46 protein-coding genes and 1 pseudogene (1 of these 47 only partly in view) are annotated in these 57,249 nt (G+C 73.3%); 22 read left to right on the top strand and 25 right to left on the bottom strand.

Translation table 11 applies throughout. From position 1 onward, the window contains the following. Window positions 1-63: 63 nt before the first annotated feature. From ABZ719_RS09320 to ABZ719_RS09340, 5 genes are all read right to left on the bottom strand, one after another. Entirely contained in the window at window positions 64-540 is a 477-nt protein-coding gene (locus ABZ719_RS09320) for an SPW repeat protein (protein WP_199811577.1), read from the bottom strand. A gap of 135 nt (window positions 541-675) precedes the next feature. Next, complete coding sequence (locus ABZ719_RS09325) at window positions 676-1,068, bottom strand: cytochrome c oxidase subunit 4 (RefSeq protein WP_366724599.1); 393 nt, start codon at window positions 1,066-1,068, stop codon at window positions 676-678. Then, the gene (ctaD, locus tag ABZ719_RS09330; protein ID WP_366724601.1) at window positions 1,065-2,783 is read right to left on the bottom strand and encodes a cytochrome c oxidase subunit I; all 1,719 of its coding nucleotides are present in this window, start codon (window positions 2,781-2,783) and stop codon (window positions 1,065-1,067) included. The genes ABZ719_RS09325 and ctaD overlap by 4 nt, the downstream gene beginning before the upstream one ends. A gap of 18 nt (window positions 2,784-2,801) precedes the next feature. After that, window positions 2,802-4,325: a hopanoid C-3 methylase HpnR gene (gene hpnR, locus ABZ719_RS09335; protein ID WP_366724602.1), complete on the bottom strand. Its 1,524-nt coding sequence runs from the start codon at window positions 4,323-4,325 to the stop codon at window positions 2,802-2,804. 245 nt (window positions 4,326-4,570) lie between these two features. Further along, window positions 4,571-5,380, bottom strand: coding sequence for a sigma-70 family RNA polymerase sigma factor (locus ABZ719_RS09340; RefSeq protein ID WP_366724603.1), 810 nt, complete (start codon window positions 5,378-5,380; stop codon window positions 4,571-4,573). A 279-nt stretch (window positions 5,381-5,659) separates the two neighbouring features. On the opposite strand from ABZ719_RS09340, the gene ABZ719_RS09345 reads away from it, so the two are divergent. Further along, window positions 5,660-6,787 (top strand): enolase C-terminal domain-like protein, encoded by a 1,128-nt coding sequence (locus ABZ719_RS09345; protein ID WP_366724604.1) that lies wholly within the window; start codon window positions 5,660-5,662, stop codon window positions 6,785-6,787. Between the two features lie 177 nt (window positions 6,788-6,964). Continuing rightward, window positions 6,965-7,759 (top strand): SAM-dependent methyltransferase, encoded by a 795-nt coding sequence (locus ABZ719_RS09350; protein WP_366724605.1) that lies wholly within the window; start codon window positions 6,965-6,967, stop codon window positions 7,757-7,759. Between the two features lie 70 nt (window positions 7,760-7,829). On the opposite strand, the gene ABZ719_RS09355 is transcribed toward ABZ719_RS09350, so the two are convergent. From ABZ719_RS09355 to ABZ719_RS09370, 4 genes are all read right to left on the bottom strand, one after another. Then, window positions 7,830-8,030 carry an antitoxin gene (locus tag ABZ719_RS09355; protein WP_037855187.1) on the bottom strand — a complete coding sequence of 67 codons (201 nt, stop codon included), beginning with the start codon at window positions 8,028-8,030 and terminating at the stop codon, window positions 7,830-7,832. 144 nt (window positions 8,031-8,174) lie between these two features. Next, window positions 8,175-11,228, bottom strand: a complete 3,054-nt coding sequence (locus ABZ719_RS09360; RefSeq protein WP_366724606.1) for a glycosyl hydrolase — start codon at window positions 11,226-11,228, stop codon at window positions 8,175-8,177. Between the two features lie 131 nt (window positions 11,229-11,359). Then, entirely contained in the window at window positions 11,360-11,839 is a 480-nt protein-coding gene (locus ABZ719_RS09365; protein ID WP_366724607.1) for an ATP-binding protein, read from the bottom strand. Window positions 11,840-12,000: 161 nt separating this feature from the next. Then, window positions 12,001-12,156, bottom strand: coding sequence for a DUF6131 family protein (locus ABZ719_RS09370; protein WP_199811576.1), 156 nt, complete (start codon window positions 12,154-12,156; stop codon window positions 12,001-12,003). A gap of 162 nt (window positions 12,157-12,318) precedes the next feature. On the opposite strand from ABZ719_RS09370, the gene ABZ719_RS09375 reads away from it, so the two are divergent. Continuing rightward, window positions 12,319-12,774, top strand: a complete 456-nt coding sequence (locus tag ABZ719_RS09375) for a hypothetical protein (protein WP_366724608.1) — start codon at window positions 12,319-12,321, stop codon at window positions 12,772-12,774. A 684-nt stretch (window positions 12,775-13,458) separates the two neighbouring features. Here ABZ719_RS09375 and ABZ719_RS09380 read toward each other — a convergent pair. Beyond that, window positions 13,459-14,253: a polysaccharide deacetylase family protein gene (locus ABZ719_RS09380; RefSeq protein ID WP_366724609.1), complete on the bottom strand. Its 795-nt coding sequence runs from the start codon at window positions 14,251-14,253 to the stop codon at window positions 13,459-13,461. 261 nt (window positions 14,254-14,514) lie between these two features. On the opposite strand from ABZ719_RS09380, the gene ABZ719_RS09385 reads away from it, so the two are divergent. Then, window positions 14,515-17,889 carry a pyruvate carboxylase gene (locus ABZ719_RS09385; protein WP_366724776.1) on the top strand — a complete coding sequence of 1,125 codons (3,375 nt, stop codon included), beginning with the start codon at window positions 14,515-14,517 and terminating at the stop codon, window positions 17,887-17,889. Between the two features lie 207 nt (window positions 17,890-18,096). Here ABZ719_RS09385 and ABZ719_RS09390 read toward each other — a convergent pair whose 3' ends face one another. Then, a complete protein-coding gene (locus tag ABZ719_RS09390) occupies window positions 18,097-19,386 on the bottom strand; it encodes an amidohydrolase (protein ID WP_366724610.1) in 1,290 nt (429 codons plus the stop codon). Between the two features lie 165 nt (window positions 19,387-19,551). Between ABZ719_RS09390 and ABZ719_RS09395 the strand changes: the two genes are divergently transcribed. Then, the gene (locus tag ABZ719_RS09395; protein ID WP_366724611.1) at window positions 19,552-20,379 is read left to right on the top strand and encodes an alpha/beta hydrolase; all 828 of its coding nucleotides are present in this window, start codon (window positions 19,552-19,554) and stop codon (window positions 20,377-20,379) included. 49 nt (window positions 20,380-20,428) lie between these two features. On the opposite strand, the gene ABZ719_RS09400 is transcribed toward ABZ719_RS09395, so the two are convergent. Continuing rightward, complete coding sequence (locus ABZ719_RS09400; protein ID WP_366724612.1) at window positions 20,429-20,743, bottom strand: hypothetical protein; 315 nt, start codon at window positions 20,741-20,743, stop codon at window positions 20,429-20,431. 203 nt (window positions 20,744-20,946) lie between these two features. After that, entirely contained in the window at window positions 20,947-22,365 is a 1,419-nt protein-coding gene (locus tag ABZ719_RS09405) for an amino acid permease (protein WP_366724613.1), read from the bottom strand. 470 nt (window positions 22,366-22,835) lie between these two features. Between ABZ719_RS09405 and ABZ719_RS09410 the strand changes: the two genes are divergently transcribed. Together ABZ719_RS09410 and ABZ719_RS09415 are read left to right on the top strand one after the other, a co-directional pair. After that, window positions 22,836-23,897 (top strand): ABC transporter permease, encoded by a 1,062-nt coding sequence (locus tag ABZ719_RS09410; protein ID WP_366724614.1) that lies wholly within the window; start codon window positions 22,836-22,838, stop codon window positions 23,895-23,897. A 208-nt stretch (window positions 23,898-24,105) separates the two neighbouring features. Next, entirely contained in the window at window positions 24,106-24,468 is a 363-nt protein-coding gene (locus ABZ719_RS09415) for a DUF1330 domain-containing protein (protein WP_366724615.1), read from the top strand. On the opposite strand, the gene ABZ719_RS09420 is transcribed toward ABZ719_RS09415, so the two are convergent. Then, window positions 24,465-25,442, bottom strand: coding sequence for a LysR family transcriptional regulator (locus tag ABZ719_RS09420; protein ID WP_366724616.1), 978 nt, complete (start codon window positions 25,440-25,442; stop codon window positions 24,465-24,467). The two genes, ABZ719_RS09415 and ABZ719_RS09420, sit on opposite strands and share 4 nt — an antisense overlap. Before the next feature lie 186 nt (window positions 25,443-25,628). Between ABZ719_RS09420 and snpA the strand changes: the two genes are divergently transcribed. Both snpA and ABZ719_RS09430 read left to right on the top strand, forming a co-directional pair. After that, window positions 25,629-26,330 (top strand): snapalysin, encoded by a 702-nt coding sequence (gene snpA, locus ABZ719_RS09425; protein ID WP_366724617.1) that lies wholly within the window; start codon window positions 25,629-25,631, stop codon window positions 26,328-26,330. 254 nt (window positions 26,331-26,584) lie between these two features. Beyond that, a complete protein-coding gene (locus ABZ719_RS09430; protein ID WP_366724618.1) occupies window positions 26,585-27,283 on the top strand; it encodes a class I SAM-dependent methyltransferase in 699 nt (232 codons plus the stop codon). A 16-nt stretch (window positions 27,284-27,299) separates the two neighbouring features. Here ABZ719_RS09430 and ABZ719_RS09435 read toward each other — a convergent pair whose 3' ends face one another. Beyond that, window positions 27,300-28,037, bottom strand: coding sequence for a class I SAM-dependent methyltransferase (locus tag ABZ719_RS09435; protein ID WP_366724619.1), 738 nt, complete (start codon window positions 28,035-28,037; stop codon window positions 27,300-27,302). A gap of 185 nt (window positions 28,038-28,222) precedes the next feature. Between ABZ719_RS09435 and ABZ719_RS09440 the strand changes: the two genes are divergently transcribed. Continuing rightward, complete coding sequence (locus ABZ719_RS09440) at window positions 28,223-28,807, top strand: TerD family protein (RefSeq protein WP_366724620.1); 585 nt, start codon at window positions 28,223-28,225, stop codon at window positions 28,805-28,807. 40 nt (window positions 28,808-28,847) lie between these two features. Here the strand turns inward: ABZ719_RS09440 and ABZ719_RS09445 are convergent, their stop codons facing one another. From ABZ719_RS09445 to ABZ719_RS09470, 6 genes are all read right to left on the bottom strand, one after another. After that, complete coding sequence (locus ABZ719_RS09445) at window positions 28,848-29,465, bottom strand: DinB family protein (protein WP_366724621.1); 618 nt, start codon at window positions 29,463-29,465, stop codon at window positions 28,848-28,850. A gap of 212 nt (window positions 29,466-29,677) precedes the next feature. Beyond that, window positions 29,678-32,005, bottom strand: coding sequence for a GH92 family glycosyl hydrolase (locus ABZ719_RS09450; RefSeq protein ID WP_366724622.1), 2,328 nt, complete (start codon window positions 32,003-32,005; stop codon window positions 29,678-29,680). 373 nt (window positions 32,006-32,378) lie between these two features. After that, complete coding sequence (locus ABZ719_RS09455) at window positions 32,379-33,359, bottom strand: hydroxyacid dehydrogenase (protein ID WP_366724777.1); 981 nt, start codon at window positions 33,357-33,359, stop codon at window positions 32,379-32,381. Window positions 33,360-33,475: 116 nt separating this feature from the next. After that, entirely contained in the window at window positions 33,476-34,357 is an 882-nt protein-coding gene (locus ABZ719_RS09460) for a carbohydrate ABC transporter permease (RefSeq protein ID WP_366724623.1), read from the bottom strand. After that, window positions 34,354-35,328: a sugar ABC transporter permease gene (locus ABZ719_RS09465; RefSeq protein ID WP_366724624.1), complete on the bottom strand. Its 975-nt coding sequence runs from the start codon at window positions 35,326-35,328 to the stop codon at window positions 34,354-34,356. Before ABZ719_RS09465 ends, ABZ719_RS09460 begins: the two co-directional genes overlap by 4 nt. Continuing rightward, entirely contained in the window at window positions 35,325-36,665 is a 1,341-nt protein-coding gene (locus tag ABZ719_RS09470; protein WP_366724625.1) for a sugar ABC transporter substrate-binding protein, read from the bottom strand. The genes ABZ719_RS09465 and ABZ719_RS09470 overlap by 4 nt, the downstream gene beginning before the upstream one ends. A gap of 298 nt (window positions 36,666-36,963) precedes the next feature. On the opposite strand from ABZ719_RS09470, the gene ABZ719_RS09475 reads away from it, so the two are divergent. Continuing rightward, entirely contained in the window at window positions 36,964-38,919 is a 1,956-nt protein-coding gene (locus ABZ719_RS09475) for a DUF2264 domain-containing protein (protein WP_366724626.1), read from the top strand. 40 nt (window positions 38,920-38,959) lie between these two features. Here the strand turns inward: ABZ719_RS09475 and ABZ719_RS09480 are convergent, their stop codons facing one another. Then, window positions 38,960-40,492, bottom strand: coding sequence for a right-handed parallel beta-helix repeat-containing protein (locus tag ABZ719_RS09480; protein ID WP_366724627.1), 1,533 nt, complete (start codon window positions 40,490-40,492; stop codon window positions 38,960-38,962). A 199-nt stretch (window positions 40,493-40,691) separates the two neighbouring features. Between ABZ719_RS09480 and ABZ719_RS09485 the strand changes: the two genes are divergently transcribed. From ABZ719_RS09485 to ABZ719_RS09495, 3 genes and pseudogenes are all read left to right on the top strand, one after another. Beyond that, complete coding sequence (locus tag ABZ719_RS09485) at window positions 40,692-41,759, top strand: substrate-binding domain-containing protein (RefSeq protein WP_366724628.1); 1,068 nt, start codon at window positions 40,692-40,694, stop codon at window positions 41,757-41,759. A 21-nt stretch (window positions 41,760-41,780) separates the two neighbouring features. After that, window positions 41,781-42,278, top strand: a pseudogene (locus ABZ719_RS09490) (hypothetical protein); the annotation flags it as partial. Window positions 42,279-42,424: 146 nt separating this feature from the next. After that, a complete protein-coding gene (locus tag ABZ719_RS09495; protein ID WP_366724629.1) occupies window positions 42,425-43,903 on the top strand; it encodes a cytosine permease in 1,479 nt (492 codons plus the stop codon). A gap of 112 nt (window positions 43,904-44,015) precedes the next feature. On the opposite strand, the gene ABZ719_RS09500 is transcribed toward ABZ719_RS09495, so the two are convergent. Next, window positions 44,016-45,644 (bottom strand): phosphodiester glycosidase family protein, encoded by a 1,629-nt coding sequence (locus tag ABZ719_RS09500; RefSeq protein WP_366724630.1) that lies wholly within the window; start codon window positions 45,642-45,644, stop codon window positions 44,016-44,018. Between the two features lie 508 nt (window positions 45,645-46,152). Between ABZ719_RS09500 and proP the strand changes: the two genes are divergently transcribed. The 5 genes from proP to ABZ719_RS09525 all read left to right on the top strand — a co-directional run bounded on the left by proP (window position 46,153) and on the right by ABZ719_RS09525 (window position 52,699). After that, window positions 46,153-47,679 (top strand): glycine betaine/L-proline transporter ProP, encoded by a 1,527-nt coding sequence (gene proP / locus ABZ719_RS09505; protein WP_366724631.1) that lies wholly within the window; start codon window positions 46,153-46,155, stop codon window positions 47,677-47,679. 118 nt (window positions 47,680-47,797) lie between these two features. Next, on the top strand, window positions 47,798-48,292 hold the full coding sequence (locus tag ABZ719_RS09510; protein ID WP_366724632.1) for a MarR family winged helix-turn-helix transcriptional regulator: 495 nt from the start codon (window positions 47,798-47,800) through the stop codon (window positions 48,290-48,292). Continuing rightward, complete coding sequence (locus ABZ719_RS09515) at window positions 48,289-50,370, top strand: MFS transporter (RefSeq protein WP_366724633.1); 2,082 nt, start codon at window positions 48,289-48,291, stop codon at window positions 50,368-50,370. Before ABZ719_RS09510 ends, ABZ719_RS09515 begins: the two co-directional genes overlap by 4 nt. Window positions 50,371-50,472: 102 nt before the next feature. Then, the gene (locus tag ABZ719_RS09520) at window positions 50,473-51,675 is read left to right on the top strand and encodes a cytochrome P450 (RefSeq protein ID WP_366724634.1); all 1,203 of its coding nucleotides are present in this window, start codon (window positions 50,473-50,475) and stop codon (window positions 51,673-51,675) included. 232 nt (window positions 51,676-51,907) lie between these two features. Next, on the top strand, window positions 51,908-52,699 hold the full coding sequence (locus ABZ719_RS09525; RefSeq protein ID WP_366724635.1) for a polysaccharide lyase family 7 protein: 792 nt from the start codon (window positions 51,908-51,910) through the stop codon (window positions 52,697-52,699). 48 nt (window positions 52,700-52,747) lie between these two features. Here ABZ719_RS09525 and ABZ719_RS09530 read toward each other — a convergent pair whose 3' ends face one another. Next, on the bottom strand, window positions 52,748-53,980 hold the full coding sequence (locus ABZ719_RS09530) for an aminotransferase class V-fold PLP-dependent enzyme (protein ID WP_366724636.1): 1,233 nt from the start codon (window positions 53,978-53,980) through the stop codon (window positions 52,748-52,750). A 268-nt stretch (window positions 53,981-54,248) separates the two neighbouring features. Here ABZ719_RS09530 and ABZ719_RS09535 point away from each other — a divergent pair, with 268 nt between their 5' ends. From ABZ719_RS09535 to ABZ719_RS09545, 3 genes are all read left to right on the top strand, one after another. Next, entirely contained in the window at window positions 54,249-55,451 is a 1,203-nt protein-coding gene (locus ABZ719_RS09535; protein ID WP_366724637.1) for a cytochrome P450, read from the top strand. Beyond that, window positions 55,448-55,732 (top strand): ferredoxin, encoded by a 285-nt coding sequence (locus ABZ719_RS09540; RefSeq protein WP_366724638.1) that lies wholly within the window; start codon window positions 55,448-55,450, stop codon window positions 55,730-55,732. Before ABZ719_RS09535 ends, ABZ719_RS09540 begins: the two co-directional genes overlap by 4 nt. 345 nt (window positions 55,733-56,077) lie before the next feature. Beyond that, complete coding sequence (locus ABZ719_RS09545; RefSeq protein ID WP_366724639.1) at window positions 56,078-56,683, top strand: helix-turn-helix domain-containing protein; 606 nt, start codon at window positions 56,078-56,080, stop codon at window positions 56,681-56,683. A gap of 120 nt (window positions 56,684-56,803) precedes the next feature. Here the strand turns inward: ABZ719_RS09545 and ABZ719_RS09550 are convergent, their stop codons facing one another. Next, window positions 56,804-57,249: the 3' end of a hypothetical protein gene (locus tag ABZ719_RS09550; protein WP_366724641.1), read on the bottom strand. 535 nt of this gene lie beyond the right edge of the window; the window shows 446 of its 981 coding nt (coding positions 536-981); its start codon lies off the right edge, out of view — the gene reads right to left on this strand; the stop codon is at window positions 56,804-56,806.

Consider the following 57,249-nt stretch of genomic DNA (forward strand, 5'->3'; position numbering starts at 1 on the left):
CGTGCCCGCACGGGCGTGCGGGCACGGCGCGCTTCCTTGTGTCAGCGGTGGGTTGGTGGTGTGTCAACGCTGGTGGGTACGGCCCCGGCGTGCCACGCCGATCGTCAGTCCCATGGCCGCCAGACCGAGTGCGGCGGTCACCGCACCGACCCAGCAGTTGTTCCAGATGATGCCCGCCCGCGCGCCGTGTGTGAGGGTGACCACCCACGGGGAGATGAACAGCCACACGCCGAGCGGCACGAGCGCCCACGCCAGCCGGAACATGCGTTCCGGGGCCAGCGCCAGGCCGAGCCCGATCACGCCGATGGTGATGCCGACGATCAGGTTGTTGACGGTGATGGCGGGCTGGATCGCGAAGTGCACGACCCACGGTGAGATCGCGGCGTAGAGGCCGGCCAGGACGACCAGGCCTTCTATGGCGATCGCCGGGGCGCTCGATGCGGTGCGCTCGAGCCGTTCCCGCATCTCCGCCATCTCGGGATGCGAGCCCATCATCTCCGGATGGGCGCCCACGTCACTGGAGCGATGTGGATACGACATTTCTGTCGTCTCCTCTCCAAAAGGGGGTTCCTTTGCCTTATGCAAGGGTTCCCCCGTAGGAGTGACTTATGCACCTTTTATCCCGAATTCTCGGCCGAGGGTGATGACGGGACCCTCACCGCGCGGCCGCGGCGGTCAGCCGTCCTGACGCCCCACGTAGGCGAGCACCATGCCGATCAGGCCGACCGCGAGAAGACCGATGCCGATCATGAAGAGCCAGAACCCGTAGATGATGCCGAGGGCGCAGATGGTGACCGCCGCCGCGGTGATGACGGGGTGCCCGCTGTGCGGCGGGAAGAAGTCGACCCGGCCGCTGCGCTCGTGGATCTCACCCGTCGGCCGGTCCTCGGGGCGTTCGCCCTTGCGCCGGTGGTTGACGAGGCAGAAGAAGGCGATCACGGACGCCATGAAGCAGGACACCGTCAGGGCGGCGACGCCCGCCGGCTCCCGCGCGAACCAGATGTAGGCCACGTCGGTGAGCAGGAAGAACACGGCCACCCCGGCGAAGAGGTAGGTCTCGGATTTCATTCGCTCTGCGTCCCCAGGGTGTCGGGTGTGGGCTCCACGGTTCCGTGCCCGGACGCCGGCAACTCCCGCATCATGTCCGGATGGTGCAGGTCGAAGGCGGGGGAGTCGGACCGGATGCGGGGCAGTGCGGTGAAGTTGTGCCGGGGCGGGGGACAGGACGTCGCCCACTCCAGCGAGCGGCCGAACCCCCACGGGTCGTCCACCTCCACCCGCGCCCCGTCCCGGCTCGTCCTCCACACGTTGTACAGGAACGGCAGCGTGGACAGGCCGATCAGGAAGGCGCCGATCGAGGACACGGTGTTCAGCGCCGTGAACCCGTCCGCCGCGAGGTAGTCGGCGTAGCGCCGGGGCATCCCCATCTCGCCGAGCCAGTGCTGGACGAGGAAGGTCGTCTGGAAGCCGACGAACAGCGTCCAGAAGTGGATCCTGCCGAGCCGCTCGTCCAGCAGCGTGCCCGTGATCTTGGGCCACCAGAAGTAGAGCCCGCCGAACGTCGCGAAGACGATCGTCCCGAAGAGCACGTAGTGCAGGTGGGCCACGATGAAGTAGCTGTCGGTGAGGTGGAAGTCGAGCGGCGGGGAGGCGATGAGGACGCCGCTGAGGCCGCCGAGCAGGAAGGTGACCATGAACCCCAACGACCACAGCATCGGCGTCTCGAAGGAGAGACTGCCCTTCCACATGGTGCCGATCCAGTTGAAGAACTTCACCCCCGTGGGAATGGCGATCAGGAACGACAGCAGGGAGAAGAACGGCAGCAGCACCCCGCCGGTGGCGAACATGTGGTGGGCCCACACCGTGGCCGACAGCATGGTGATCGCGATCGTCGCCCCCACCATGCCGACGTAGCCGAAGACCGGTTTGCGGCTGAAGACCGGGATGATCTCCGTGACCACGCCGAAGAACGGCAGCGCCACGATGTAGACCTCCGGGTGGCCGAAGAACCAGAACAGGTGCTGCCACAGCAGGGAGCCGCCGTTGGCGGGATCGTAGATGTGCGCGCCGAACTTGCGGTCGGCCTCCAGCGCCAGCAGCAGCGCCGTGAACACCGGGAAGGCCAGCAGCGCCAGGATCGAGGTGAACAGCACGTTCCAGGTGAAGATCGGCATCCGGAACATCGTCATGCCCGGCGCCCGCAGGCACAGGATCGTGGCGATGAAGTTGACGGCGCCGAGCGTGGTGCTCAGACCCGCGATCGCCAGGCCCAGGGCCCACAGGTCACCGCCGTGCCCCGGGCTGTGCTCGGCGCTGTTGAGCGGGGCGTAGGCGAACCAGCCGAACGGCGCCGCGCCCTCGTCGACCAGGAAACCGGACAGCACCGTGAGCCCGCCGAACAGGAAGAACCAGTAGGTCAGCGCGTTGAGCCGGGGGAAGGCGACATCGGGGGCGCCGATCTGCAGCGGCATGATCGCGTTGGAGAACCCGGCGAACGTGGGGGTGGCGAACAGCAGCATCATGATCGTGCCGTGCATGGTGAACAGCTGGTTGTACTGGTTCTCGTCCAGGAACTGCAGTCCCGGGCGCGCCAGCTCGGCCCGCATCAGCATCGCCATGATGCCCGCGGCCAGGAAGAAGCCGAACGAGGTGACCAGGTACAGGTGGCCGATCTTCTTGTGGTCGGTCGTGGTCAGGTAGTCCCGGATCCGTTCACCGGTGCTGGGCCGGGCCGGACGCGGGTTCCTGCGCGGCGCCCCCACGCCGGGATGTGTGTGTGACATGAACGCCCTCCACGCGCCTCACGGGGTCCGGTCGGCCGGGCCGTCCAGGGGACGGGCGGGCCCCGGCCCCGAACGCGGCACCGGCTTGGTGTGGATGTACAGCTCGCGCCGGTCGCCGACCGGGGCCCCGGGCGGGAGCGGCAACTGGTGGCGGACGGGGCGGCGGTGGTCGGCGAGCTGGCGCTGCGGGTTGTACACGCGGTTGAACTTCCACAGCATCCGGGCGAAGTTGGTCTGGCCGTGCGCCAGCCGGCCGGCCAGGATCCGGGCCGCGCCGAACGCCGTGCGCAGCCCCAGGTGCTTGCGGTTGATGACGGACTGGGTGCGCACCAGCTCCTCGTAGAAGCGGGGCAGCGGCAGGGTGGTGGGGACCACGGCGTGCTGGATGTCGAACAGGCGGTAGTCCCGGGTGGTGAGCCGCCGGGCCTCCGTGTGCCAGATCTCCGTGCCCGGGTAGGGGGTCATCACCGTCAGGTGCACGATCTCCGGGACGGACAGGGCGAACTCGCGCACCAGACGGAAACGCTCCTCGTCCCAGGCCGGGTCGACGATGAGGTTGATGGCCACGTTGATGCCGAGCCGCCGCGCTGTCTCCAGCGCCCGGAAGTTGTCGTCCGGGTTGACGCGCTTGCGGAACTGGTCCAGGCCCTCGGCGTCCAGGGCCTCCATGCCCAGGAACATGTAGCGCAGGCCCAGCCGCGTCCAGCGCTCGAACACCTCGGTGTTGCGCAGCAGCACGTCGGCGCGGGTCTCCAGGTAGTACTGCTTGCGGACCCGGCGGCGTTCCAGCTCGGCGGCGATGGCGTCACCGTGCTCCGGCCGGATGAAGGCGACGTCGTCGACGATGAAGACGTTCGGCTCGGCGATGGAGGCCAGTTCGTCCGCGGCGGCGCGCGGGCTCGCCTTGCGGTAGCTGCGGCCGTAGAAGGTCCACGCGGAGCAGAAGGAGCAGTCCCAGGGGCAGCCGCGGGTGAACTCGATGGAGGCGCAGGGGTCCAGCTCGCCGATGAAGTAGCGGCGGCGGTGGCGCATCAGGTCCCGGGCCGGGCGCGGTTCGTCGATGCCGTGCATCATGAGCGGCGCCGGGCCGTGTCCCGCGTTGGTGACGATGCCGGGGACCTCCTGGAGGCCGCCGTCGCGCACCGCCCGCAGCAGCGGCGCCATGGCCGGTTCCCCCTCGCCCCGCACGACGGCGTCGACGGCGCCGCCCGACTGGCGCAGGACGTCGTCGGCGACGAAGGAGACGCTGTGCCCGCCGAAGAAGACGAAACACTCCGGCAGCGCCTGCTTGACGGCGCCCGCCAGGCCGATGGCCTCCGGGATGTTCGCCAGGTAGTTCAGCCCGAAACCGACCGCCTGCGGCCGGAAGGAGAGCACGACGCGGCGCAGGTCCCGATGGCGCAGCACCTGGAGGTCGACCACCCGCACCTCGTGCCCGGCGTCACGGGCCGCGGCGGCCACCCGCTCCAGACCGAGCGGCTCCAGCCGGAGGAAGATCTCCGAGTACATCAGGGCACTGGGATGGACGAACAGGACACGCATGGATCACCTCGGGTTCCGCGGCGGGTGCGGGGGAGTGACCGCCCGCCGGTGGGCGTAAACAGGCGTCAGCCGTGTGGCGCAGCGCCCCGTGCGGGCGGGCGCCCGCGCCCCGGCGCCCCACCCGGCCGGCCCGCGCCGCCCGTGGGTGCTGGCATCACGCCTGACCTGTCCGGGAGTCCGCCCGAGGGCGCCGGTGTCGCGCCTCACCTCGTGGGGTGCGCGTCCGACCGTGCCGGCGCCGGGCCTCACCGCTCCGCCAGACGGTCCCGCAGCCGCGCGCAGCTCTGCGAGATCAGCCGGGACACGTGCATCTGGGACAGGCCCACCGCCTGGGCCACCTGCTGCTGCGTCAGCGACTCCAGGAAGTACAGGCACAGCACCCGGCGTTCCCGGGCCGGCAGGGCGCGCAGCACGGCCCGCAGCGCCACCCGGTCGGTGACCCGGTCCAGTGCGGGATCCTCGGCGCCGAGCGTCTCGGCCAGCGGTCCGGCGCGGCCGAACCCGCGCTCCTCGTCCAGCGACGCCGGACGCCGGGCGCCCTCCACCTGGAGCGCCAGCCGGACGTCCTCCCCGGCCATCCCGGTCGCCCGTGCCAGCTCCGCCGCGCTCCCGCCGTCGCCGTGCCCCGAACGGCGCAGCGTCTCCTGGGCCGCCCGCAACCGCCGGTGCTTGTCCTGCAGGGCCCGGGGGACCCGCAGGTCCCACGCGCAGTCGCGCAGATGGCGCCGCACCTCGCCGTCCACGGTCGGCACCGCGTACGACAGGAACGCGTGTCCCCGCCGGGGGTCGAACCGGTCCACCGCCTTCACCAGGCCCATGCAGGCGACCTGGTAGAGGTCCTCCTCGCCCTCGGCGTGCGTGCTGTGCCGGCGCGCGATCCTGCGCGCCATCGGCAGGAACGCGCGGATGGCCTGCTCCCGCAGGGCCGCACGCTGAGGTCCGGGCGGGCAGGAGGCCATCCGGTACACCAGTTCCTGGTCCTCGGACGTGCCGGAGTGCCGGGAGGGCAGGGTGCGGCGGGCACCGCGTCCCGGGACGCTGGTAGAGGTCTGCACGGCGGGTTTCCCATCGGTGGACGGCTGCGCCCGGCGTCCAGGACGGGTCGGGGCAGGCGCACGAGTGCTTCATTCGGACCCGCTGCGCGAGCCGTCCATGCAGGACTTCCCCCGCCTGCCGCGCACGTTCCGCCCCAGGGGTGACCCGCCGGTGTGTCGGCCGGCCCGTTCGACGGCATGCCGGGGGGCCGCCGAGGTGACCGGCACCGCCGTGCCGTTTACGCACCCGGCTCCCGGGTCACACGCAGGACGGCAGAGCCGTCGTCGAAGGAGTCAGCCATGGAGTGCGCGCGGATCGACGCCGTCGACGTCCACGCCTTCGAACTGCCCACCGACGGGCCCGGCGGCACGGAGCAGGACGGCACCCTGGAGTGGGACTCCACCACCATGGTGCTCGTCCGGGTGCACGCGGGCGGCCGGACCGGCCTCGGCTACACCTACGGGGACGTGTCGGTCGCCGCCTTCCTGTCCGGCACCCTCGCCCCGCTGCTGACCGGCCGGGACCCCTCCTCGCCGCCGGCCCTGCGGGAGCTGATGGGCCGGCGGATCCGCAACGCGGGCCGCCCCGGCGTGGGCGCCATGGCGGTCTCCGCCGCCGACATCGCCCTGTGGGACCTCAAGGCCCGGCTGCTGGAACTGCCCCTGGTGCACCTCCTGCCCGCCTACCACGACCGGGTCCCGGTCTACGGCAGCGGCGGCTTCACCAACTACCCCCCGCAGCGCCTTGCCGACCAGCTCGCCGGCTGGGTCGAGCAGGGCATCCCCCGGGTCAAGCTCAAGACGTCCCGCGACCCCGAGAGCGACCCGCGGCGGCTGGCCGCGGTGCGCCGGGCGATCGGGGAGGGCCCCGAACTGTTCACCGATGCCAACGGCGCGCTGGGCCGCAAGGAGGCCCTGTACTGGGCCCGCCGGTTCCACGAGGAGTGGGACGTACGGTGGTTCGAGGAGCCGGTCAGCTCCGCGGACATCGAGGGGCTGCGGAGCCTGCGGGAGCACGGTCCGGCACGGCTGGAGATCACGGCCGGGGAGTACGCCTACACCAGCCGCGACTTCGTCAACCTCGTCGAGGGGGGCGCGGTGGACTGCCTCCAGGCGGACGTCACCCGCTGCGGCGGCATCACCGCGGTCCTGGAGACCGGCGGACTCGCCGCGGCCCGGGACCTCGACCTCTCCGCGCACTGCGCCCCCGCCGTCTCCGCCCACGCCTTCTGCGCCGTGCGGCGGCTGCGGCACCTGGAGTACTTCCACGACCACGTCCGCTTCGAGCACCTCGTGTTCGACGGCACCCTCTCACCCGACGGCGGCGCCCTGCGGCCCGACACGTCCAGGCCCGGCCTCGGCCTGGACGTCAAATGGGCCGACGCCGAACCGCACCGGGTGTACGGGACGCGCCCGGCCCCGGCCTGACCGCCGCCCCGGCCCGACGGCGGACCCGACGGCGGCGCCGCGTACTCGCGTAAGCCGCCATCAAGACGCCCCGGCCCGAACGGCGCCGCCGCCAACTCGCTTACGGGCGGCGGAAACAGTGTGCGAGACTGCGGTGATCGACAGCCCGCCCGATCCACTCGCACGACGGAGTCCGCCATGGCGACCGGAACCCCCGACCTGCCGTCCCCGCAGATCGACACCAGCAAGGCCCATCCGGCCCGGGTGTACGACTGGCTGCTCGGCGGCAAGGACAACTACCCCGTCGACGAGGCCGTCGGCCGCAAGCTGCCTCCCGAGGCCCACCACGCCGCCCGGCAGAACCGCGCCTTCATGAACCGCGCCGCGGCCTGGCTCGCCTCGCGCGGCCTGGACCAGTTCCTCGACGTCGGCACGGGCATCCCGACGGAGCCGAACCTGCACCAGATCGTGCAGCGTGCCGTCCCGACCGCCAAGATCGTGTACACCGACAACGATCCGATCGTGCTGCGGCACGCCGAGGCGCTGCTGGTCAGCCACCCCGACGGGGTCACCGACTACATCGAGGCCGATGTGCGCCGCCCGGCCCAGATCCTCGAACACGCCCGCGAGATACTGGACTTCGGGCGCCCCGTCGTCCTCTCGCTGATCGCGCTGATGCACTTCATCCCCGACGACGAGGTGGCCCACGGCATCGTCCGCGAGCTGCGCGCCGCCCTCCCGTCGGGCAGCTACCTCGTGCTGTCGCACGCCGCCTCGGACCTCTATCCGGAGCTGGCGGAGCAGGTCACCGCCGAGTACGCCAAGGGCGGCATCCGCCTCGGCTTCCGCACCCGCGCGGGAGTCGCGCACTTCTTCGACGGCCTGGAACTCGTCGAGCCCGGCCTGGTGACGGCCACCGAGTGGTTCAAGCAGTCCCCGGCGCCGCGGCCGGAGGGCAGCGGCATCTACGCCGGCGTCGCCCGCGTCCCCTGACGGTGCGGCGGGGCGGCACAGCCGCCCCGGCCGTCAACGGTGATGAACGTCCTCAGAGGGTGAGTCCGGGTCAGCGCGGCGGCTGGTCGGTGCCGGTGCCCCGGTCCTGGTCGCCGAGCTGCTCCCGGAGCCTGTCCTGAGCCGTGTCCACCTGGCCGCGGTACTTGCCCTGGGTGCGTTCGTCGATGTAGTCACCGCCCTTGTCGATCCCCTTGCCGGTCTGCTCCTCGTGCCCCTTGAGCAGCCCCTTGAGCTTGTCCATCATGCTCATCGCGTACTCCTTCACGGCGTGGTTCCCTTCCAGCATGGCCCGCCCGTCCGGGGGACGCATCCGCAGGCGGAGCGGGGGCGAGGGCCGCGGCGGGGGCGGCCGAGGCCCCCGAAGGGGGCCGGGGCACCGCGCCGGAAGGTCCTGTCAGCGCACCCGCTCCTGCCGGTAGGGCACCAGGCGCACCGGTCCGAGGAGCCCGTACGCCTGGCGGGCGGCGGCGCCGAACACGTCGGGCCGGGCGACCCGCAGCCGGTTCAGCAGAGGCGTGGCGACCTCGATCTCCAGTGTGTTGCGGCCGGGGCGCAGCCACGGACCGAGGTCGAGCACCGGGTGCAGCCGGTCCACCGGGTCCAGCGCCCTGCCGTTGACCACGACCCGGCAGGTGTCGCTCACCTGCCCCAGTTCCAGCAGCGCGCCCGTGTCCTCGTCCCAGGAGCCGGGCAGGGACACCGTGGTGCGGTAGCGGCCGACGCCGGCCACGTCGGCGAGGTCCGGGATCTGCGACCAGGGCAGGAGTTCGTCCAGGGCCAGCCGGTGCCGGGTGACGGCGGTGTCCGTCGCGCGGGCCCCGGGCCGCCAGTCCTCCACCTCCAGCTCCCACCGGCCGGGCGTGACCGGAGCGGGCACCGCCGCGAACCGCGTGACGACCGTACGCCCCTGGGAGAGCCGGGTGGTGCGGGTGCCCGCGGTGGCCGACCGGACGACCAGGCCGTCCCCGGTGAACAGCGCCTCGTCGGCGTCGGTGGCCACCACGTGCGGCCGGTCGCCGTGCCGGTCCCCGAAGGACCCCGGCCGGGCCAGGGCGACGATCAGCGTCTCGCCGGGCTCCAGGGCGGCCCGCAGCGTGATCCCGTCGCCGTCCTCCGTGTACCGTGCCAGGCGGACCGCCTTCCCGCTCCACGCGTCCAGCACGTAGGGCACGGTCCCGCGGCCCCGGGTGCGGCGCAGCGTCACCTCGTGGTCGACGCGGGCGACGGGCGGCTTGACGGTCTCGGCGTGCTTGCCGTTGCACAGGTAGTAGAAGTCCGCCTCCTCGGTGGTCCGGTGGGCGTTCAGGAGCGTGGACGGCAGGGCGTGGTGTACGTCGGGCCGCACCCCGAGGCCGGCGAGGGCGTCGCCGACGAGGGCCTTGTCGGCGACCCGCCGTACGTGAGGCAGGGCGAACAGCCGGGCCATCACCTCCCGCAGCGCCGCCGTCTCCCCGGGCGCGGGGACCCCCGGTGTGAGCGCCTGGTCGAAGGCGCCGAGCACCACGGTCGGCAGGCCCGCCTCGGCGAACTCCAGGAGCTTGCGGGCTTGCGCGAGGGCCAGTGTGGGAGAGGAGCCGTAGAAGAAGTCGCCCTCCAGGAACAGGGCCTTGTAGGCCGGGCCGTCCGGGGCGAGCCGGCCGTCCCGCACCGTCGCGTTCGGCAGGTCGAGCAGCGGTCCGCTCAGGAACTGGTGCGTCCAGCCCAGCGGCACCCCGGTGGAGGTGAACCAGGACGCGCCGATCCCGGTGGCCGAGTAGCCGGTCTGCCGGAACACGGCCACGTCCGCCCGGGCCGTACCCGCTTGGAGCACGCGGTGCACGCGCCCCAGGTAACCGGCGACGTCCTCGGCGTGCCGCCACGTGGGCTGGCGCGGTCCCCACGACTCGCCGTAGCCGGGGGTGCCGTTGTAGGGGCTGAACGCGGCGAAGCCGGGCCAGGCGGCGCCCGGCGCGGTGGCGTAGGAGAAGCCGTGCAGGACCGTCTGGTTCACGCCCGCCGCGTACGCCCCGCCCATGGTGCGCAGGATCCGGTCCCAGGTGGTGCTGTACGCCGTCCCGGCGTAGGCGCCTGCCTCGCAGGACAGCACCTGGTGCCCGGCCATGTCCCGGCCGCCGGCCAGGCAGCGGTGGTCGTCCAGGTTCTTGAAGCCGAGCGACTCGCCCTCGGGGATGTCGAGCAGCGCGGCGGAGGCGATGGCGTCGGTCTGCAGACCGTAGGGCTGCGCGCGCAGGGACATGCCCAGGCCGTGCGCCCAGTCGCGCAGCGCGCTCACGTGGTGCCGGTTGAACAGGATTGAGACGGTCTCCCAGAAGTCGTGCCGGATCTGCCGGGTCAGTTCCTCCTCGAAGGCGAAGACCTGGTTGCTCCTGTCCAGCACGATCGCCGGGAGGTACGGCAGGAGCGGCCGGCCGGTGTGCTCCTCGAAGGCCTCGGGCAGGGCGGGCGTCCACTGCAGGCCGTCGGTCTCCAGTTCGATGGAGTCCTCGAAGAAGGCCCCGCCCGCCGCCTTGAGCAACTGCCGGACGGCGGGCGTGAGCAGCTCGCGTTCCCAGTAGCCGGTGATCGCGGCGGTGCCGGCCGGGCTGAAGTGGTCGACGACGTACGCGGCGGGGGAGGTGTGCGGTCCCGACTCCGGCTGCCCGCCGGAGCCGCGCTGCCAGTAGGAGAGCACCACCCAGTCGCCGTCGGCGGGCGCGGTCCAGGTGAGGGTGCCGTCGCTGACCAGGGCGGTCAGGTCGGTCACGGAGCCGGCGTCCAGACCCGTCTCCTTGCGGGTGGAGTTGGCCGGGTTCACCCGGGCCGCCTGCACGGCGAGGAGCCGCTGGCGGGTGACGGAGGACGCGGGCGCGCGGACCGGCGCCGGGACCGGGCCGTCGAAGGTCGCTCCGCCGGCGAGGCCGGCGCGTCCGTGGGCCAGTTCCTTGGCGGCGGCCTCGTCGTCGGGCCGGACGCCGGGGACGGAGGCGGGCCAGCTCGGGCCCAGGGTGATGTCGATGGTCAGCCCACGCCGCGCGGCCCGGCGCAGCGCCGCTTCCACCCCGTCGCGCCAGGGCCGGCTGCCCCAGCCGTGGCGGGCGGTGTCCAGGACGGACTTGTCGCTGATGCTGTGGTGGACGGCGGCGATCTCGGCCCCGCCGAAACCGGCGTCGGCCATCTGGTCGACCTCGCGGGCGACCTCGTCGGGGTCGACCAGCCCGTCCGGCCACCACCAGCGGAACTTGGGGCGTACCGCCCGGGCCGGACGGGCGAACCAGCCGGCGTCCAGCCGTTCGTGTGCCGCGGGGCCGGTGAAGGTGCCCGGCGCAGTGGTGCCCCGCGCCGGGTTCGTCGCCGCGGTGGCCGCCGCCGAGGGGCCCTGGCCGAGCGCGGACAGCGCCCCAGCGCCCAGGCCCGCCGCCAGAACCGTGCGCCGCGCCGTCCCGCCGCGCCGCGATGTGGATTCGTGCATGACTTCCGTCCCCAGCCGTGCGATCGTGGTTGAATCGTTTCAAACACGCTGGACGCGGGAACGCTAAGGCCGCGGCGGTGCCGCAGTCAAGATCCATGACATGGGGCGGAACGGGGCGGGGAAGGGTGCGGCTACCCGGCCGCCGGACGCGTGGGCAGCCGCAACTGGGCGGTGATCTCCTTGCCGGTGTCACGGTCGGTGACGGTCAGACTGCCGCTGAGCGCGCCGACGATCTCCAGTCCGTGGCCGCCTACGCGCCGCCCGTCGCGCGGGCGGGGCCGGGGCGGCAGGGGTGAGGTGTCCCACACGCTGATCCGGACCACTCCGCTCTCCGGCTGCGCTTCCAGGCGCAGCCCGCAGGGGCCGGGGGCGTGCCGTACCGCATTGGTGATCAGCTCGCTGACCACCAGTTGCGCGTCCTGTGCCACGCGGTCGGGGACGTGGGCGCGGCCGGTGACACGGACTCGGTCCAGGAACCTGCCGACGGCTGCCCGTGCCTCCGCGGCGGTGATCGTCCCACTGTCCCAGCGGGCGTCCCAGTGCAGCACGGCGGGCGTGTTCCTGTCCCGGTCCGGCTCATCCGACGCCTTCTGCCTAAGCGGGATGGCCATACGGTTGCCTCAAACTGTCACATTGTGTTACTGCTCTTCCGTCTCTCCGGTTACCCCGCCCCGCACGGAATAGACAGGTTCGTTCGGCGAACCGGTGCGGGACGGGGTGCCGTGTGCGTGTGCCGGAAGGGCGGGTGACGGTGGGGCGACCTACGGGTCGGTCACCAGTAGTGACGGTGACCGGCCACCGCGTGCCCCATGGAGCCCAGCACCCACAGCACCGCGCCGATGACGGCCAGGATGATGCCGATGGTCCACAGGATCGAGATGCCGGTGACGAAACCGACGATGAGCAGAATGACGCCGAGGAGGATCATGGCCGCCTCCTGTAGGGGGTAGTACTTCCTCCACTGTGCACCCAAAAAGCGGCAAGTGGGTATGTACATACGGAAAACTGACCAACTGGTGTCAGTCGGTCATGAGGGGATCTTCCCGGTCTTCTCGTTCGTTCAGGGTTCCCTTCCAGTGGAGGTGCGTCGGTGCGTACAGGACTGCTGCGTTCGGTCGGAGCGGCGACGGCCGTGTACGGAGCCGTGGCGGCGTACCGGCCGAACTGGCTGGCCCGTCCGGTGGGTCTGGTCGACCCGGACGGGACCACCCGGCCGCACACGGCCATGGCCCTGCGCCCGCTGGCGTGGCGCGACGCCGCGAGCGGACTGGCCATGCTGCTCGCGCCCCGCGGCCCGGCCCTGGTCACCGCGACCGCCGTGCGCATCGCCTCCGACCTGGGGGACGCCGTGCTGTTCGGGACGGGTGTCACCGGCCGCGTGCGCCGGGCGGGCACGGTCGTGACCGCGCTGGGCTGGGCCGCCCTCACGGCGGCGGCGCTGGCCGCGAGCCGGGACGTCGGGGCGGCGGACGGGGGCGCCATGGCCGCCGAACGGGGCCGGACGGCGGCCGGCCGGGGTGGGGTGGACGGCGTCCACGGGGACTGAGCCGCTGGTCACGAGGGGTGGCGGTCGCCCTTCGGAGGGGGCGCGGCGCCGAACCGGCCGGGACGACTGCTGAGGGGCGGGGAACGGCCCGCCCGCCGGGCCGTGCCGCGGCGCCGGCGTGGGGCTGTGCCGGGACCCGTAGCTGCTCGGCCGGCTGCGTCGGCGGCTCGGTGCGCAGGACTCGCGCCCAGCACGCGTGGGGTTGAGTCCCGGGCGTCCGCTCGGACGCGGGGCAGGGTGCCGCCGTGGCCCCCGTCGTCCGGCCGCACCGGGCCACGGTGTGGACACACCTGACCGGGTCTCACCCGGAGGCCGGCCTCACCCGCGGCGGATCCTCCTCCGACGGCCGGCGGCCGGCCGGCCTCAACCAGGGGCGGGGCCCCGCCTCGTCGGTGCGCAGGACCGGCGGCCGGGAGATCCAGCCGCCGCGGACACACTTCTGATGGCGGGCGGTCCGGCCGGGGCGCACGCCCGGTGCTTCAAGGCGCCCAGTGACCCGGGCGCGCCGGGTCTTGGCGCGACCGGCGGGCGGGGGAGAGCCTGGCGATCCGGGCGCACGCCCCCATCGGGACGCGCCCGGTTGCCTGGATGGTCCCCGCCGTCCGGGCAACCACGGCCGTCTGGGCGCCCCCCGGCCGGGGTGGACCGGACGGCCGGGGGCCGGGGGCGGCCGGGTGGGTGGGTTCAGCGCACCGGGAAGCCGAAGGAGTAGCCCTGCTGCTTCAGCCAGGGCAGGATCTCGCGCAGGGCTTCCACGGTCTGGGTGCGGTCGCCGCCCGCGTCGTGGAAGAGGACGGTCGGCCCGTTGTGGATCTCCTGCTTGACGGTGGCGACGATGGCCGCGGTGCCGGGCCGCTCGAAGTCCTTGGTGTCCACGTTCCAGCCCAGCGGCCGCATCCCGCGGGACGCGGCGAGCTGACGGCTGTACGGGGTGAACGCCCCGCCCGGCGCGCGGTAGTACATCGGCCGGACGCCGCCGGACGCCTCGGTGATCATCTTCTCGGCGTCCAGGATCTGCTGCGACTGGTAGGCCTGCGACTTGTGGTCCATGGAGGTGTCGTGGGACACCGTGTGGTCGCACAGCCGGTGCCCGGCGGCCAGCACGGCCTTCACCATGTCGGGGTACGCCTTGGCCTGCGTGCCCACCATGCAGAACGTGGCCTTCACCCCGTTCTCCCGCAGCACCTCGAGCACCTTCGGCGTCCAGGTGGGGTCCGGCCCGTCGTCGATCGTGATGTTGACGCCCCGGGCCCCCTTGTCCGAGGAGTGCGCGATGGTCACGTCCACCTTCGCGGCGGAGCCCTGCGCGCCGGCTCCCGCCGCGGACGCGCTCGCCGACGCGTCCCCGTGCGCCTTGCCCCCTCCGGAGGGGTCGGCCTGCGCGGTCCACACCGAGGTCGCCGCGGCCACCGCAGTCACCCCGAGCGCCGCTGCCAGGACCCGTCCGTGCCAACCCCGTCCGCCGCCATGCCGCACCATGTCCCGCCCCGCTTCTCGCAGTCTTCCGTGTTGTCGTGCACTCCAGATGACGACGAAACCGCCGTGCGGGATCCCGCTGTTACGGATCACTGACAATTCCGCGGACGACGTGCGACACTCCGCGGCCTGCGGACGCCTCCTGACGGCCCGTCGGGCGCATCCGCACACCCGTGAGCGCGACGAGTGGCCCGGTTCACATGGCGTGCCGGGAAGGTGACCGACACCATGGTCCTCGTCACCGGCAGGCCGAAGGGATCCAGGATGTTCCGCAAGGTACTGGTCGCCAACCGCGGCGAGATCGCCATTCGCGCGTTCCGCGCCGGATACGAGCTGGGCGCGCGCACCGTCGCCGTCTTCCCCCACGAGGACCGCAACTCGCTGCACCGGCTCAAGGCCGACGAGGCGTACGAGATCGGTGAACCCGGGCACCCGGTGCGGGCCTACCTCTCCGTCGAGGAGATCGTCGCCGCGGCGCTCCGGGCCGGCGCCGACGCCGTCTACCCGGGCTACGGGTTCCTCTCCGAGAACCCGGAGCTGGCGCGTGCCTGCGAGCGGGCCGGGATCACCTTCGTCGGCCCGGACGCCGGCACCCTCGAACTGACCGGGAACAAGGCCCGCGCGGTGGCCGCCGCGCGCGCCGCCGGCGTGCCCGTGCTCAGCTCCTGCGCCCCCTCCACCGACGTCGACGAACTGGTCCGGGCCGCCGGGGACATCGGTTTCCCCGTGTTCGTCAAGGCCGTCGCGGGCGGCGGCGGACGCGGGATGCGACGGGTCGAGGACCCGGCGGCGCTGCGCGAGTCCATCGAGGCCGCCTCCCGCGAGGCGGCCTCCGCGTTCGGGGACGCGACCGTCTTCCTGGAGAAGGCCGTCGTGGAACCCCGTCACATCGAGGTGCAGATCCTCGCCGACGGCACGGGCGAGGTCATCCACCTCTTCGAACGCGACTGTTCGCTCCAGCGCCGCCATCAGAAGGTCATCGAACTCGCCCCCGCCCCGAACCTGGACCCGGCGCTGCGCGAGCGGATCTGCGCCGACGCGGTCCGCTTCGCCCGCGAGATCGGCTACCGCAACGCGGGCACCGTGGAGTTCCTGCTCGACCGCGACGGCAACCACGTCTTCATCGAGATGAACCCGCGCATCCAGGTCGAGCACACCGTGACCGAGGAGGTCACCGACGTCGACCTGGTCCAGGCACAACTGCGCATCGCCGCCGGCGAGACCCTGGCCGACCTCGGACTGTCCCAGGACACGGTACGACTGCGCGGCGCGGCCCTGCAGTGCCGTATCACCACCGAGGACCCGGCCAACGGCTTCCGCCCCGACACCGGCCGCATCAGCGCCTACCGCTCACCGGGCGGCTCGGGCATCCGCCTGGACGGCGGAACCACCCACGCGGGCACGGAGATCAGCGCCCACTTCGACTCCATGCTCGTCAAACTCACCTGCCGGGGAAGGGACTTCAAAGCCGCGGTCGGCCGGGCCCGGCGCGCGGTCGCGGAGTTCCGCATCCGCGGCGTCGCCACCAACATCCCCTTCCTCCAGGCCGTCCTGGACGACCCCGACTTCCAGGCCGGGCGGGTCACCACGTCGTTCATCGAGCAGCGCCCGCACCTGCTCACCGCCCGCTCCTCCGCCGACCGCGGCACCAAGCTCCTGACCTACCTCGCCGACGTCACCGTCAACAAGCCGCACGGGGAGCGGCCCGAGACCGTCGACCCGGTCACCAAACTCCCGCCGCTGCCCGCCGGCGAGCCGCCCGCCGGCTCCCGGCAGCGGCTGGTCGAACTCGGTCCGGAGGGATTCGCCCGGCACCTGCGCGAGTCACCCCTCCTCGGCGTCACCGACACCACCTTCCGCGACGCCCACCAGTCCCTGCTCGCCACGCGGGTGCGCACCAAGGACCTCCTGGCCGTCGCCCCCGTCGTCGCCCGCACCCTGCCCGGCCTGCTCTCCCTGGAGTGCTGGGGCGGCGCCACCTACGACGTCGCGCTGCGCTTCCTCGCCGAGGACCCCTGGGAGCGCCTGGCCGCCCTGCGCGAGGCGGTGCCCAACATCTGCCTGCAGATGCTGCTGCGCGGCCGCAACACCGTCGGGTACACGCCGTACCCGACGGAGGTGACCGACGCCTTCGTACAGGAGGCCGCGGCCACCGGCGTCGACATCTTCCGCATCTTCGACGCCCTCAACGACGTGGGCCAGATGCGGCCGGCCATCGACGCCGTACGCGAGACGGGCACGGCCGTCGCCGAGGTCGCCCTGTGCTACACCGCCGACCTCTCCGACCCCGCCGAGCGCCTGTACACCCTGGACTACTACCTGCGCCTGGCCGAGCAGATCGTCGAGGCGGGCGCGCACGTCCTGGCCGTCAAGGACATGGCCGGACTGCTGCGGGCGCCCGCCGCGGCCACCCTGGTCTCGGCGCTGCGCCGCGAGTTCGGCCTCCCGGTCCACCTGCACACCCACGACACCGCGGGCGGTCAGCTCGCCACCTACCTCGCCGCGGTCGGGGCCGGCGCCGACGCGGTGGACGGGGCGGTCGCCTCGATGGCGGGCACCACCTCCCAGCCGTCGCTGTCGGCGCTCGTCGCCGCCACCGACCACAGCGAGCACCCCACCGGCCTGGACCTGAAGGCCGTCGGTGACCTGGAGCCGTACTGGGAGAGCGTCCGCAGGATCTACGCCCCGTTCGAGGCGGGCCTGGCCTCGCCGACCGGACGGGTCTACCACCACGAGATCCCCGGCGGACAGCTGTCCAACCTGCGCACCCAGGCGGTGGCCCTCGGCCTCGGCGACCGCTTCGAGGACATCGAGGCGATGTACGCCGCCGCCGACCGGATCCTGGGCCGCCTGGTGAAGGTCACCCCTTCCTCCAAGGTGGTCGGTGACCTCGCCCTGCACCTGGTGGGCGCGGGCGTCGCACCGGAGGACTTCGAGCAGAGCCCCGACCGGTTCGACATCCCCGACTCCGTCATCGGCTTCCTCCGCGGCGAACTGGGCACCCCGCCCGGCGGCTGGCCGGAGCCCTTCCGCACCAAGGCGCTCAAGGGCCGCGCCGAGGCCAGGCCCGTCACGGAGCTGAGCGCCGAGGACCGCGAGGGCCTGGACAAGTCCCGGCGCTCCACCCTGAACCGGCTGCTGTTCCCCGGCCCGACCCGCGACTTCGAGCAGCACCGCCAGGCCTACGGCGACACGAGCGTGCTCGACAGCAAGGACTTCTTCTACGGTCTGCGTCCGGCGAAGGAGTACGCCGTCGACCTCGAACCCGGGGTACGGCTGCTGATCGAGCTGCAGGCCGTCGGCGAGGCCGACGAACGGGGCATGCGCACCGTGATGTCCTCCCTCAACGGCCAGCTGCGTCCCATCCAGGTGCGGGACACCGCCGCTGCCTCCGACGTCCCGGTCACGGAGAAGGCGGACCGGACCGACCCCGGCCACGTCGCGGCGCCCTTCGCCGGTGTGGTGACCCTGGCGGTCGCCGAGGGCGAGGACGTGGCGGCCGGGGCGACCGTCGCGACCATCGAGGCCATGAAGATGGAGGCCGCCATCACGGCCCCGAGGTCCGGCCGGGTGGGCCGGCTGGCCATCAACCGCATCCAGCAGGTGGAAGGCGGCGATCTGCTGATCGAGGTCGTCTGACCGGGCTCGGCCCGCTCCCCGACCCGGGAAGGGGAGCGGGAGAGAAGCGCCGGACGGGGCCGGGGGACGGGGCGGAGGGCCGGGGACCGGTGCCTGGCCTTCGGCCCGGGTCTTCGGCCCTCGCCATTCGCCCCCAGTCTTCGGCCTCCGGCCTCCGGCCTCCGGTCCGCCGGGGCCGTGGGGGGGCAGGGCGGGCCGCGGGGCGGCTCACCCGTCCGTGGCCTCCGTCCGCCCCAGCCAGGACCGGGCGGTGGCGGTGAGCGCCGTGACGCCCGTACGCAGCGTCGGCCCGACGACCGGGGCGAACAGCGGAGAGTGGTTGGACGGCAGGGCACGGGCCACCCGGGAGAACTCCTCGAAGGTGCGGGCCGCGGCGAAGTCCGCCGGGTCGGCGCCGCCCAGCAGCCAGTAGACGCACGGGGCCCCGGCGGCCTCTGCCAGCATGCCGATGTCCTCGCTGCCGGTCGCGGGGCCGGGATCCACCACCCGTGCCCCGCCCAGGACTTCGGCGAGCGTGCGCCGCGTCCGCTCGGAGGCCTCCGGGTCGTTGACGACCGCCGGGAACGACTCGGTGACGGTGATCTCCGGGTCGCGGGGTGCGCCGGAGGCGGCGGCCTCGGCCCGCACGATCCGCTCCACGGCCCGCAGCACGGACGTCCGTACCGCCGGCTCGAAGGTGCGTACCGTCAGCAGGAGTTCCGCGCGGTCCGCGATGACGTTGGGCTTGTTCCCGGCGTGCAGGGCGCCGACGGTGACCACCGCCGTGGAGGTGCCGGCGACCTCGCGGGCGACGATGCCCTGCAGCCGCAGGACCGTCGCGGCGGCCATGAGGACCGGGTCGACGCACGCCTCGGGCCGCGAACCGTGGCCCCCGCTGCCGTGCAGGACCACGCGCAGGGAGTCGGAGGCGGCGAACGCCGGGCCGCCGTGCAGCCCGACGTGTCCCGCGGGCAGCGGTGCGACGTGCTGGCCGAGGACGACGTCGGGGCGGGCGAACCGCTCGAAGAGACCGTCGTCGATCATCGCACCGGCGCCCCGGCCGACCTCCTCCGCGGGCTGGAACACCAGCAGCAGGGTGCCCCGCCATGCGGAGCGGTCCGCCGCGAGCCGCGCCGCGGCGCCCAGCAGACAGCTGACGTGCATGTCGTGGCCGCAGGCGTGCATCAGGGGCACGGCGTCGCCGTCGCCGTCCGTCGCCCGCGCGGTGCTCGCGTAGGGCAGGCCGGTGCGCTCCTCCACCGGCAGCGCGTCCATGTCGGCGCGCAGCGCCACCGTGGGCCCGTCGCCGTTGCGCAGGACACCGACGACGCCCGTGCCGCCGACGCCGCTGGTGGTCTCGTACCCGGCAGCCCGCAGCCGGTCCGCCACGATCCGCGCGGTGCGGTGTTCGCAGAAGGCCAGTTCGGGGTGCGCGTGGAGGTCGCGGTAGAGACCGGCCAGATCCCGGTAGTCGGGGACTTCCGGGACGTCGGGACGCGGGGACGCACTGCTGGGCATCGTGCCACCTTCCGGTGCTCGCGGCCGGCGCCGCCGCCGGGACGTACCGCTCGGTCACAAGATAGCCAGCGCCTGATCCCGTCGGTCGGGGGCCGTCGAATTGCGGTGCCCGCGGGGGCGGGGACGATGGACCGGGGGCCCTGAGAGCGGCGAAAGGTGTCGGGCATGCCCGTGTGCAGCACACGAGACGGTGTGGAGATCTTCTACAAGGACTGGGGCCGCGGACGGCCCGTGGTGTTCATCCACGGCTGGCCGCTGAACGGCGACGCCTGGTACGACCAGCTCAAGGCGGTCGCCGACGCCGGGTACCGGGCCGTCGCCCACGACCGCCGCGGCCACGGCCGCTCCACCCCGGTCTACGACGGCTACGACTTCGACACGTTCGCCGACGACCTCGACGACCTGCTCACCCATCTCGACCTGCGCGACGTCACGCTGGTCGCGCACTCCATGGGCGGCGGTGAACTCGCGCGGTACATCGGCCGGCACGGCACCGGACGGGTGCGCTCGGCCGTGCTCCTGTCCGCCATCACCCCGCTGATGCTGCAGGGCCCCGGCAACCCCGAGGGGGTCCCGCAGAGCGTCTTCGACGACATCAAGTCGGGCATCCTCAAGGAGCGTTCACAGTTCTGGAAGGACACCGCCGAGGGCTTCTTCTCCGCGAACCGCGCGGGCAGCAAGGTCACCCAGGGCAACCGGGACGCCTTCTGGTACATGGCCATGGCCCAGACCATCGAGGGCGCGGTCGCCTGCGTCGACGCCTTCGGCACCACGCCCTTCCACGAGGACCTGAAGAAGTTCGACGTGCCCACCCTGGTCGTGCACGGCGACGACGACCAGGTCGTGCCCCTCGACGCCACCGGGCGCAAGGCCGCGCAGCTCGTCCCCGGCGCCGAACTGAGGATCTACGAGGGCGGCAGCCACGGCATCGCTATGGTCGACGGGGACAAACAGCGCTTCAACCAGGACCTGCTCGACTTCCTCGGGCGCTGACAGCGGGCGCTGAGACCGGGCGCTGAGAAGCGGCCCGGTCTCAGCGCCCTCACGGCAGGATCCGCAGCGCGGCCACCCGGGGCCACGGCTGCCCGGGGTCCTCGTTGCGCACGGCCAGCGCGACGCCCCCGCCGGTGCGGCCCGCGTCCCGCGAGGGCGCCGGCCGGGTGAACGTCACCGCTCCGTCCACCGTGACGGTGACGGCCGCGGGCGACACATCCAGCCGGACCCGGTGCGACCCGGCGGAGGCCAGCCGGCGCACCGTCGTACGGGCCGGGGCGCCCGGGATCCGCTCGGTCGTCCTCACCGTGTGGGCACCGACCGTGAGGACGCACGGGTACGCGCTGCCGTCGCGCACGGTCACGGACACGCTGTCGCGGGTGCCCTCCCCCTCCAGCCGGCCGGACCGGACCGGTCGGGAAGGGAATGCCGGATTCGTCAAGATGTGCCGTGATCGTCACACTGTGATACATAACGATCTTCACCCCGGGATGCCGACGCCACCACGCCCGCTCCCGTCGGCTTCACCCCGTCGGCTTCACCCCGTCGGCGGTGCGGCGGCCGTCCTCACGGGGTCCTGGTCCGCCGGGCCGCCATCACCGCGTACACCAGGACGCCCGCGAACAGGAACAGCACCCCCTGGTACACGGCCGCGTAGCCGGCGCCCGCCACCAGCCACATCGAGAAGGCCGCCGCGACCGCCGCCACCACGGAGTCCCGCACCAGGCGCGCCCGGTCCACCAGGTGGCGGCGTCCGGCGACCAGGTGGAAGATCTGCGCGGCGGTGGCCAGCAGGTAGGGCACGGTCGCGGTGAACGTGGTGACCAGGACGAGGACCTGGAACACCTTGGCCGAACCCGAGGTGTAGTTGTAGACGGTGAGCAGGGAGGCGAGGACGACGGTGACGCCCACGCCGACGGTCGGCACCCCGCGCCGCCGCCGCGCGAAGGCCGCGGGGAACAGGCCGTCCTGTGCGGCGGCGTACGGCGTCTGGGCGCTCAGCAGCGTCCAGCCGTTGAGGCAGCCGGTCATCGACACCAGCGCGGCGAGCGCGACGGCCCAGCCGCCCCAGGCGCCGCCGAACATGGCGTTCACGGCGTCCGAGAAGGGCGCGGAGGATCCGACCAGCCGGCTGTGCGCGACCGTGCCGAAGACGGACAGCGTGCCCAGCAGATAGACGAGGGCCGCGCCGGCGGTGCCGATGACGGTGGCCCGTCCGACGTTGCGCCGCGGGTTCCTCACCTCTCCCGCGCTGACGGCGGCGGACTCCACGCCGAGGTAGGAGAAGAGCAGGATCGCCGCGGAGGCGGAGACGGCGCCGACCGCGCTGGTGCCGCTCGCGTTGAAGGGGCCCAGGTTGTGCGGGTCGAAGAAGAACAGCCCGCCGACCGCGACCAGCAGCAGCGGCACGAACTTCAGCACCGTCGAGACGACCTGCACGGCGCCCACGTACCGGGTGCCCGCGAAGTTGGCGAGCGCGGGCAGCCACTGGATGGTGAGCGCGGCCAGGCAGGCGCTCCACCGGTGGCCGTTCACCGGGATCAGCACGTCGAGGTAGCCGACGGCGGCCACGGCGAGGGCGGCGTTCGACACCCAGGTGGTGATCCAGTACGCCCAGGCGGCCAGGAAGCCGGCGAAGTCGCCGAAGGCCTCGCGGGCGTAGACGTAGGGGCCGCCGGTGCGCGGATCGCGCTGGGCGAGCCGTCCGAAGACCAGCGCGAGAGCGATGGCGCCCACCGTCAGGACGCCGAAGGCGACCAGGCTGACCGTGCCGAAGGGGGCCACGGACGCCGGGAGCAGGAAGATGCCGCCGCCGATGATGTTGCCCATGACCAGGGCGGTGGCGACGGGCAGCCCGAAGCGGCGGGCGTGCCTGCCGGCGGCGGGGTCCGGGGCCCCGGCGGGGGCGTTCCCGGCGGGGACGGCGGCCGTGGGGTTCTCCCCGGGGGCCGTGGCCGGCTGCGGGGAGGTCCCGGGGACGTGCATGGGGTGGTGCGCCTCTCGTCGGACAGAGCCCGGGATCGCCGGGCACGCCCCATGGTCGGGCAGGATCGGGCCTTCCTCCAAATCACACGGGTTTGTCCGGTATGGGCCCGCCTGGTGCCGGAAAAAGTGCGCCCCGGTGCGCTCCGGGGCGGGAATCGTACGGGAGGGTCTGCCGGGCGCGCTCAGGAACGAAGGCGCGGGCCGCCGCCGGGAGCGATGCGCAGGCGCGGGGCGGCCCCCGGACGTGTGCCCGCAGGCGCGGGCCGCCTCCAGAAGCACCCCCGGCAGGGCGGGCGGCCTCCCGGGGGCGGCTCGGCAGGGAAGCACGGCCGCTTCCGGACGCGCATCCGGAGACGTGGGTCGCCTCCGGACCCTCGGAAGGGCGGGTCGCCCGTAGCGGTGGGCTCAGGAGGGCGGGCCGGGCGCGCTCGGCGAGAGGAGTGGTGGCGGTATGACCTAGCGTGGTCGGCATGTCCGAACTGCCGCACGGTGAGCACGGTCGTCCGCCCACGCCGGGAGAGCGCTGGGCCGCCTTCCGGAAGTCCCCCTTCCTGCCCGCGACCGTCCTCGCGCTGATCCTCGCCGCCGCGGCCGGGCTCTTCGCCGGCTCCTACACGTACGCCATGGCCAACCCCACCCCGCACACCATCCCCACCGCGGTCGTCGGCGCCTACGACCAGCCGGAGGGCCGGCGCTTCATCACCGGCATGGAGGAGGCGCTCGCCGCCTCGCTGAAGCTGCGCCCCTACGCCGGCCTGCCCGCGGCCCGGACGGCCGTGGACGACCAGAAGGTGTTCGCCGTGCTGGAGGTCCCCACCGGCGGCGGGCCCGTCGTCCTCGACGTGTCCGGCGCCTCGGGCGCGACCGTCGCCCAGGTCCTGGAGGAATCGGCGCAGCAGGTGGGCCGGGCCACCGGCATCCCGGTGACCGTCCGCGATCTCAACCCGCTCCAGCACGGCGACCCGCGCGGCCTCGCGATCTTCTACATCTCGCTCGCCGCCGTGATCATCGGCTTCGTCGGCGCCATCCAGCTCAGCGTCCACGCCCGGGCACTGAACCCGCTGGAGCGCATCGCCTTCACCGTGGGCTACGCCCTGCTCGGCGGCTTCGTGATCGCGGCGGTGGTGGACTGGATGCTCGGCGCCCTGAACCTGCCGTTCGTCGAGTCCTGGCTGATCCTGGCGCTGACCATGTTCGCCTCCGGCATGGTCTTCACCATGTTCAACACCCTCTTCGGACGCTGGGCCATGCTGCCGACGTGGGGGCTGATGGTGCTGCTGGGCAACCCATCCTCCGGCGGCGCGGTCTCCTGGCCCCTCCTGCCCTCGCCCCTCGGTCAGATCGGCCGCTGGCTGCCGCCCGGCGCCTCGGTCAACGCCCAGCACACCGCCGTCTACTTCGCCGGGCACCAGCACGCCTTCCCCTTCCTCGTCCTCGCCGCCTGGGCCGTAGTCTCCTGTGCCGTCTTCTGGGGCTGGCGCCACCGACACCCCGGCGGCCGCCAGGCGCGCCCGGCCCACGCGGCCGGCTGACGGACCGGATCCGGCGTGGGGGCCGGCCGGCGGTCCGGAACCGGTACACGCGGCCGGCCGGCGGACACATCCGGCCCTCGCGGCCGGGCGGCGGACCGGACGCCCGGTGCGCCGCTTACCTGACGGGTCATCGACCCCGCTCCGCCCCGGTGCGACGATCGTGGCCGTACACCGCACAGCCCGCAGGGCCGACCGACCGGAGGACGTCATGACCGCCTACGCCATCGCCCACCTGCGCGACGCCGCCCCGCACCCGGAGATCGCCGAGTACATCGAGCGGATCACCGCCACCTTCGCGCCGTACGGCGGCCGCTTCCTGGTGCACGCCACGCCGCACGAGGTGAAGGAGGGCGCCTGGCCCGGTCACGTCGTCGTCATCGGGTTCCCCGGGATCGGCGAGGCCAGGGCCTGGTGGGACTCGCCCGCCTACCAGGAGATCGCGCCCCTGCGCTCCCGCCACATCGAGGGCGACATCATCCTGGTCCCGGGCGTCCCCGAGGACTACGACCCGGCCGGCACCGTACAGGCGATGCGCGAGGCCATGGCCGCCGGGGGGCCGGCCCGGAGCTAGGTGTGCCCCCAGCACCGGACGCCGCGAGCTGATCGGACTCCCCTTTCGTCCGCAGCTCTGAGCCACTCGCGGTACGCCGGTGCCTGGAAGGCCGCCTCCCAGTACGCCTCCTCCAACTCGGCGTAACTGCCCTCCAGTTCCTCCTCCGCGCGGGCCGCGAGCAGCAGCCGCACCCCTATCGGGTCACCCTGGAGCGGCCGGATGGCGAGGTCCGCCCGGGGCAGCGCCGTCGGCTGGCTGACCGTCACCACCTCCCCGGTGGCGGCCAGGGAGTAGGCGGTGAGGTAGTCCCCGTGCAGCACGTCGGGCTGCAGCCCCGCCGCGCGCAGCACCCGGCACACGGCGTCCCACTCGCCGTCGACCGTCGAGTCGACCATCCAGCGGTCCGCCGCGAGATCGCACAGCGGCACCTCGCGCCGCGCCGCCGCCGGATGGTCGGCGGCCAGGCAGACGAACTGCGGCTCGCGCTCCACCAGCACCCGCACGCGCAGACCGGGCGGCACGCGCAGCGGACTGCCCTCGACCTCGTGCACGAACGCCGTGTCGAGCCGGCCCGAGGCGACCATGCCCAGCAGGGCGTTCGCGGAGACGTCCATCTGCAGCGTCGGTTCGGTCCGGGGCGTACGGGCACGCAGCCGCCGCAGCCAGCCGGGCAGGGCGCGGCTCGCGGTGGCGCCGATGCGCAGGCGGGGACCTGCGACCGCGCGGGCGGCGGCCGCGCGGGTCTCGGTGACCAGCGCGCTCAGTTCGGTGACGAGGGGGCGGGCCCGGCTCAGGACCGCGAGTCCCAGCGGTGTGGGCCGGCAGCCGGTGCGCGCGCGGACGAAGAGCTGACCGCCGAGCGTGTGCTCGATGCGGCGCAGCTGGGTGCTCAACGAAGGCTGCGCCATGCCGAGTTCGCGCGCCGCCCGGTGCAGACTGCCGGTGTCGGCGATGGCGCAGAGTACGCGCAGGTGCCTCACCTCGAGCTCCATGAGGGGGAGCGTAGGGGGGCGCGGCCGGACCGCACCAGATGTTCAAACCCCAACGGAACCGTACGAGTCGGCCCCCGATAGCTCCGCGCTATCCCCAGTTGCCATCATCCCGCGGGCGTTGGCCTGCCCGAGACTCGTGCGCAACCGATCGTTCACCCCACATCGAACGAGTAGGAGCCCCCCATCATGTCGCGTTCCACGACAGCCAAGTCCGCGAAGTCCTCCAGGAGACTCGTGGCCCTCGCGCTCGGACTCGGTCTGGCGTCCGCCGCGCTGGGCACCGCGATGCCGGCGAGTGCGGCCCCGGACACCGGGTCGGCAGCCTCCGCCACCACCGCCGTCGCCCGGTACACGGGCTCCGCCGGGCACGCCGCCGACAACCAGGCGTTCTTCGACGCCGTGCTGAAGTCGGTCGCCGAGAAGCAGGCTGCCCACCCGAACCTGAAGTCGGTGACCGTCTACTACAACGCCTCCCAGGCGCCGAGCTTCCGCTCGCAGATATCGAGCGCCGCCTCCATCTGGAACAGCTCCGTCTCGAACGTGAAGCTGGCGGCGACCTCGGGCCAGGGCGACTTCGCCTACTACGAGGGCAACGACCCGTCGAACGGGTCCTACGCCTCCACCGACGGCCACGGCAGCGGCTACATCTTCCTGGACTACTCGCAGAACCAGCAGTACGACTCGATCCGTGTCGTCGCGCACGAGACCGGGCACGTGCTCGGGCTGCCGGACCACTACAGCGGCCCGTGCAGCGAGTTGATGTCGGGCGGCGGCCCCGGCCCGTCCTGCACCAACCGCTACCCGAACTCCACCGAACGCTCCCGGGTGAACCAGCTGTGGGCGAACGGCCTGGCCAAGGCGCTGGAGAAGGCCGTCAGCGCGCGCTGACGCCCCGGCGGCCGGCCCACTGCACGACCCGCGCGGACCGTGGCCCTGCCACGGTCCGCGCGGGGCGTGTTCCGGCCACCACCCCTCCCGCGCGTGGTCCCGGCGGTACTGTCGCACCGTGCGGGCCCGCGGACGGCGCGGGCGGGCGCGGCGCACGGTCCGCGGCGAGGCGGCACCGAGGGCGGTGCACGTCCGCGGCGGCGCACGCACGCGCAGCGCACGTCGCACGACGAGGCACGAGGGGGAGAGACCGCATGAGCAGTCCCACCGGCCCGAGCGGCCAGGGCACCGGGCCGCGCGACCGCACGGGTCAGGCCGAGGCCTTCGACTCCATCGGCGAGCGCTACGACGCGGCCTTCCCTCACAAGGACGGCCAGATCGAGGCGACGGACTGGCTCGTGGCGTCCCTGCCCGCCGGGGCCCGGGTCCTGGACCTGGGGTGCGGCACGGGTGTGCCGACCGCCCGGCGGCTGGCTCAGGCGGGCCTGGACGTCGTGGGCGTCGACCTGTCGGCCAGGATGGTCGCGCTGGCCCGTGCGCAGGTGCCCGGGGCGCGGTTCCATCAGGGCGACCTCGCCGACGTGAGGCCCCACGGCCCCCTCGACCTGGGCCGGTTCGACGCGGTCGCGGCCTTCTTCTCCCTGCTCATGCTGCCCCGGGCGGAGATCCCGGGTGTGCTGTCCTCGGTCCGTGAACTGCTCGTGCCCCAGGGGCTGTTCGCGCTCTCGATGGTGGAGGCCGACGCGGACGATCTGCCCGTCGCGTTCCTCGGCAGCACGATCCGCGTCTCCGGTCATCCACGGCGCGAGCTGCGCGCGGTGGTGGAGCGGGCCGGCTTCGAGGTCGTGGAGGAGTCCTCCCGCTCGTACGCGCCCGACGCCCCCGACCCCGCCGACGGCCCGGGAGCACCGCCCGAGGTGCAGCTCTTCCTGCGCTGCCGGCGGCTCGGCTGAGGCACCGGCCGCCGGTTCACCCCGATGTCGGGCGCAGGACCAGGCACACGAAGCCGAAGCAGTCCCGGTAGACGCGCAGCCATTCCTCGCGGTGGGTGTCCGCGACCGCGAGGGCCTCGGCGCTGTCGGGGTCGGCGGGGTGGTCCAGCGCCCACGCGGCCAGCGAACCGGTCCACGCCCACTCGTAGGCGTCCAGTTCCCCGCGCGAGCTGATGTGCCCGCCGACGGGTGTCCAGCCGTCGGCCGTGACGGTGTCCATGACGGCCGGGAGCCCACCGAGGTCCCCGAGCATCTCCACGGCCTCGGGGGAGGGCGCCCGCTCCCAGAAGCCGTCCCCGATCAGGAGCCGTCCGCCCGGCGCCAGATGGCGGCGCGCCGCCTCCAGGGTGGCGCGCAGTCCGCCGAAGGCGTGCGTGGCCCCCACGCTGAGCACCACGTCGAAGGGGTGCGCGGCGGTGAAGCCGGCCGCGTCCTCGTGGTGGAGCACCAGGCGGTCCCGCACCCCGAGGGCGTGTGCGGCCTCCCGGGCGCGGGCCAGGGCGTCACCGGAGACGTCCACCCCCTCGGCGCGCAGCCGGGGGTGCGCGCCGAGCGCGCGCAGCAGCCACTCGGCCCCGCCGCAGCCCAGGTCGAGCACCCGCGCGTCCTCACGGGGCAGGGCGCGGTCCAGCAGCAGGCGTACGGAGTCGTCGTCGAGCGGGGCGGCGATCGGATGGCCGGCGTGGGCGAGCAGCGAGATCTGAGCACGGTTCACCGGCCGAGCGTGACACGGGCCGCGGACCCGGCGCACCGGCTTTTCTGGCGGCCGGGCGGGCGGCGCACCGTCCGGGAAGGATTTTCCCGGACGAAGGAGGGCAGGGCGGACCCGGCGTGGAACGCACCGGGCGTCCCAGGCACACTTTGGGTGTCGCACTCCCCTGACCAGAGGATGACCAACCGATGATTACGCTGACGAAGGAAGACGGCCCGGCGGACCTGGACGGTGTCACGCATCTGTCCATCGGAGTGTCCTGGGACCCCACGGCGGGCGCCAGCGGCGGCGTGATGGGCATGCTCCGCCGCAAGACGGGCACGGACCTGGACCTGATCGCCATCGCGATGCAGGGCGGGGACCCGGTGCGGCTGGCGGGTCTCGACTCCCTCGACCCCATGGGCAACGGGTCCCTGGTGCACAGCGGCGACAACCAGACCGGCCGGGGCGACGGCGACGACGAGACGGTGACCGTGGAGTTCGCCCGGATCCCGCAGCAGATCACCTCGATCGTCTTCGTGGCCGCCGCCTTCAAGAAGGGCAGCTCCTTCCAGAAGGCGCGCAACATCAGCTTCAAGGTGTACGACGCGACGGGCGGCAGCTCCCAGCAGGTCGCCGACATCTGGCCCAGCCTGCTCAGCCAGGACAACGGCTGCGCCGTGGCCAAGGCGGTGCGCGTGGGCGGCTCGTGGAAGCTCGAGGTGATCAACACGACGGGCAAGATCAAGCAGGGCGACGAGCACGCGCTGATGCGCTTCGCCGTGAGCAAGTGATGCCGGGCCCGGGGCGGCGTGCCCCGGGCCGCCCGCCCGGTCAGTGCCCCCGGGCGCGGTGGAGATCGCGGATCAGGGCGATCTCGGCCCCGTGGTGCAGCACTTCCTGGTTGACCCACCACACGATGTCGATGAACGGCTCCTCGGGATCACTGCCGTGCGGGTAGGTGCAGTACCCCACGGTGTCGAGCGCGTCGTCGTCCACGCCCAGCAGTGCCCGCCGCCAGGCGGCCGCACCGGCGTCGAAGGCGGCGATCGCCTCCGTCGCGCTCCCGGGGACCGGATGGACGTCCCGGTTCAGCGCGTGCGCACCCGCCGTGTGATCGGCGCGCAGCGCCAGCATCTCGCCGAGGTGGCTCAGCCGCCAGGCGATGGTGGTGAACGGCGGCGGCCACGGGTGCGGGTACGGCGCGGCGTCCCGCCCCCACGCGCCGGCGCCGGCCAGCAGCGTGGCCCGCGGTCCGGGCCCCTGCGACCGCCGGCGCACCGACCAGCAGGCGGGCACCGGTTCCCAGAAGTACTCCTCGTCGGTCATGGCCGAGACCTCGGTCCCGGTCCCGTCACCGCTGTCCATGACGGGACCCGCCAGCCGGGCGCTCAGACGCTCGCGCGCGAAGTCGAACTGGGCCAGCAGGGGGACGAGGCGGGGCGGGATCACGGGACACTCCTGGGTGGGCGGGCCGCCCTCCGGCGGGGCGGCCGGCCCGCCACACTGTCACAGCGGGCCAAAAGCGGCACCCGCTTTTCCACCGGCCCCGAGGACGGACCGGTGCGTCACCGGGGCGGGTGTGCCGCGAGCCGGTGTGCCGCGGGGCCGGTGCGCCGGGTGACGCGGGCGCGGCCCCGCCGGTGACGGGGCCGCGCGAGCGGTCAGTTCAGCGCGGGAGGACCGGCCTGGGCGTCCGTGCCCCACGCCGAGGGCGTGCCGCCCACGGTGAACGCCAGCGACCGCATGTGCCGCAGGTCGTCCGTCGTGAGGTACGTGCGGCCGTACGCGGAGCCGTCGACACGCGCCGACTGGATGTAGTGCCGGGCGTCCGAGGTGCCGGGTGCCGTGATCGTCAGCGAACCGTGCGGGTAGTAGCGCCGGTCGAGGGTCAGGTCCACCCGGTCGAAGACGGGGGTGGACAGGCCCCAGGTGTCGTAGCCGGGCTGCACCGGGAAGACACCGATCGACGAGAGCACGTTCCAGGCGGACATGGTGCCCAGGTCGTCGTTCCCGGTCATCCCGGTCGGGGTGTCCGTGAACAGGGTCAGGGCGGCGTGCACCACGTCGGTCGTCTTCCACGGCTGCCCGGTCGACAGGTACGTGTAGGGCGCGATGAGGTCGGGCTCGTTCTGCGGGTTGTACTTGTCCGCGTTGTAGTAGTCGTAGGGACCGTTCACCCACACCTCGCGGGCGGTCTTCGCCGGGTCCTTCACCAACTGGTCGTAGGCGAAGAAGGAGTCCAGCCGGTCGTTGGCCGCCTGCTCGCCGCCGATCAGGCCGATCATGCCGGGCAGGTCCTGCGGCACCAGCCACTGGTACTGCCAGGCCGTGCCCTCGTGGAACCCTTCGCTCTGCGCCGGGTCGGCCGGTCCGGTGAAGGCGCCGGAGGCGTCACGGGCGCGGAAGAAGCCCGTCGAGGCGTCGAAGATCCGCCGGTAGTTCTGCGCCCGCGCGGCATAGCGGGCCGCGTCCGCGTCGTGGCCGAGACCGCGGGCCATCTCGGCGAGCATGGCGTCCGACAGGGCGTACTCCAGCGTCGCCGACGGGCCGTGGTCGTAGTCCGAGTCGCCGGGCTTGGCGTGCGGGCGGCCCTTGATGTACGGCGCGAAGCCCTCGGCGAGGTACTCCTTGTTGGCCTCGCGGCCCACGGCCGGGGAGTCGGCGGGCGGGACGCCGTCGGCGTTCTTCTTCAGGGCCCGGTAGGCGCGGTCCTCGTAGCCCTTGAGCAGGCCCTGCTGGTAGGCGTTGGTCAGGAACGGGGTGACCGGGTCGCCGGTCATGATGTTCGTCTCGACCGTGCCGTAGCCCCACTTGGGCAGCCAGCCGCTCTCCTCGTCGATGTGGATGACGGAGATCGCCATGTCGCGCGCCTCACGCGGCGCGAGCAGCGACAGCAGCTGCGACTGGGTGCGGTAGGTGTCCCACAGCGACCAGTTCTGGTAGTAGGTGAAGCCTCGCGCGCGGTGCACGCGCTGGTCCCAGCCGGTGTAGCGGCCGTCGACGTCGCTGCCGACGTTGGGCGCGAGGAACGACCGGTACAGGGACGAGTAGAAGGTGCGGCGCAGAGTGTCGCTGCCACCCCGCACCCGGACGTCGTCCAGCCGGTCCTCCCACGCGCGCTGCGCGGCCTGGCGCACCTTGTCGAAGGAACGCCCGCCCTCGGCACGGAGGTTGAGGGCGGCTCCACGCGCGTCGACGTAGGACAGCGCGGTGGTCGCCTCCACCGTGCGGTCGTGGGTCGTGTCGAAGCGGACGTAGGCGCCGTCCTGCCCGGTCCGGGACCCGGCGGTCACGGTGGAGCCGTTCCAGGTGCCGTACGCGGTGAAGGGCCGGTCGAAGCGGGTGATCGTGTACACGGTGTACGGCTCGGTGTCCTGGCAGAAGCCGCTGCCCGTGATGGCGGTGCGCACGGTCCGGTTGTCGAGCACCTCGACCCTGGTGGAGAGCGTCCGGTGCAGCGACTGGCCCGCGTCCAGCAGGACGTTGGCCTTGTCGGTGGCCGGGAAGGTGTAGCGCTGCACGCCCGTGCGGGCGGTCGCGCTCAGCTCGGCGCCGATGCCGTTCTTCAGCCCGACCTTGTAGTAGCCGGGGCTCGCCTTCTCGGTGTCGTGGCTGAACTCCGCCTGGTACTTGGCGTAGTCGGTCTCGGTGACGTCCCCGGTGGTGGGCAGCACCGGCAGGTCGCCGCCGAGGCCGCACCCCACTCCGGAGAGGTGGACGAGCGAGAAGCCCCGGATGTGGTTCTGGGAGTGGTCGTAGCCGGTGTTGTGCCCGGTGTCCGGGGAGAACTGCACCATCCCGAACGGCACCGCCGCGCCGGGATAGGTGTTTCCCTCGTTCTCGGTGCCGATGAACGGATTGACGAGACCGGTGAGCGGGGTGTTCCGGACGCCGGCGGCCTGGGCCGTCGGCGCGGCCAGGGCGGCGCCGAGGAGCGCCGCCGCCGTCACGGCCGTTCCCGCCCCGCGTATGCGCTGGATCCATCTCATGGGCGTCAGCCCCTCTCCGCGAGCAACCGGACAACGTTGTCAGAAGCGGCGCTCATTCTTCGTCCTGTGCGTGTACTCGTCAAGAGTGGGTGCGGGCGCCGTGGGGGGAGACGGGCATCGGGGTCGGTCGCGACAGCGAGGCCGGGCCGGTACGGGGCCGCCCCGGCCCGGCCTCGCCCAAGAGGCCTTCGAGCGATGGTTGGTGACGCTGTGTCGGCGGGCCGCGCGGGCTGATCGCCGGCCTGTGCGCAGGGCGCCGCCGACGCTGCCCCGCGGGCAGGCGAGCCGCACGGGCAGCGCGCGCCGCGAGGTCCGGTGGCCCGGACCGGCCGCTCGGCCGCTTCCTTCGCTCGCGCCCCCGGCCCGGACGCTGTCAGGCGGAGCGCGGCGCGTCCTCGCGGCGGACGGCGTGCGCGAAGGGCAGTCCGGCCGTGTAGCGGGCCAGTTCGTCGGCGGCCGCGGCCGCCATGCGGTGCAGTTCGCCGCCGAGGGAGCCGGCGACGTGCGGGGTGAGGACGACGTTGGGCAGGTCGTACAAGGGCGAGTCGGCGGGCAGGACTTCAGGGACGGTGACGTCCAGGACCGCGTTGAGCCGGCCGGTGCGCAGCTCGGCGACGAGCGCGTCCTGGTCGACGAGGGAGCCGCGGGAGGTGTTCACCAAGGTGGCGTCGTCGCGGAACAGGGCGAGGCGGCGGCTGTCGATGAGGTGCCGGGTGGCGGGCAGTTCGGGGGCGTGCACCGTGACCACGTCGCTGGCCGCGCACAGCTCGTCCAGTTCCACCGCGCGGGCACCGAGCGCTGCGGCCTCGGCGGCACCGACGTAGGGATCGTGCAGCAGCAGGTCGAGGTCGTGGGGGCGGAGCAGTTCCAGGACCCGCCGGCCGATGCGGGAGGCGCCGACGACGCCGACCGTGCGCCGGTAGTTGCCGGCGCCGGCGTAGGCCGCCTGCCAGTCGTGGTCGGCGCGCCGGGTGCGGTAGTCCTCCCGGATGCGCAGCAGCTGCTTGTTGGCGAGCAGTACGGCGGCCACGGTGTACTCGGCGACCGGCAGCGCGTTGGCCCAGGCGGCCGAGGTCACCTGGATCCCGCGCCGCCAGCAGGCCTCGGTGATGTGGTGCTTGACCGAACCGGCGGCGTGGATGACGGCGCGCAGCCCGGGCGCCCGGTCCAGGACGGCCTCGTCCAGCGGCGGACAGCCCCAGCTGCTGACGATGACCTCCGTCCCGGCCAGCGCGGCGGCGGCCCGCTCGGCCGTGAAGTCGTCGACGACGAGGCCGGGGTCGAGGTCGGCGAGCGTGGTGAGCCGGGCCAGGGTGGCCGGGTCGATCAGCCGGGCGGCGAGATCGGTGTGCATGGCCAGCAGGGCGCGCGGGCGCCGGTGCCCCGAGGGGGCCGGGGCCGGCTGTGCGGCGGGTGCGGTCGGGGGGTTGGACACTCGGTTCTCCGGTACGTGTGGGGCAGGGGCGGACGTCACTTGACACTGCCTGCGGTGAGGCCGGCCTTCCAGTGGCGCTGCAGGGCGACGAAGGCGATGACCAGCGGGACGATGCCGAGCAGGGAGCCGGTGACGACCAGCGGGTAGTACTCGGGGAAGGCGTGGGACTGCGTGTTCCAGCTGTACAGGCCGAGGCTGACCGGGAAGAGCCGGTTGTCGGAGAGCATCACCAGGGGCAGGAAGAAGTTGTTCCAGATGGCGGTGAACTGGAACAGGAAGACCGTGACGAAACCGGGCATCACCATGCGCAGGCCCACCGACCAGAACGTCCGCAGCTCCCCGGCGCCGTCGATGCGGGCCGCCTCCAGCACCTCGCCCGGCACGTATCCGGCGCAGAAGACACGGGCCAGGTAGACCCCGAAGGGGTTGACGAGACTGGGGACGAAGACGGCCCAGAAGGTGTTGACGACGCCCAGCTCGGAAGCCAGCAGGTACATCGGCAGTGCCAGCGCGGTCGTCGGCACCAGCACGCCGAGCAACACCAGGCCGAAGAGCTTCTCCTTGCCGGGGAAGGAGTAGACGTGGAAGGCGTATCCCGCGCACACGCACACCAGCGCGCACAGCACGGCGCCGATCCCGGCGTACAGCAGCGAGTTGAGGTACCAGCGGAAATAGATGCCGTCCCCGGCGGTGGCCAGGGCGTGCAGGTTGGCGCCCAGGTGCCAGGTGGAGGGGGACAGGGAACGGCCGCCGAGCAGGTCGCCGGTGTTCTTGGCGGCGGCGGTCAGCAGCCAGCCGAGCGGCAGCAGGGTGTACGCGGTGGCGAGCACCAGGGCGCCGTTGACGGCGGTCCTGGACAGGGACCAGGGGCGGCCGCGCCCGCGGGCGGCACCGGACCGTGCGGTGGCGGTGGTCATACGGCGGCCTCCGTGGCGTGCTGGGACCGGGCCCGCCCGCCCCGGCCGCGGGTGGCGCGGGTGACGACGAAGGAGAGCGCGGCGGCGGCCAGGGCGAGCAGGACGGAGGACGCGGCGGCCAGGCCGTAGTCGTGCCGCTCGAAGGCCGCGGTGTAGGCGTACATGTTGGGGGACCAGGTGGAGACGACGCTGGGGGTGGTGCCGTGCAGGATCATCGGCTCGGTGAACAGCTGAAGCGAGCCGATGACGGTGAACAGGCCGACCACCGTGAGCGAGGAGCGGATCAGGGGGATCTTGATGCTGAGCGCGGTGCGCAGCGGACCGGCACCGTCGACCACCGCGGCCTCCAGCACCTCGCGCGGGATGGCCTGCAGCGCGGCGAAGAAGATCACCATGTTGTAGCCGGTCCACTCCCACACCGCCATGTTGACGACGGCCGGCAGGGGGTGGCCCAGCAGGTCGCTGCGGCCGCCGAAGGAGTTCAGGACGCCGATGACCGGGCTGATGCCCGGGGTGTACAGGTACACCCAGACCAGTGCGGCGATGGTGCCGGGCACCGCGTGCGGCAGGAACAGCGCGAGCTGGAAGAAGCGGCGGGCCCGCACCAGCGCGGAGTCCAGCAGCAGGGCGAGGACGAGGGCCAGCGCCATCATCAGCGGGATGTACAGCAGGCAGTACTGGAGCAGATTGGCGAAGCCGCCGCGGAAGGCGCTGTCGCCCAGGGCCCGGGTGTAGTTGCCGAGGCCGGTGAAGACGGTCTCGCTGCCGCCGAAGCCGAGACCGGAGCGGTGCTCCGCGTACAGGCTCAGGTAGACCGCGTAGCCGACCGGCACCAGGGTGGCGGCGGTGAAGAGCACGAAGAACGGGGCGAGCAGTACGGCGGGTGCCCCGTGGCGCCGCCGCCGAACGGCAGCGGTACGGGAGGGTGCGGCGGCAACCGCGCGGGCGGCCGTGGGAGCGGTGGGCGTCATCGGGCGGAGACCTTCAGACCGCGGGTCCTCATCTCGGCGACGGTGTCCTTCTGCGCGGTGGCGAGCGCCTGGGCGATGGTGCCGGAGCTGGAGGAGAGCTTGCCGAACGCGTCCTTGAGGGAGTTGTTGGTGACGCCCATCGCCGGCCCCCAGGTCCACTTCTGCCCGATGGACCCCGCGGCGCTCTTGTAGACGGCGTAGATGTCCTGGCCGCCGTAGAAGCGGGTGGAGAAGGCCTTCGCGGCGACCGGGACCAGCTCGGGGTCGGCCGGGTAGGCCGAGGAGTCGCCGGAGGAGATCCGGGCCTGGATGCCCTGCGCGGTCGTGGTGGCCCAGGTGGCGAACTCCACGGCCGCCTTCGCCTTCTTGCTGTCCTTGGAGACGGCGAAGGTGCTGCCGCCGAGCATGCCGCTGGCCGGGGCGCCGTTCCAGGAGGGCAGCGGGGCCACGGCCCACTTGCCGGACTGGTCCTGGGGGAGGGTGCCCTTCAGCACGCCGCCGCCCCAGGAGGCGCCGAGGTAGCCGGCGGTCTGCCCCTTCTGCAGCGAGGCCGTCCACTGCTGGCTGAAGGAGGGCTGCACCCGGACCAGGTCGTCGTCGATCATCTTCTGCCAGTAGGCGGCGACCTTCTGGGTGTCCGCCCCGTCGAGACCCACCTGCCAGGTGTCGCCCGAGGTGCCGAACCAGGGGGCGCCGGCCTGCCACGCCATCGCCTCGAAGGTGGTCGGGTCGTCGGGGAAGAAGGTGGCGATGCGGCTGCCCGGCTCGGCCTTCTTCAGCTTCTGGGCGGCCGAGCGGAACTCGTCCCACGTCGTGGGCGCCTTGATGCCGGCCTTGGCGAACAGGTCCTTGCGGTAGTAGAAGACCTGCGGCGCGGCGTCCAGCGGGAGCGCGTACGTGGCACCGCCGAGCGTGGTCAGCTGCACCGCCTGCGGCAGGTACTCGGCCTTCAGGTCGGAGCCGACGTACTGGCTGATGTCCTGCACCGCGCCCTGGCTGACGAAGTCGGGGAGCTGCGGGTACTCGACGTTGAAGACGTCGGGGGCGTTGCCGGCCTTGACCGCGTTGGACAGCTTGGCGTAGCCGCCGGCCGCGCCGGAGGGGATCTCCTCGTAGGTGACGTGGACGTCCTTGTGGGAGGCGTTGAAGGCGTCCACCACCTGCTTGGTCCCCTTGGCCCAGCCCCAGAAGGTGATGTCGGCGGGCTTGCCCGCCCCGGCCGACGGCCCGTCGTCACCCCCGCCGCAGGCGGCGAGGAGGGTGGCGGACAGGGCGGCGGCGGTGAAGGCGGCGGCGGTGCGGAGGGCTCTGCGACTGCGGGCAGGGGCAGCGGACATGGCTCGGCTCCTGGGAACGAGACGGGTGGAAGGTACCCGGTGGGAACCGGCGGCGACGAGGCCTGCCGGACTCCGTGGCCGTCGGGCCCGGGTAGGCACATCTTGAGAACACATCCGATCGAAGTCAATACCTAGCGATCGAACGATCGGACTCGATCAGCCGCTTCGCGGCCGCATATCGGATCATCCCTCGCTTTCCCGGGCATCATCGCCCCGTACACCGATCATTCGATCGTCCGCATTGACGATCGATCGCACGCCTCCTAGATTCGGCATCCCCGAGCCAGGAGCCCTCGCCATGCCGCACCCGCCCTTCCCGCCCGAGGACCGCGTACTCAGCCCGTACACCGGGTGGACCCGTGCCCACTGGGAGGCGGCGGCGGACCGGCTGCTCGGCGCGGCGCTGCGGCACGCCGGCCCGGAGCACGCCCTGATCGCGCTGCCCGGCCCGCGCCCGAGCCGGTCCGGCCCGCGCTCGGACGCGCTGGAGGGCTACGCCCGTACGTTCCTGCTGGCCGCGTTCCGTGTCGCGGGGGCCGGCGGCGGGGACCCGCTGGGACTGCTCGACCGGTACGCCGAAGGCCTCACCGCGGGCACCCGCCGGCCCACGGCCGACCGGGAACTGACCGGACGCGACCCGGTGAGCTGGCCGGCGGTCACCGACCGGGGGCAGGCCATGGTGGAGGCGGCCTCGGTCGCGCTCGCCCTGCGCCTGACCCGCCCGTGGCTGTGGGACCGCCTCCCCGGGCCGCAGCGCGCCCGCGCGGCCGACTGGCTCGCCGGCGCCCTGCGCCACACCCCCGTCGACAACAACTGGTGGCTCTTCCAGGTCACCGTCGGCGGTTTCCTCGCCGAGGCGGGCCACCACACCCAAGCCGCGGAACGCGCCGTGGAAGAGGGCCTGGCCCGCATCGAACGGTGGTACCTGGGCGACGGCTGGTACACCGACGGCCGCCCGCGCGCCGTCGACCACTACAACGGCTGGGCCTTCCACCTCTACCCGGTCCTGCACGCCCACCTGTCGGGCGACCCGGACCTGCTCGACCGCCACGGCACCCGGCTCGCGGCCCACCTGCGCGGGTACGCGCACACCTTCGGCGCCGACGGGGCCCCGCTGCACCAGGGCCGCTCCCTCGTCTACCGGTTCGCCTCGGCCGCCGCGCTGTGGGCGGGCGCCCTGACGGGCCACAGCCCGCTGACCCCCGGCACCACCCGGCGCCTCGCCTCCGGGGCCCTGCGCCACTTCCTCGACCGGGGCGTCACGGACGAGGACGGCCTCCTCACGCTCGGCTGGTACGGTCCCTGCCCGCCGCTGGTGCAGTCCTACTCGGGGCCCGCCTCGCCGTACTGGGCGAGCAAGGGCTTCCTCGGCCTGCTGCTGCCGGCCGGCCACCCGGTGTGGACCGCGGCCGAGGAACCCGCGCCGGCGGAGCGGGCCGACACCGTCCTCCCGCTGCCCGCGCCGGGCTGGCTGGTCCAGTCCACCGCCGCCGACGGGCTCGTACGCGTGCACAACCACGGCAGTGACGACCAGCCGGCCGGCGAAGTGCTCCCCGACGATCCGCTGTACGCCCGCCTGGCGTACTCCACCGCCACCGGTCCCGTCTTCGAGGGCACCGCCGACAACCACTTCGCGCTGCTGGCCGGCGACGAGGCCAGCGAACGGGGCCCGATCCGCCCGCTCGGTGCCGGCCCCGGCTGGGCGGCCTCCGGCCACCGGCCCCGCGTCGGCGGTGCCGCGCTGCCCGGCGTGACCGTCACCTCCCTCGTCCTCGCGGCCGGCGACCTGGAGGTGCACGCCCACCTGGTCCGCGGCGCCGCCACCGGGACCGGGGTCCGGCACACCGGGTGGGCCGTGGCCGGGCAGGCGGTGCGGACCACGTCCGACGGCGGGCGGGCGCGGGCCCGGGCCGAGCGCGGGCAAGGGACCGCGCTGCTGTCCGAGGCCGTCGTGCTGCACGGTTTCCACACCGCCCGGGCACGGCGCCTGCCCGCCGGAACCGCCTTCGGGCCGTCGGCGGCGGTGCCGGTGCTGACCGGCACGGTCACCGGGGAGGAGTGCCTGTTCGTCTCGGCGATGCGGCTGACCGGCACGGACGCCGCCGCGCCGCCCGCCGTGCGGATCACGGCCGAGGCCGTGCCGCAGGGGCACCGGCTGCTCGTCCGCCTGCCCGGCGGCGGCGACCGCGAGGTGCTGTTCCACGCCGACGCGGTGACCGTCACCCCGGCCCCGCCCGGGGCAGGGCAGGGGTGACGGCAGGGGGGCGGCCAGGGTCAGGAGCGGCGTCCGGCGGTCACAGTCCCGGACCGTCGTAGGCGCCGCGGTCGGGCTTGGCCGTGGCCGAGACCGGGGTGCCCCAGTAGTCGAGGCCGCCGTTGTCCGCGACGACACCGCCGTTGCGCAGCGCGGGTGAGGTGGCCTTGAGACGGTAGCCGTCGGCGGAGGCGAGGGTGTCGCCGCCGGTTCCGGGGGCGACGAAGCCAGGGTCGCCCACGATGCCGTTGGCCGTCGGCCGCGGCACACCCTGGAAGACGTTCCACTGCCAGGAGACGCCGGGCCCGGTGGGCAGCCGGGAGTCCGCGCCGCCCACCCAGATGTTGTTCTCCAGCAGACTGTCGGCGGGCACGGAGACGTCGAGCTTCCTGCCCGGGCAGTAGACGACGTTGTTGTAGAAGCGCAGCGCCGAACGGCCGCCCCCGGCGCCCACCATGCGGCAGTCGTTCTGGGAGACGTTGTAGCGGACCACCTCGGTCGCCCCGCCCACGGTGCCGCAGCCGTCGCAGTCCAGGAAGAGCCCGCCGGCGTTGTCGCGGCTGAAGTTGTACTGCACCGTGCAGCGGCCCGTGTTGCCCCAGTCGCAGTCGAACGCCTCGCTGTCGTAGGCCGACATGACGCTGCCGTACACGGCGTTCTTCTGGATCGTCGCGTCGTGGTCGCCGAGCACCCAGATCCCGGCGAAGTTGCCGCCGGTCCACGGGTAGGCGCCGGTGCCGAGACGGGCCGCCGTGTTGTACTCGATCAGCGGTGACTCGGCGTAGGAGACGATGATGCCGTCGCCGCCGACCTCGCTGACCGTGTTGTGGTCGACGAGGACGTTGCGGCCGAGGCGGGTGTTGACCGAGCCGACGCGGACCTTGATGCCTCCGCCGCCGCAGTTGCCGACCCGGGTGTCGTGGACGTGGACGTCGCTGAGCAGCGACCCGGTGCCGGACACGCCCGTGCGGATGCACGCGGACAGCGAGAACGCCGTCGCGTGGGAGGCCTTGTCCGTCTCGCCCGCCACCTCGTCGACGATCAGTCCGTCCACGTCGAACCCGGAGTGTGTGCGGCCGTCCGTGGACTCGATGAGCAGCCCCTGCCGCTGCGCGAGATCGCCGGCCGGATCGGTCAGTTCGAGTGCTTTGATGCTCCAGTGGTCCTGGTCGGTCAGGTGGAGGGCGTTCTCCGCCCCGTCCGCGTCGATGACCGGGGCGGGGCCGGTGCCGTAGGGGGCGATGGTGACGGGTGCCTGCGCGGTGCCGCTGCCCCGCGGCGCGAGCGTGCCGTGGCACGTCGTGCCCGAGGCGACGGCCAGGGTGTCCCCGGGCCCGAAGATCAGGGCGTTGACGGAGGCCAGGGAGTTGTACGGAGCGTCCTGCGTGCCGGTGCCGTCGGCGGTCCGCGAGCAGTCCAGGTGCACGACCGTGCCGGTGGCGGCGGGGAGGACGGCGGAGGCCGGGGCGGGCGCCGGGCCGACGGGGGACGCGGTGGCGGGGGCGGCGATGAGGGCGCTCGCGGCGGTCAGGGTGGCCGCGACGAGGCCCGTGCCCAGGGATCTGATGCTCATGGAGAGGCTCCTCCTGCGTGGTCGGGGGCCCAGAAGCTAGGAGGACGACATGACCGCGTCAATACAAACGAACCAGGTGATCGGATTTCGATCAGAAATCGATCTAATGAATGATCCCCCCGGACGCTTGAGCAGTAGATCATTCTGAGATCGAATGATATTCTCCGAGGGACGTAGGACCGATGAGAAAGGGACCGCCATGTCGATCGCGGCGGACGAGCGCCGGACGCGGATCCTGGAGATCGTGCGCAAGCTCGGCACGGTCCGGGTGACGGACCTCGCGGCCCGTCTGGACCTGCCGGCGGTCACCGTGCGCCGCGATGTCGCCGCCCTCGCCGACGGCGGCCTGCTGCGCCGTGCGCACGGCTCGGTGTCGGTGCCCGAGGGGCGCTTCGGCGTGCCGGCCGACGGCCGCACCCTGGGCCTGGTCGTGCCCGCGGTGAGCCACACGGTCAGTCAGTACTTCGACGAAGTGATCGCCGGGGCGCGTGCCGCCGCCGCCGACGCCGGGGCCCACCTCGTGCTCGGCATCTCCTCCTACGACTCCTACGACCCCGGCGCGGACCGTGCGCAGGCCGAGCAACTGCTCAGGTCGGGCGCCGAAGGGCTCATGCTCACGCCCAACTGGACGTCCACGGACAACCCCCAGGACTGGCGCTGGCTCCACGAACTGCCCGTGCCCACCGTGCTGGTGGAACGCCGGGCCGTCGCCGGGACGCCCGCCGCGGAACTCGACTCGGTCAGCTCCGACCACCACCACGGAGTGCTGCTCGCCCTGCGCCACCTGTCCGCGCTGGGTCACGAGTCGGTCGTCCTCGCCGCCCGCCGCGACACCTGGACCGCGATGAAGGTGCGCAGCGGCTACGCCGAGGCCTGCCGGTCGCTGGAGCTGACACCGCAGCCGGTGATCGACATCGACGACCCCGCCACCGCTCCGGAGCTGGTGAGCCGGAAGCTCGCCGAGGGGGCGGAGCAGGGGGTGCGGGCCGCGCTCGTGCACAACGACCAGGACGCCATCCAGCTCCCGGCGCTGCTGCGGGCACGGGGCCTGTCCGTCCCCGAGGACCTGGCGCTGATCAGCTACGACGACGTCTTCGCGGCCCTCGGCGCGCCGCCGCTGACCGCCGTGGCTCCGCCCAAGAGGGCCGTCGGCGCCACGGCCGTCGACCTCCTGCTGCGCAGGCTGCGCCACGGCGCGTCCCTCCCGGTCCACCGGGTGGAACTGCTTCCCGAGCTGAAGGTGCGCGCGTCCTGCGGGGGCGACTGACCCCCGGCCGGCCGGTGTGACCACCACCTGTCAGGACGAACTGCTGCGCGAGGCGTACGCCCGCTTCACCGCCGGGGCCGTCGCCCTCTTCGAGGAGCACCTCGGCGCGGCCACCACCCCCGACGGGGCCGGGGCGGCGGTCACCGAGCTGGTGCACCGGATCTCGGACGGTGACGAACGGGACCTGGTGCTCACCTGCGAGCTGTACACCCTGGCCGCCCGGCAGCCCGCGTTCCGGGAGCTGACGCATGGCTGGATGCGGGCGAGCCGCCGGGCCTGGAGCGGCACTTCGATCCCGTGACGGTCCGTCAGCGTGACGCGCTCATCGAGGGCCTGTCCCTCCACCGGGCGCTGGACACCGCACCGCACGAGCGGGCGCTGACCGCGGACGCGGTCGCCCGGATCACCGCCTCCGCCTCCCCGCCCCGGGCCGCCCTCCCGCCCGCCGCCGAGGCTGCCGCCGCGGACGCCCGCGCGGAAGGGGTCACAGGCCGGGGCGCCGCCCGGAGTGACGAGTAGCCGGACCTCCCGGCCGGCGGACGATCTGCCTGCGGACTATTGGCAATCCATTCAGCAGCCCATAGTCTGCATAGCCATATGCAGTCGGTCCGAGCGCTCGCCCGGTCAAGCGACATCGTCCAGCGCCCACCAGGACGGAGCAGTACATGGCCCAGGCAATTGTGGAACGGCGATCCATCGACGTCGTCCCGGACGAGGAGCGCCACGGTACGGCGTTCTCGCAGTTCACCCTCTGGCTGGGGGCCAACCTCCAGATCACCACGGTGGTCACCGGCGGCCTCGCCGTGGTCCTCGGCGGCGACGTCGTCTGGTCGCTGGCCGGCCTGCTGGCGGGCAACCTGCTCGGCGGCGGGGTGATGGCCCTGCACTCGGCCCAGGGGCCCCGGCTCGGGCTGCCGCAGATGATCTCCTCCCGGGCGCAGTTCGGGGTGCGCGGCGCGGTCGTCCCGCTGGCCCTGGTCGTCGTGATGTACGTCGGCTTCTTCGCCAGCGGGTCGGTCCTCGCCGGTCAGGCCGTCGGCAAGCTGACCCGTCTCGGCCCGGTCCCCGGCATCATCCTCTTCGCGCTGGTCACCGCTGTCATGGCGATCGTCGGCTACCGTGTCATCCATGCGCTGGGCCGGGTGGCCAGTGTCGTGTGCGCGCTGAGCTTCCTGTACCTGGGCGGCAGACTCCTGAGCAGGATCGACCTCGGGCACGTCGCGCACCAGCACCACTTCACCCTGCCGATGTTCCTGCTCGCCATGTCCCTGTCGGCGTCCTGGCAGCTGGCCTTCGGCCCCTACGTGGCGGACTACTCGCGCTATCTGCCGCGGACGACCTCGCCCCGGGCGACCTTCGGCTGGACGCTCGCCGGGACCGTGCTCGGCGCCCAGTGGTCGATGGCCTTCGGCGTCCTGGTGGCCGCGACCGCGGGCACGGCCTTCCTCGACGACCAGGTCGGCTACGTCGTGAGCCTGGGCGGAGCGGGCCTGATCGCGTCCTTCCTGTACTTCGTCATCGCGCTGGGCAAGCTCACCGTCAACGTGCTCAACACCTACGGCGGCTTCATGTCGATCGTGACCAGCGTGAGCGGATTCCGCGGCCGGCGGGTGCTGTCGCAGCGCGGACGTACGGCCTACATCGCGGCCATCATGGTCGCGGGCACGGCCGTCGCGCTCGCCGGACGGAACTCCTTCCTGGACTCCTTCGCCGACTTCCTGCTCTTCCTGCTGACGTTCTTCACCCCCTGGTCGGCGATCAACCTGGTGGACTACTACCTCATCTCCAAGGAACGCTACGACCTGCCCGCCCTGTCCGACCCGCACGGCCGCTACGGCGGCTGGCGCTGGGAGGCCCTGCTCGTCTACGGCATCGGACTGGCCGCCCAGTTCCCGTTCCTGTCCACGAGCTTCTACACCGGTCCCCTCGTCGGCCCGCTGGGCGGCGCGGACATCTCCTGGATCGTCGGCCTGGCCGTCCCGGCCGTGCTCTACCGGTTCCTCGGCGCACGGCGGAACCGCCCGGCGCCCACTGCCGGTTCCGGCAGGGCGGCGGAGGCGTCCGGCGCGGCCGGCGGTACGCGCCGCCCGCTCGCGCCCACCGACCCGGCGGCCGCCGCACCCGCCGCGCCGCAGGGGGAGTGACCGGCCGCCCGGGCCGGCCCGGGCAGCGCGGACCGCGCGACATCGGCGGAGGCCTCCTGCGACGGGGCTGCGCCGGGCCGGGCGCTGCGCACCGGCACCGCCCGGGCGCGGGTCACCGGCGGGGCGCGGACGGCAGCACCTGGAGGGTGCCGCCGACCGCGCGCTCGCCCGTCGCGTCCGAGGGCTTGGTGACCAGCGCACCGCCGACGGCCATGGCGGTGGAGCCGCCGCCGTCGAGGGCGAGCGCGTCCACGGCGCCGAGCGAACGCATGAACGAAGCCGCCTCCTGCAGGGTGAAGCCCTCACTGCCGCCGCCGGTCCGGCGGCCGTCCACCGTCGCCAGGATCAGCCGGCCCCGGGCGTCGACCCCGGCCATGGTGCGCGGCTGGCGGGCGTTCGCCCAGGCGTAGCCGAACGACAGGTCCCGGGGGTCCACGACCCCCTCCGTCGCCGCGTCGATGTCCGTACGGCCGCGGCGGACCAGAGTGGGGGCGGCGCTGACGACGCTGTCACCCCGCCCCAGCCGTACCGGCCGGCCGGCCGTGTCGCGGACGTCCGCGCGGACATCGATCCGCTCGCCCCGGTGCGCGTGAGCGGTCAGCCAGGCGGCGGCCGGGCCGATTCCCTGGACGACCGTTCCGTGCGCCGGGACCGAGCCGCCCCGGGCGCCGGCCGACACCACGCGGCCCGCCGCGTCCAGGACGGCCTGGGCGCCGGGACCGGTGGGCAGCGGAGCACCGAACTCGTCCGTGAACAGCACCAGTTCGTCGGAGATGTGGCAGGTCACGTCCTGCCAGGGCCGCTCGCTGGGGGTCGCTCCCGGACGCCCGCAGTCGCGCACGAGCCCGGGGGTCCGGTTGATGCCCTGGACGTCGTGGCGTCGCGCACCCGCGGACACGGTGACCGTCGTCGTCAGATCCGCCACCCGCGCCCGCTTCCCTGCGCCCTCGATGATCAGCGCCGCCCGGGAGCCGGCGGCCATGGACTGCAGGACACCGTCGTCCGCGCTGAGGCCCGACTGCGTCCCCTGGACGCCGTCGGCGTCGGAGGTGACGAAGAAGCCCCCGTTGACGCCCACCAGGGAGCCCAGTCTCGCGGCGACCGACGAGGTGGTCGCGCGCCGGGCGACGTTGCCTTCGTGGGTGCCCCGCACCGTGCCCGTGAACCTGCCCGGGTCGATGACGGCGACGTGCACGTTCTGCCGGTCGGCGGGCTGATCGGCGTCGTAGCCCGTCCAGTCGACGGCCGTGTGGAAGCCCGCGGCCGTCACCGCCCGTGCGACGGTGCGCGCGGCGGCCTCGGTGGCGTACGTGCCGATCCTGACCCGCAGGCCCATGACGCCGTGCGGGGTGTCGGAGTACACGGGCCAGTACACCTTCTCCACCCGCGGCGGGTGGCCGGCCGCCCGCAGGCGCGCGGCGGTGTCGTCGGCCCAGTACCGCGTGCCCACCGGCGCCCAGGCCGGTGTGCCGCTGAGGCGGCCGGTGGCCGGCGCCTGGACCGTGACCGTCCACACCGGCTCGGCGCCGGTGTCCCCGAGGGCGGCACTGCGCACCTCGACGCCCGGTGCGAGCGCGGTGGCCGTCCACCTGACCGCGGACGCGGCCGGGCCGGCGGCGGCCGCGCCGGGCACCGCGGCCCGGGCCGTTCCCCACAGCCCGCCCGACGTGACGACGGCGAGCGCCGCGGTGGTGCTCAGCAGGACTCGCACCCGCGCGGCGGACCTGTGCTGGAGACCCATGACGTCCTCCCTCTCCGATGGCTGTGCCGGCCGGGACGGCCGCGGCCGCCCGGGCCGTGCCGTGCCGCCGCCTGTACCGACCGATGAGAACCGCCGGGCGCAGCAACCGCTGCTCCCGGCGGTGACGGAGCGGGGAACACTCGACGAACAGCTGTTCGTCGAGCACGGCGCCCCGCCCGGCGCCGGACGGCGGCCCCCGGCCGCTCCGCCCGGCCGTGCCCCGGTGCGGTCCGCCCCGCGACGGATCCGAGAGGGGCCCGTCCCGGGTCGGACTCCGAGCGTCGCAGACAGTAAGCCTTCTGTCACCGTACGTGCGTACGTCATCGCCGCCGCGGACCGCGAACGGCGCGCCGGGCGGACCGCGACGGGTGCGCCGGGCGGTGCGTGAAGAGCGCACATCGGGGCAGCCGACCCACCACAGAGGTTCCCGATCTTCAGCAGAATGCCAATACATTACAAACAGCGGAAAACGGACGAACAGCGAGTGAACGGGCAAGGTGGCGTGGCCATGGATGTGACACCCGACGGACAGGCCGGCCCCTCCGGAGGGGAGCGCCTCCGGGAGACCGTCGCTCACCTGCCCCAGCAGGTCCGCGACGAGCTGACCCGCAGACTGAGGCGCAGCCGGCGCGCGCTGCGCAAGGAGGACGTGCAGGTCGTCGAGCCGCCCCTGCTCAGGCGCGCGGTCGGTGCCTCCGCCCTCGGCAACTGCATGGAGTGGTTCGACTTCGGCGTCTACAGCTACCTCGCCGCCACCATCGGGAAGGTCTTCTTCCCCGGCGCCTCACCCGGCGCGCAGGTCATCTCCTCCTTCGCGACCTTCGCCGCCGCGTTCGTGGTGCGGCCGCTGGGCGGCCTCTTCTTCGGGCCCCTCGGGGACCGCCTCGGGCGGCAGAAGGTCCTCGCCACCACCATGATCATGATGGCGGCCGGCACGTTCGCCATCGGCCTGATCCCCAGTTACGGCACGATCGGCATCGCCGCGCCCGTGCTCCTGCTGCTCGCCCGGATGGTCCAGGGCTTCTCCACCGGCGGCGAGTACGGCGGGGCCACCACCTTCGTGGCCGAGTACTCGCCCGACCGCCGCCGCGGCTTCCTCTCCAGCTGGCTGGACTTCGGCACCTTCGTCGGGTACGCCCTGGGCTCCGCCCTGGTCACCGCTTTGAACTTCCTGCTCAGCGACGGCCAGATGCTCTCCTGGGGCTGGCGGATCCCGTTCCTCATCGCCGGCCCGCTCGGTGTCATCGGCCTGTACATGCGCCTCAAGCTGGAGGAGTCGCCCGCCTTCCAGCAGCAGCTCGACGAGCACGAGAAGAGCCTCGCGCAGAAGTCGGCGGGCAGCGAGTTCAAGACCATCGTCAAGAAGCACTGGGCGGCCCTGCTCATCTGCATGGGCATCGTGCTGCTCTACAACGTCACCAACTACATGGTGACCGGGTACCTGCCCACCTACCAGACGGAGACCCTCCACCGCTCCAGCGGCTCGGCCGACCTCCTGGTCCTGCTCGGCATGGTGTGGATCGTGCTGCTGATCACCTTCATCGGCCGCCTCAGCGACCACGTCGGCAGGCGTCCGGTCTACGCCGTCGCCGCCGCCGCGATGATCGTCCTCGCCGTCCCCGCCTTCCTGCTGCTCAAGATGGACGGCACCTGGCCGCCGATCGCGGGAGTCCTGCTCCTGTCCACCCTCCTGGCCTGCTTCGCCGCCCCCAGCGCCGCCACCCTGCCCGCGCTCTTCCCCACCGCCATCCGCTACGCGGCCATGGGCATCGGCTTCAACTTCGCCGTCGCCGCGTTCGGCGGCACCACCCCGCTGGTCACCGCTGCCCTGGTCAACGCCACCGGTGACGACCTGATGCCCGCCTACTACCTGATGCTGGCCGGCGTCATCGGCCTGGTGACCGTCAAGTTCCTGCCCGAGAGCGCGCAGGTGCCGCTGCACGGTTCGCAGCCGATGGTGGGTTCCGAGGAGGAGCAGCGTGAACTGCTCTCCACCTCCGAGGAGCTGTACCGCGCCACCCGCGGGACGCGGTAGGGGGCCAAGCGGCGGAGGATGTCACGGCCGGCGGCCGCGAGCCCCGGGCCGATTCCCGCCCCTTTTCCTTACCGTCATTTGATAGGACACCTATATAGGAGCGTGATACGAAAGAGGAGTGGACCAGTCGCACTCCGCACCCGGCGCGCAGGACACCGCACGGGCCCTGGCCGACCTGGCCTCGGCGGTGGTCAGAGCCCTGACGGACCGGCGCGGGCTGAGCCTGACCGCCGCCGCCACCCTGGCCCGGCTCGAACGCGACGGCCCCGCCCGGCTGACCGCACTGGCCGCCGCCGAGGGCGTCACCCAGCCCTCCATGACCCAACTGGTGCAGCGGCTGCAGTCGCAGGACCTCGTGGCACGGGTCGGCGACCCCGGTGACGGCCGGGTCAGCCTCGTCACCCTCACCGGCACCGGCCGGGCCGTCCTCGCCGAGCGCAGGCAGGCCCGCGACGCCCGGCTGGCCGAGCTGCTCACCGCCCTGCCCGCCGAGGACCAGCAGGCGCTGGGCGCGGCGATGCGGACCGCCCTGCCGCTCGTACGGCGGATGCTCGGGGAACGCGCGGAGCAGCCCACGCCTCCCGGACACCAGCCCACCGGGAGCACACGATGACCACCGTCCAGCAGCGCGGACGCAGGGCGTGGACCGGCGTGGACCACCCCGGCTACAAGTGGGTGGCGCTGACCAACACCACCGTCGGCATGCTGCTCGCCACCATCAACAGCTCGATCGTGCTGATCTCGCTGCCCGGCATCTTCACCGGCATCCGCCTCGACCCGCTCGAACCGGCCAACGTCAGCTACCTGCTGTGGATGCTGATGGGCTACATGCTCGTCACCGCCGTCCTGGTGGTGGCCCTCGGGCGGCTCGGCGACATGAAGGGCCGGGTGCGGATCTACAACGCCGGGTTCCTCATCTTCACGCTCACCTCGGTGGTCCTCTCGCTCGACCCCTTCCACGGCGGCGGCGGGGCGCTGTGGCTGATCGGCTGGCGCATCGTGCAGGCGGTCGGCGGGTCGATGCTGATGGCCAACTCCGCCGCCATCCTCACCGACGCCTTCCCGGCACGGCAGCGCGGCATGGCCCTGGGCGTCAACATGGTGGCCGGCATCGCCGGCTCGTTCCTCGGCCTCGTCCTCGGCGGCGTGCTCGTCACCTGGAACTGGCGCTCGGTGTTCTGGGTCAACGTGCCCATCGGCCTGATCGGCACCGTATGGGCGTACAAGTCGCTGCACGAGACCGGTGTGCGCAGACCGGGACGGATGGACTGGTGGGGGAACGTCACCTTCGCCGCCGGGCTGACGGTGCTGCTCGCCGCGATCACCTACGGGATCCAGCCCTACGGCGGTCACACCATGGGCTGGACCGACCCGTGGGTCATGGCAGGACTGATCGGCGGCCTGGCGCTGCTCGGCGTGTTCTGCCTGGTCGAGACGAAGGTGCCCGAGCCGATGTTCCCGCTCGGCCTGTTCCGCAACGCGGCCTTCGCGGGCGGCAACGCGGCCACCCTGCTGGGCGCCGTCGCCCGCGGCGGACTGCAGTTCATGCTGATCATCTGGCTCCAGGGCATCTGGCTGCCCCTGCACGGCTACGACTACGCCGACACCCCGCTGTGGGCCGGTATCTACATGCTGCCGCTGACCATCGGCTTCCTGCTCGCCGGGCCGGTGTCCGGGGCGCTGTCCGACCGGTTCGGGGCCCGGCTGTTCGCCGCGTCCGGGTTCGTGGTGATGGCGGTGTCGTTCGCCGGCCTGCTCGTCCTGCCCAGCGACTTCGGCTACTGGGTCTTCGCCGGACTGATCCTCCTCAACGGCCTCGGCGGAGGCCTGTTCGCCGCCCCCAACACCTCCGTCATCATGTCCAGCGTGCCCGCCGACGCGCGGGGCGCCGCCTCCGGCATGCGGGCCACCTTCCAGAACGCCGGCATGGTGCTGTCCATGGGTGTCTTCTTCTCGCTCATGGTCGCCGGGCTCTCGGGCACGCTTCCGCACACCCTGGCCTCGGGCCTGACCGACCAGGGCGTCCCGGCCGGCGCCGCCCGCACGGTCGCCGGACTGCCCCCGGTCGGCGTCCTGTTCGCCGCGTTCCTCGGCTACAACCCCGTCCAGCACCTGCTCGGACCGGACATCCTCGGCCACCTCTCCCCGTCCGCCGCCGCGCACCTCACCGGCCGCGAGTACTTCCCGCACCTGATCGCGCAGCCGTTCCACCACGGCCTCGTCGTCGTCTTCTCGCTCGCCATCGCCATGTCCCTGGCCGCCGCGGCGGCCTCGCTGGTCCGCGGCCGCGCGGGCACCCCGGCACCGGCAGCGCCCGTCGCCGCCACCGCTGCCGTGCCGCGTCCGGTGAGTCCCGGATCCGTGCCCGGCACCCGGCCCGCGCCGCGGGAGCGCGTACGAGAGGCTGCCGGCGGCCCGGCCGCGGGGGCCGCCGTCCTGCACGGCACGGTCCGCCACCCGGACTCCGGCCGGCCCCTCGCCGGCGCCCGTGTCACCGTGCTCGGCGCCGGGGGCGAACCGGTGGACGCGGCCACGACCGCCCCGGACGGCACGTACACGGTCACCGGCCTCGCCCCGGGCGCCTACACCGTCACCACCGACGGCGGCCCGCCCCTGTCCGCGGAGGTCGTCGTCGGCGACGGCGCCACGACCGTCCACGCCGACCTCGGCCCCGGCCGGCGGCCGGACTGACCCCGCCGGTGCCATGCCCGGACCGCCGCGAGGGCAGCGGCCCGGTCCGGTGAGGGGCTACAGTCGGTGGGCCGCGGGGGCCGTGAGGAGGGGGCTGTGTCCATGAGCAGGAACATCGTCGATCTCGCCGCGCTCGGTGAGCCGTTCACCCGGGACCCGTACCCGGTGTACGCCCGGTTACGGGCGCAGGGCCCGGTGCACCGCATCCGGATGCCCGAAGGGGGAGCGGAGGCCTGGCTCGTCGTCGGGTACGAGGCCGGGCGTGCCGCGCTCGCCGATCCCCGGCTCACCAAGGACTGGGCGAAGGCGTCGCCCGCGCTGCCCCTGGGGCCGGTCTCCTCCGGGCCCCACATGCTCAGCTCCGACCCGCCCGACCACACGCGGCTGCGCAGGCTGGTCGCCCGCGAGTTCACGGCACGCCGGGTGGAGGAACTCGCCCCGCGCGTCCAGAAGACCACCGACGCCCTCCTGGACCGGATGCTCGCCGCCCCCGACGGGCGGGCGGACCTCGTCGAGGCCCTGTCCTTCCCGCTGCCCATCTCCGTCATCTGCGAACTCCTCGGCGTCCCCGACCTGGACCGCGTCTCCTTCCGGACCTGGTCCAACGACGCGATCGGCGCCAGTGACGTCACGCGGCGCAAGGCCGCGGCGGCCGCGATGGCCCGGTACATGCGGGAGCTGGTGAGCGGCAAGCGGCAGCGGCCGGGCGAGGACCTGCTGAGCGCGCTGATCCACGCCGAGGACGACGACGGCGACCGCCTCTCCCACGAGGAACTCGTCGGCATGGCCTGGCTGCTGCTCGTCGCCGGCCACGAGACCACCGTCAACCTCATCTCCAACGGCGTCCTCGCCCTGCTCACCCACCCCGCCCAACTGGCCGCCCTGCGCGCCGATCTCGGGCTGATCGACGCCGCCGTCGAGGAGATGCTGCGCTACGACGGCCCGCTGGAGACCCCCACCTACCGCTTCACCACCGACCCCGTGACGCTCGGCGGAACCGTCGTGCCCGGCGGCGGTGAACTCGTCCTCGTCGCCATCGCCGACGCCAACCGGGACCCGGAGCGCTTCGCCGGACCCGAGCGCTTCGACATCGCCCGCGACGCCCGCGGTCATGTGGCGTTCGGCCACGGCATCCACCACTGCCTGGGCGCGCCGCTGGCCCGCCTCGAGGCGCGCATCGCCGTGCGGACCCTGCTGGAACGCTGCCCCGACCTGGCCCTCGACATCCACCCGGCGGCGATCACCTGGCGCCCCGGACTGATGATCCGCGGCCCGCGCAGTCTGCCGGTGCGGTTCACCCGGTGACTCGGGGCGCGGCGGCAACCCGGTGGGCCGGCGGGGCGCCGCCGCCCCCTCGGCCCACCCTCCCGCTGCCGTAGCCCCCGCTGTCCCGCGGCCGTACCGCTCCGCACCTCTTGACGTGTCAGGTTCAGACCTTTAGGTTCCCGGGTCACCGGCAGTGCATGTACACGTTCGACGTTCAGCCGGTTGAACAGTTCGGTCCGGCACCGCTTCCCCCCACCCGGCAGGAACCCCCATGACCTCCTCCCAGCGCTCCCGGATCGTCGCCCTCGCGACGGTCGTGGCACTCACCGGCACCCTGGCCGTCCTCGGCGCGGGCGGCGCCGACGCCGCCGACCCGAAGGCCGCACCGGGCGGCAACTTCGACCTGTCGACCTGGCAGCTCCAGGAACCGGTCGGCTCACCCGGGTCCCCGACCACCATCCCCTCCGCACGGCTCCAGGGGCCCGACGGCTACCAGGACGCGTACTTCTACACCGACACCCGCGACGGCGCGATGACCTTCTGGGCACCCGAGAAAGGGGTCACCATGCCGAACTCCCACTACGCCCGCTCCGAACTGCGCGAGATGAACCGCGACGGCAGCGCCGCCGACTGGCCGCTCAGCGGCACCCACCGGCTGGACGCCACGCTCCGCGTGGTCTCCGTGACCTCGAACGTGTGCGTGGGACAGATCCACCTGGGCACCGGCGGCTCCTCCACCAAGCCGCTGGTGGAGCTGTACTACCGGGCCGGCGGGGACATCGTCCTCGGCACCGAGAACTCACCCTCCGGCGGCCAGACACTGCACACCGTCGGGCACGTCTCCACCGGCAAGACGTGGCGGTACACCATCGCCGTCTCCGGCGGCGACACCATCGACCTGACCGTCGACGGCAGCACCACCCACTACGCCATCCCCTCCTCGTTCCGGCAGTACAAGCAGTACTTCAAGGCCGGTTCGTACAACCAGTCCTCCTCCGACAGCACCACGAAGGGGGCCCGGGTCGCCTTCTACGGCCTCACGGTCGGCCACAGCCGGTCGTGACGGACCGCGCGCGGCGCCGGGCGGCCGCCGGGGGCGCGGGCCGGCCGCTCAGCTCCGGGCGCGGGCCGCTCGTGCCCACCGGCGCACGAGCGGGACGCAGGACTCGGCGAAACGGTCGTAGTCGGCGGGCGTGTTGTAGACGTGGGCCGACAGCCGCAGGTACCCCACCCCGTCGAAGCTGGTGAAGGCGGCCTCCGCGCCCAGTTCGGCGGTGGCCCGGTCGCGCAGGGCGTCCGCGGCGACGCGGCTGGTGCCCAGGCCCTCGGGCAGGCGGACCAGGCGCATGCCGGGCACGGGCATGCCCACGTCGGCGCTCTCCGCCGGGCCCGAGGACCCGGCGAACGCGGCGGCGATCACGCGGGCGCCGTAGTCCGCCAGTTCGTCCATGTAGCGGCGGGCCGTCTCCCAGCCCCAGGTGTCCGCGACGAAGTCGAGGGCCGCCGGCGCGGCGAGCGGGCCGGTGGCGTCCAGGGTGCCCTGCTGGTCGAACCGGTCGGGGAACGGCTCGGCAGCGGCCCAGGAGTCGATCAGCGGGTACAGGTGCTCGCGCAGCGGCCCGCGCGCGACCAGCGCGGCCGTGCCGCGCGGTGCGCAGCCCCACTTGTGGAGGTTGCCGACCCAGGCGTCGCAGACCAGCCCGTCGAGCGGGGCGGCCAGCAGACCGGGCGCGTGCGCGCCGTCCACCAGCAGCGTGACGCCGCGCCGGGCCAGCTCCGCACCCACCCGCTCCACGGGCAGCCTGCGGGCCGTCGCGGAGGTGATCTGGTCCAGGACCACCAGCGCGACACCGTCGTCCACCTCGGCCATCACGGCCTGGTGGGCCTGGTCCGCGTCGGCGGCCAGCGGCACCCGTGCCGTGCGGACCCGGCGGCCCCAGCGGCGGGCGAGGCGTTCGGCCCCCATGGTGACCGCGCCGTAGCCGTGGTCGGTGACGACGACGTCGCCGCCGGGGCGCGCGGTCAGGGCGGCGTAGACGACACTGGCGCCCGCGCTGGCGTTCGGCACCAGCGCGAGGTCCGCGGCCTCGGTCCCCAGATGGCGGGCGACGGCGCCCCGGGTCTCGGCGATCCGGGCGGGCAGCCGCGGGAACCAGACGACCGGCGCGCGCTCCATCTCGGCCCGCAGCTCGTTCTGCCGGCGCTGGGCGGCCAGCGGAACGGCGCCGAACGACCCGTGGTTGAGGTGCAGCAGACCGGGATCGAGGGACCAGGCCGCGGCGGCGGGCCGTCCGTCCTCCAGGAGCAGCGGACGGGGCGCGGTGACGACCTCGGTCTCGGTCACGGGACTCCAGCTTCCTCGGTGCCTGCCGCGGCGGACGAGGGCGCGCGGCGGCGCACCGCCTGTCATGGCTCGATCGGAACCCTCACACCCTACGTGCCACTCCGGCGCCGCCCCGCCGGCAGTTCGTATGCCGCCAAGCGGAATGCGTCCGAAAGCAATATTGCAGCGCCCTGCAAGATTGCTTACGGTTCCGATATGGACGAATTGTGATGCTCGCAGCGCACGGACAGCCCGTTGCGGATGGTTCCCCCACGAGAGGCGGCACCTCATGACCATCAGCGATCCCCAGGCGTTCCCGTTCCACGAGACCGACGAACTGATCCTCGAGCCGGAGTTCGAGGAGCTTCGCGCGAACCGGCCGATGTGCCCGGTGCGCCTGGCCCACGGCGAGCCCGCCTGGCTGGTGACCAGGTACGAGGACGTGAAGACCGTGCTCGGCGACCCGCGGTTCAGCCGGGCCGAGGCGGTCTCCCGCGACGAGCCCAGGACGCGGTACCACCGGGGTCTGAGCGGCAACATCCTGGCGTTCGACCCGCCCGAGCACACCCGGCTCAGGCGGGTGGTCGCCAAGGCGTTCACCGCCCGCCGCGTCGAGCAGCTGCGGGTGCGGGCCCAGGCCGTCGCCGACGGTCTCGTCGACGCGATGACGGTCCGGGGCGCGCCCGCCGACCTGGTGGCCGACTTCGCCCTGCCGCTGCCGGTCACGGTCATCTGCGAACTGCTGGGCGTGCCGCTGGAGGACCGGACACGGTTCCGCCTGTGGTCCGACGCCCTGCTCTCCACCACCCGCTTCCGCCCCGAGGAGGTCGAACGCTACGCCGACGAACTCTCCGCCTACATGGCGGGACTGGTCGCCGAGCGGCGCAAGGAAACCCGGGACGACCTGCTCGGAGTGATGGTGGCCGCGCGGGACGAGGAGGACCGGCTCTCCGAGGACGAACTGGTCGCCATGGGCGTCAGCGTCCTGGTCGCGGGCCATGAGACCACCGCCAGCCAGATCCCCAACTTCGTGTACACGCTGCTCGAGCATCCCGGCGAGCTGTCCCGGCTCCGCGCCGACCTGGACCTCGTACCCCAGGCCGTCGAGGAACTGATGCGGTTCGTGCCCCTGGGCAGCGGCGGGATCGCGCGCTACGCGCTGGAGGACGTCGAGCTGAGCGGCGGAGTGGTGCGCGCGGGCGAACCGGTGGTCGCCTCCAACGCGTCGGCCAACCGCGACACCGCCGTCTACACCTGCCCCGAGAAGCTCGACCTGACCCGCCAGGAGGCCTCGCACGTCGGGTTCGGCCACGGACCGCACCACTGCCTGGGGGCCCAACTGGCCAGAATGGAACTCCAGGTGGCCCTGCGCACACTGCTGGAGCGCCTGCCCGGCCTGCGTCTGGCCGGCACCGCCGAGGACCTCGTGTGGAAGGCGGGGGCCGGGGTGAAGGGGCTGCAGAAGATGCTGGTGACCTGGGACGCGGCGTGACCGGCCGGGACCAGGACCCCACCCGGCGCGCTCCCGGCGGGGTCCCGGCGCCGGGCGAGGAAGCCTGGCGCGTCCAGGTCGACGAGAAGGCGTGCATGGCCACCGGCATCTGCGCGGGCGTCGCACCCGGGCGGTTCCAGATCCGTGACGGTGCCTCGCACCCGACGTCGCCGACCACCGAGCCGGCACCGGAGGTGGTCGACGCGGCGGAGTCCTGTCCCATGGAGGCCATCTTGGTGACGCACCGCGACACCGGCGTCCGTATCGCGCCCGAGGAGTAGGCGGCGGGACGACGGGACCGCCGGTACGTGCGGCCCCTGCCTCCGGGCGGGTGGCCCCGCGTACCGGCGGCCCGTCAGGTGACCGGGGGCGGGCGGTGAGGCGGCGGGTGTTTCCTGCGGCCAGTGGTCGGCGCTGAGCCTGAGCCTGCCTGCGGCCCGTACGGCCTCTGCGGTCAGGGCGGACCCAGCGGCCCAGGCGTCCAGTTCGGTCCAAGCGGCCCATGCGACCTGTACGGCCCGTGCGGCCTCTGCGGTCCGTGCACCCCGTGCGGCCGGTGCCGCCCGTGCGGCCGGCGGTGGTCCTGCTCCGGTCGCCCGGCTTTCCGCTCCGATTACGCTACGGCCATGACGGGCGAGACGAGGGTGTCCCACCGGGAGCGCAGCAAGGCCAGACGACGGGAGGCCATCAGGCGCGCGGGAATGCGCCTGTTCGCCGAGCAGGGCTACGACGGGACGACCATCGCCGACATCGCCGAGGCGGCGGACGTCGCGCCCCGGACGGTCTCCCTGTACTTCCCCTCCAAGCACGACATCGCCCTGTCCGTGCCCGACGAGATCGCGGCCCGGCTCACGGCCGTCTTCAGGGACCGGCCCGACTCCGGGTTCCTCGATGTCGTCGACACCTGGCTCAGGGGCGAGGCCGACGCCCTGGACCCGGAGGTCGTGGCGCTGCTCACCGCGATGTACGAGGCCAACCCGGCACTGCGGGCCCACGGCAGCAGTCAGATCACCGAGGCCGTCCGCATCACCGGGCCCGCCCTGGCCGCCGCCACCGGACTGCCCGGTGACCATCCGGTGAACGCCGTCGTCGGAGCCGCCGTCGGTGCCGCGCTGAGCCAGTACTTCGCCACCATCCTGCAGAACGAGGACGCGGCCGGATCGCACCGGCTGTTCATGGACTGTCTGCACGCCCTGGTCGACGCCGCCCGTCGCGGGGCCCCCGGCGTCTGACGCGCGGGGCGCGCCCCGGCCCCTTCCGGGAGGCGGGCGAGGCGGGCGCCCTGCCCGGGGGCCCGGAGGCCGGTGTCCTGCCGGGCCGGCGGACGGCCCGCCGGGCAGGGCGGCCGGGTGTCAGGAAGCCGGGCCGGCGGGCGGCTCGCCGGTGACCGCGGCCTGGTACAGCGCGCGGACGGCGGTGCCGAAGTAGGCGCTGTAGGACACCTGCGAGGTGTTGCCGCCGGTGTGGTAGCCGCCGATCACCCCGATCACCGCCCAGCCGCCGGGCCACGGCACCAGCATCGGTCCGCCGCTCGTCCCGCCGACGAACGCGTCGCAGGCGATCCGCGGGAACGTGCCCGGTTCGGCCGGGTCGTCACTGACCCACGCCGTCGTCCAGCTCCAGCACTCCAGCGGCTCGGCGGCGCCCGCCGGGTAGCCGATCATCCGCACGGGCGCGTGGAGGTAGCCGGTCCCGGTGAGCAGCCGCACCGCGCCGACCGCGTCCTGCAGCAGCGTCCCGTTCTCGCCGGGCTCCGTGACGGCGAGGGCGACGTCGTACTCGGCCCCGGCGTGCGCGC

The sequence above is a fragment of the Streptomyces sp. NPDC006743 genome (genome assembly GCF_040703815.1).
Taxonomy (GTDB): Bacteria; Actinomycetota; Actinomycetes; order Streptomycetales; family Streptomycetaceae; genus Streptomyces.

Bases quoted from the DNA above. Each gene is read 5' to 3' on its own strand.
- ABZ719_RS09320 (WP_199811577.1), bottom strand. From the start codon at position 540: ATGTCGTATCCACATCGCTCCAGTGACGTGGGCGCCCATCCGGAGATG.
- ABZ719_RS09325 (WP_366724599.1), bottom strand. From the start codon at position 1,068: ATGAAATCCGAGACCTACCTCTTCGCCGGGGTGGCCGTGTTCTTCCTG.
- ctaD (WP_366724601.1), bottom strand. From the start codon at position 2,783: ATGTCACACACACATCCCGGCGTGGGGGCGCCGCGCAGGAACCCGCGT.
- hpnR (WP_366724602.1), bottom strand. From the start codon at position 4,325: ATGCGTGTCCTGTTCGTCCATCCCAGTGCCCTGATGTACTCGGAGATC.
- ABZ719_RS09345 (WP_366724604.1), top strand. From the start codon at position 5,660: ATGGAGTGCGCGCGGATCGACGCCGTCGACGTCCACGCCTTCGAACTG.
- ABZ719_RS09350 (WP_366724605.1), top strand. From the start codon at position 6,965: ATGGCGACCGGAACCCCCGACCTGCCGTCCCCGCAGATCGACACCAGC.
- ABZ719_RS09355 (WP_037855187.1), bottom strand. From the start codon at position 8,030: ATGAGCATGATGGACAAGCTCAAGGGGCTGCTCAAGGGGCACGAGGAG.
- ABZ719_RS09360 (WP_366724606.1), bottom strand. From the start codon at position 11,228: ATGCACGAATCCACATCGCGGCGCGGCGGGACGGCGCGGCGCACGGTT.
- ABZ719_RS09365 (WP_366724607.1), bottom strand. From the start codon at position 11,839: ATGGCCATCCCGCTTAGGCAGAAGGCGTCGGATGAGCCGGACCGGGAC.
- ABZ719_RS09370 (WP_199811576.1), bottom strand. From the start codon at position 12,156: ATGATCCTCCTCGGCGTCATTCTGCTCATCGTCGGTTTCGTCACCGGC.
- ABZ719_RS09380 (WP_366724609.1), bottom strand. From the start codon at position 14,253: ATGGTGCGGCATGGCGGCGGACGGGGTTGGCACGGACGGGTCCTGGCA.
- ABZ719_RS09385 (WP_366724776.1), top strand. From the start codon at position 14,515: ATGTTCCGCAAGGTACTGGTCGCCAACCGCGGCGAGATCGCCATTCGC.
- ABZ719_RS09390 (WP_366724610.1), bottom strand. From the start codon at position 19,386: ATGCCCAGCAGTGCGTCCCCGCGTCCCGACGTCCCGGAAGTCCCCGAC.
- ABZ719_RS09395 (WP_366724611.1), top strand. From the start codon at position 19,552: ATGCCCGTGTGCAGCACACGAGACGGTGTGGAGATCTTCTACAAGGAC.
- ABZ719_RS09405 (WP_366724613.1), bottom strand. From the start codon at position 22,365: ATGCACGTCCCCGGGACCTCCCCGCAGCCGGCCACGGCCCCCGGGGAG.
- ABZ719_RS09410 (WP_366724614.1), top strand. From the start codon at position 22,836: ATGTCCGAACTGCCGCACGGTGAGCACGGTCGTCCGCCCACGCCGGGA.
- ABZ719_RS09415 (WP_366724615.1), top strand. From the start codon at position 24,106: ATGACCGCCTACGCCATCGCCCACCTGCGCGACGCCGCCCCGCACCCG.
- ABZ719_RS09420 (WP_366724616.1), bottom strand. From the start codon at position 25,442: ATGGAGCTCGAGGTGAGGCACCTGCGCGTACTCTGCGCCATCGCCGAC.
- snpA (WP_366724617.1), top strand. From the start codon at position 25,629: ATGTCGCGTTCCACGACAGCCAAGTCCGCGAAGTCCTCCAGGAGACTC.
- ABZ719_RS09430 (WP_366724618.1), top strand. From the start codon at position 26,585: ATGAGCAGTCCCACCGGCCCGAGCGGCCAGGGCACCGGGCCGCGCGAC.
- ABZ719_RS09440 (WP_366724620.1), top strand. From the start codon at position 28,223: ATGATTACGCTGACGAAGGAAGACGGCCCGGCGGACCTGGACGGTGTC.
- ABZ719_RS09450 (WP_366724622.1), bottom strand. From the start codon at position 32,005: ATGAGATGGATCCAGCGCATACGCGGGGCGGGAACGGCCGTGACGGCG.
- ABZ719_RS09455 (WP_366724777.1), bottom strand. From the start codon at position 33,359: ATGCACACCGATCTCGCCGCCCGGCTGATCGACCCGGCCACCCTGGCC.
- ABZ719_RS09460 (WP_366724623.1), bottom strand. From the start codon at position 34,357: ATGACCACCGCCACCGCACGGTCCGGTGCCGCCCGCGGGCGCGGCCGC.
- ABZ719_RS09465 (WP_366724624.1), bottom strand. From the start codon at position 35,328: ATGACGCCCACCGCTCCCACGGCCGCCCGCGCGGTTGCCGCCGCACCC.
- ABZ719_RS09470 (WP_366724625.1), bottom strand. From the start codon at position 36,665: ATGTCCGCTGCCCCTGCCCGCAGTCGCAGAGCCCTCCGCACCGCCGCC.
- ABZ719_RS09475 (WP_366724626.1), top strand. From the start codon at position 36,964: ATGCCGCACCCGCCCTTCCCGCCCGAGGACCGCGTACTCAGCCCGTAC.
- ABZ719_RS09480 (WP_366724627.1), bottom strand. From the start codon at position 40,492: ATGAGCATCAGATCCCTGGGCACGGGCCTCGTCGCGGCCACCCTGACC.
- ABZ719_RS09485 (WP_366724628.1), top strand. From the start codon at position 40,692: ATGTCGATCGCGGCGGACGAGCGCCGGACGCGGATCCTGGAGATCGTG.
- ABZ719_RS09495 (WP_366724629.1), top strand. From the start codon at position 42,425: ATGGCCCAGGCAATTGTGGAACGGCGATCCATCGACGTCGTCCCGGAC.
- ABZ719_RS09500 (WP_366724630.1), bottom strand. From the start codon at position 45,644: ATGGGTCTCCAGCACAGGTCCGCCGCGCGGGTGCGAGTCCTGCTGAGC.
- proP (WP_366724631.1), top strand. From the start codon at position 46,153: ATGGATGTGACACCCGACGGACAGGCCGGCCCCTCCGGAGGGGAGCGC.
- ABZ719_RS09515 (WP_366724633.1), top strand. From the start codon at position 48,289: ATGACCACCGTCCAGCAGCGCGGACGCAGGGCGTGGACCGGCGTGGAC.
- ABZ719_RS09520 (WP_366724634.1), top strand. From the start codon at position 50,473: ATGAGCAGGAACATCGTCGATCTCGCCGCGCTCGGTGAGCCGTTCACC.
- ABZ719_RS09525 (WP_366724635.1), top strand. From the start codon at position 51,908: ATGACCTCCTCCCAGCGCTCCCGGATCGTCGCCCTCGCGACGGTCGTG.
- ABZ719_RS09535 (WP_366724637.1), top strand. From the start codon at position 54,249: ATGACCATCAGCGATCCCCAGGCGTTCCCGTTCCACGAGACCGACGAA.
- ABZ719_RS09545 (WP_366724639.1), top strand. From the start codon at position 56,078: ATGACGGGCGAGACGAGGGTGTCCCACCGGGAGCGCAGCAAGGCCAGA.